Genomic DNA, 57,671 nt, shown 5'->3' with positions numbered 1-57,671 from the left:
CAGTCCCGGTAGTCGATCACCGCGCCGGTCTCGGTCGCCGCGTTGCGCAGGTATTCCGGCAGCACCGTCAGCGCCTCGATCAGCTCGCCCCGGTCGGCCACCCAGAAGGCGTCGCAGTCGAAGCCGGTGAGCAGCCACTTGTGCGGGTCGAAGCAGTACGAGTCGGCGTACTGCAGGCCGGCGTGCGACCAGCGCAGCTCCGGGCAGACTGCCGCCGCCCCGGCGTACGCGGCGTCGACGTGCAGCCAGACGCCGTGCTCCGCACAGATCGCGCCGATCTCGGGAAGCGGGTCGACGGCGGTGGTGGAGGTGGTGCCGATGGTGGCCACCACGATCGCGGGCACGTCGCCGGCGGCGAGGTCCGTCCGGATCGCCTCGCGCAGCGCGTCGGGTTGCATGGCCAGGGTCTCCGGGTCGACCTCGACCGGCCGTACCCCGTCGAGGCCGAGGCCGGCGATCCGGGCGGCCTTCTCGATCGACGAGTGGCCCTGGGTGGAGGTGTAGACGCGGTAGCGGCGGTCCACCCCGACGTCGCGCCAGCGGCCCCCGCTGGCGCGGTGCAGCGCGGCGAGGGTGGCCACCAGGGTCGCCGAGGAGGCCGAGTCCTGGATCACCCCGCCGCCGCTGCCGGTGGAACGGAACCGCTCCGGCAGGTCGAGCAGTCCGGCCAGCCAGTCCAGCACCACCGTCTCCAGCTCGGTGCAGGCCGGGCCGGTTGCCCACAGCATGCCCTGCACGCCGAGCCCGGAGCTGATCAGGTCGCCCAGCACGCTCGGGCCGGAGGTGTTCGCCGGGAAGTAGCCGAAGAAGCCGGGGTGCTGCCAGTGGGTCAGTCGCGGGGTGACCAGCGCTTCCAGGTCGGCGAGCAGGGCCTCGACCGGCTCGCCGTGCGCGGTCGGGCCGGTCGGCAGCGCGTCGGCCAGCGCCCCCGGCGGATCGTGCGAGGTGACCGGGCGCTGCCCGAGTGTCGCCCAGTAGTCCGCGATCCAGTCCACCGCCGCGTGCCCGGCCCGGCGGAACTCCTCGGGGTCCATGTGCTCAGCCATCCGCCGAGTCGATCAAAACCCATCGCCGCAGGCAAGACCCTTCACCGGGCCGCGCCCCGCGGCGGTTGCCTCTGGGAGAGCACCTGCGCCGAGCGCCATCGGCAGGGTGGCAGGCACCGGGCCGCAGCCGCGGAATCCGCACAGCTCCGGCCCGGTGCACCACACCGCAGCACCCCCGACCCGTCCCGACCGGGGAGTGCCGTACCACCACCGGAACCAAAGCTACGCGGCGTCCGCAACGCGGGGGTGACGCCGTTATGAAGATCGTGTTTCGGGCGTTTCCAACGGGTTCACCCGTCCCGGCGCAGCCCGCCCGCCACCCGGTCCGCGATCAGCTCGTACGAGCGCACCCGGTCGGCCACGTCGTACACCAACGTGGTCAGCATCAGCTCGTCCGCGCCGGTGCGGGCCAGCAGGTCGGTGAGCTGCCGGCGCACCGTCTCCGGCGACCCCAGCGCCTGCCCCTCCCGCCGGGCGAGCGCGAACTCCCGCTCCGCCTCCGTGTACGGGTACGCCGCCGCCTCGTCCGGCGTGGCGAGGGGCTCCGGCCGCCCCGAGCGCAACCTCAGGAACGACAGCGCGCTCGGCCCCGCCAGCCACTCCGCCCGCTCGTCGGTGTCCGCGCACACCGCGTTCACCGCCACCATCGCGTACGGCTTCTCCAGGAACCGCGACGGCCGGAAGTGCTGCCGGTACAGCGCCAGCGCCGGCAGCGTGTGCCGCGCGCTGAAGTGGTGCGCGAACGAGAACGGCAGCCCCAGCAGCCCGGCGAGCTGCGCGCTGAACCCGCTGGACCCCAGCAGCCAGACCGCCGGCTGCTCACCCCGCCCCGGCGTGGCCGTGATCGGCCCCGGGCGTTCCCCGCTGAAGTAGTTCATCAGGTCCGCCAGCTCCCGGGGGAACCCCTCGGCCGACAGCCCCTCCATCGTCCGGCGCAGCGCCAGCGCGGTCACCTGGTCGGTCCCCGGCGCCCGGCCGATGCCCAGGTCGATCCGGCCCGGGTGCAGCGCTTCGAGGGTGCCGAACTGCTCGGCCACCACCAGCGGGGCGTGGTTGGGCAGCATCACCCCGCCCGAGCCCAGCCGGATCGTCGAGGTGTTCGCCGCCAGGTGCGCGAGCAGCACCGCCGGCGCGGAGCTGGCGATCGCCGGCATGTTGTGGTGCTCGGCCACCCAGAACCGGCGGAAGCCCAGTTCCTCCGTGCGCCGGGCCAGCTCGGTGGTGTGCCGCAGGGCCGCGCCGGCGGTGGTGCCGGCCGCGACCGGGGCAAGATCAAGAACAGACATCGGTACGTCGATCACGCGAGCACGCAACCCGCCCCGCGCCGGAATTGTTCCCCTCGCCGGGTACGTGTGGCTCAACCCATCCCGCGCGCCTGCTCGAAGATCAGGCTGGTCTGGGTGTGCTGCACCGCCGGGTCCACCGCGAGATGGTCCAGCACGAAGTCCCGCAACGCGTCTCCCGACGCCGCCCGCACGTGCAGCACGTAGTCCTCCGCGCCCGCCACGTGGAACACCGACACCACCCCGGGCAGCCGCACCGACCGGGCCCGGAACGCGTCCACCGCCGCCCGCTCGTGCGCCGTCAACCGCACCGACACCAGCGCCTGCAACGGCAACCCCACCGCCGCCGGGTCCACCTCCGCGTGGAACCCCCGGATCGCCCCGCACTCCCGCAGCGCCCGGGTCCGGGTCAGGCACGTCGACGCCGCCACCCCCACCCGATCCGCCAGGGCGTTGTTCGGCAGCCGGCCGTCCGCGGCCAGCTCGGTCAGGATCGCGCGGTCGACGTCGTCCAGGGCGGCGAAGGGCCGCACATCATTCGGTGCGAGGGGCATTCGACCATCCTGCTCCGAATCATCGCGTTGTCAAAGACCATCGAACAGAATCTTCTGCGGCGCTCTTGCCGATGGTTGCCCTGATGTTCGACGCTTCCGGTCATGACGACCGTGGACACCAGAGCAGTGCACGCCGGCCGCGCCGACCTCGCCGCCCTCGGCGTCCACGTCCCACCCATCGACCTGTCCACCACCAACCCCCTGCCGTCGGTCACCGACGGCGGCGACGCGTACGAGCTGCTCGCCACCGGCGGCACCCTCCCGCCCGGCGGCAACGCCGTCTACCAGCGCCTCTGGAACCCCACCGTGGCCCGGTTCGAGACCGCCCTCGCCGAGCTGGAGGGCACCGCCGCCGCCGTCGCCTTCGCCAGCGGCATGGCCGCCCTCACCGCCACCCTCCTCGCCGCCACCCGGGACGGGAAGCGCCACGTCGTCGCCGTCCGCCCCCTCTACGGCGGCACCGACCACGTCCTCGCCACCGGCCTGCTCGGCACCGAGGTCACCTGGGCCCGCCCCGACGGCGTCGCCGCCGCCGTCCGCCCCGACACCGCCCTGGTCATCGTCGAGACCCCCGCCAACCCCACCCTCGACCTCGTCGACATCGCCGCCCTCGCCACCGCCGCCGGCGACGTGCCCCTGCTCGTCGACAACACCGTCGCCACCCCCGTGCTCCAGCAACCCGCCCGGCACGGCGCCGCGCTCGTCCTGCACAGCGCCACCAAGAGCATCGGCGGCCACGGCGACGTCCTCGCCGGCGTCGTCGCCTGCGACGACCAGTGGGCCGCCCGGCTGCGCCAGGTCCGCGCCCTCACCGGCGCGATCCTGCACCCCCTCGGCGCGTACCTGCTGCACCGTGGCCTGCAGACCCTGCCCGTGCGGGTCCGCGCCCAGTCCGCCGGCGCCGAGAAGCTCGCCGGCTGGCTCGCCCGCCACCCCGCCGTCGCCCGCGTGCACCACCCCGGCATCGACGACCCCGCCGGGCTCGTCGGCCGGCAGATGGCCGGCACCGGCAGCCTGCTCGCCTTCGAGGTACGCGGCGGCGCGCCCGCCGCCGCAGCCGTCGCCGGGGCGTGCCGGCTGATCACCCACGCCGTCTCCCTCGGCGGGGTGGACACGCTGATCCAGCATCCCGCCTCGCTCACCCACCGGCCGGTCGCCGCCGACGCCAAGCCGGTCGGCGGGCTGCTGCGTATCTCCGTCGGCCTGGAGGACCCGGAGGACCTGCGCGCGGACCTGGAGCAGGCGCTCGCCGCGATCGACTGACGGCGCGGGTCAGGACTTCGGGCCGACGTGCCGGTCCAGGGCGGCGACCGCCTCGCGGCGGGCCACCGACAGGCGGTGGTGGAGGCGACCCGAAGAACCGGTGCCTTCGCGGACGTGACCAGGTGCCCGTCGCCCAGGTACAGGCCGAGCAGCTAGGCGTAGGCCGTCGGGTCTGTCAGGTAACTGACCACTGGTGAGCAGCGGAAGCAGCGTTTCGCCGTGCCGACGACGGCCGGTTCAGGGCGATCGACGCACCAGTGCCACACGGTCTTGTAGGGCAGCGAGAGTGACCAAGCCACCGACCGGATGTTGTGGCCTTTCGGCGCGAAGCTCGCGGGCCCGAGCCCGCATCTCGGGAGGACGCACGCTCACATGGTTGAACAGGTGTATGACAAAAGTGCCGGGAGCGGGATTCGAACCCGCAAGCCCTTTCGGGCAGAAGTGTTTGAGACTTCCGTGTATGCCGTTCCACCATCCCGGCGGGTGTGCCCAACTGTACCGGACTAGGCTTCTGCGGGAACATGGGTGGTAGCCGGTTCGATGATCGATGGTGGGAGTGGCTCGTGGCCGAGACGCAGACGGATGCCGAGCGCAGGCGGGTGTTGATCGCCGAGGACGAGGCGCTCATCCGGCTGGACCTGGCGGAGATGCTGGTCGAGGAGGGCTACGAGGTGGTCGGCGAGGCCGGCGACGGCGAGACGGCCGTCCGGCTCGCCGAGGAGCTGAAGCCCGACCTGGTCATTCTCGACATCAAGATGCCGATCATGGACGGGCTGGCCGCCGCCGAGCGGATCGCCGGCGCCCGGATCGCCCCGGTGATCATCCTGACCGCGTTCAGCCAGCGGGACCTGGTGGAGCGGGCCCGGGCGGCCGGCGCGATGGCGTACCTGGTGAAGCCGTTCCAGAAGAGCGACCTGGTGCCGGCCGTGGAGATCGCGCTGTCCCGGTACTCGGAGGTCGCCGCGCTGGAGGCCGAGGTCGCCGGCCTGACCGACCGGCTGGAGATCCGCAAGACGGTGGAGCGGGCCAAGGGCGCGCTGATGACCACGTACGGGATGACGGAGCCGCAGGCGTTCAAGTGGATCCAGCGCACGGCGATGGACCACCGGATGACCATGAAGGAGGTCGCCGAGCGGATCCTCGCCGAGACCGCCGGCGGCGAGGTGGCCCAGCCGGCCTCCTGACGGCGGCGGCCGGGCCCGGCGCGTCGCGGGGCCCTGTCGCCCCCGATCGATCGATACGATCGGATGCATGCTTCCTCGGCGCCCGTGCGCGGTGCTCGGTGTGGTCGCCGGGCTCGCGGTGCTGCTGGCCGGCTGCCGGTCGCCTGAGCGCCCCGCGCCCGCCCCCGGGCCGGTGCGCCCCGACTGGCGGGAGGTGACCCTGCCGGTGCCGCCGGGCGCCGCCGGCCGGCTGGTGCTGCGGGACGCTGCGGCCTGCGGCGGGCGGTGGTTCGTGGTGGGCGCGGTGGCCGACGCGGCGGGTGGGACCCGGCCGGCGGCGTGGTCCAGCGTGGACGGGGTCTCCTGGTCGGCGCTGCCGGTGCGGGGCGAGTCGTTCTACGGCCGCCAGCACGTGCTGTACGCGGTCGCCTGCCGGGACGGCCGGATCGCGGCGCTGGGGGCGAAGAACGGCGGGGTGCACGGCAACCCGCGCACGGGCACCTGGGTGCAGCGGCCGGACGGGTCGGTGCGCGAGGTGCCGGCGGGGTTCGAGCTGTTCGGCGGGCAGCGGGCGGTGGCGGCGAGCCGGCTGGCGGCGGGGCCGGGCGGCTGGTTGATCGCCGGGGCGCGGGTGGACGGGGCGGCGGTGTGGACGTCGCCGGACGCGTCCGGGTTCGTGATCCTGGAGGGCGTGCCGGAGTTGGCGGGCGACGGCCGGGGCCGCACGGCGGCGTACGACGCGGTGGCGGGGCCGTCCGGGTGGCTGGTGGTGGGCTCGCTGCTGCCGGCCGGTGGCGCGGCGTTGGCCCCGCTGGCGTGGACGTCGGCGGACGGGCGGGCCTGGCGGCGGGCCGAGTTGCCCACCCCGGACGGGCGGGGCCGGGCGCAGCGGGTGGTCCTGCTCGACGGCGAGCCGGTGGCGGTGGGTCCGGTGCGGGACGGCTTCGCGGCCTGGCGGCCGGCGGCGGCCGGGCCGGTGGGGGAGTCGAGCCCGTCGGGGCCGCCCGCCGGATCGGGCCGGGCGGCGCAGTGGCGGCGGGTCGGCGGGTTCGGGGCGGCCGGTCCGGGAGTGCTGTCGGTGGTCGGCCTGGCGGCGGTGGGGCGGCGGCTGGTGGCGGTGACCGGCGACGGGGCCGGCCGGCGGTTGTGGGCCTCGGCGGACGGTGGCGCGTCGTGGCGGGCGGTGACGCTGCCGGGGCCGGCGGCGGTGCCGGACAGCGGGGACACGGCGCTAACGGTGGCCGGTGGGGAAGATCGACTGTTGTTGCTGGCGGACGACGGTGGGGCGTCCCATGCCTGGTGGGCGCCGCCGCCGCTGACCGATCGGTAGCGGGTGGTCCCGGACGGTGCCCGTTACCGATGAAGCACAGGTGAAGACATTTCAGAATACAACTTTCTTACAGTGATCGTCTCCGATCCGCCACGGCGTGTAACGGTTCGGTCAACCCCGCTGCCCAGGGCTTACGTCGCAGCTTCCCGGTGGGATAACGTCCCGCCCCAGACCGGCGACGACGGTCTGGTTCGTCCGCCCCCGCAAGAGCCAATAGGCAGCGGGTGGTTCGGGCCATGGGACGGAGGAGGGTTCGGGCCTTGAGGCAGAAGCTCGCACGCGTGATCGGTGGCGTCGCCATGCTGGCGCTCGTCGCCGGTGGCACCGCTTGCTCCAGCGGCAGCGACGAGGAGGAGGCCGGAGGCAGCGCCTGCGGCAGCAAGATCGCGTTCTTCGGCGCCCTGACTGGCAGCTCGGCCGCGCTGGGCATCAACGAGAAGAACGGCGTCAAGCTCGCGGTCGACAAGTACAACAAGGAGAACGCGGACTGCAAGGTCGAGCTCGCCGAGCTGGACTCGCAGGGCAGCCCGGACCAGGCCCCGGGGCTGGCCCAGAAGGCGATCGACGACACCAAGATCCTCGGCGTCGTCGGCCCGGCCTACTCGGGTGAGTCCGAGGCCGCCGGCCCGCTGTTCAACGAGGCCGGTCTGGTCACCATCACCGCCTCCGCGACCAACCCGAAGCTGGCCCAGCAGAAGTGGAAGACCTTCTTCCGGGCGGTCGGCAACGACCTGAGCCAGGGCCCGGCGGCCGGTAGCTACATCAAGAACGTCCTCAAGGCCGACAAGGCCTACGTCATCGACGACCAGTCGGCGTACGGCGCGGGCCTGGCCGACGAGGTCAAGAAGGTCCTCGGCTCGGCGGTCGCCGGCTCGGACAAGGTCCAGGGCGAGGGCAAGCAGACCGACTTCTCCGCCGTGGTCACCAAGGTCAAGGCCGCCAACGTGAAGGCCATCTTCTACGGCGGCTACTACCAGGAGGCCGGTCTGATCCGTAAGCAGCTCACCGCTGCCGGGGTCACCGCGCCGCTGATCGCCGGCGACGGCGTCAACGACGGTGCGTACATCACCTCCGCCGGCCAGGCCGCCGCCGAGGGCACCATCCTGACCTGCCCGTGCCAGCCGTCCACCGAGGCCCGGGGCAGCTTCGCCGCGGACTACAAGGCCCTCAACGGCACGGACCCGGGCACCTACAGCGACACCGCCTACGACGCGGCGAACATCCTGCTCGCCGGGATCAAGGCCGGCAAGACCACCCGCGAGGGGCTGCTGGAGTTCGTGAAGGGCTACAGCGGCGAGGGCGTCGCCGCCAGCTACAAGTTCGTCGAGGGCGGGGAGCTGGACCCGGCGCAGGTCAAGGTCTGGGCGTTCAAGGTGACGGGCGGCAAGGTCGTCCCGGACCAGGAGATCCCCAAGTCCTGAAGCCGGTCGCTGCGACAAGCGATTGAGTAGTGATCGCGGGTGCGGCCGGGAGCTCGCTCCCGGCCGCACCCTCTTTTTCTCCACACCTGACGGAGCGTCCCTCCCTTGGACTTCGACGGACTCTTTTCGAACATCGGCACCCTGACCACGACCGGACTGACGCAGGGCGCGATCTACGCCCTGGTAGCGCTCGGCTACACGCTGGTCTACGGCGTGCTCAGACTCATCAACTTCGCCCACTCCGAGGTCTTCATCGCCGGCGCGTTCGCCGCGATCTGGACCTGGAACGGGTTCGGCCTGGACCAGGACTCGTCGGTGACCGGGCTCGGGTCGATCCTGTTCTACCTGCTGGTGGCCATGATCGTCGCGGCGATCGCATCGGCGGGCACCGCGACGGTGATCGAGCGGGTGGCGTACCGGCCGCTGCGCAAGCGCAACGCGCCGCCGTTGGCCTTCCTGATCACCGCGATCGGCGCCTCCATCGCGATCTCCGAGGCGTTCGGCGTCTACACCCGCCGCCTGCCGCAGGGCGCCCCCCAACTGGTCAGCCCCAAGCCGCTGTTCCACCTGTTCGGGGTGCCGATCGACGGAGTGCAGCTACTCACCATCGGCGCCGCGCTGGCGATGATGATCGGCCTCGACCTGTTCATCAACCGCAGCCGGACCGGGCGGGGCATCCGGGCGGTGGCCCAGGACCCCAACACCGCCGCGCTGATGGGCGTGAACAAGGACCGGATCATCCTCATGGTCTTCATCGCCGGCGGCAGCATGGCCGGCGTGGCGGGCCTGCTCTACGACGTGCGGATCCAGACCCTGACCTACAGCGTGGGCTTCCTGCTGGGGCTCAAGGCGTTCACCGCCGCGGTGCTCGGCGGCATCGGCAACCTGCGTGGCGCGCTGGTGGGCGGCCTGCTGCTGGGCGTGGTGGAGAACTACGCCTCGGGCCTGTTCGGCAGCCAGTGGAAGGACTTCGCCGCCTTCGCCGTCCTGGTGGTGCTGCTGATGTTCCGGCCGACCGGTCTGCTGGGTGAATCGCTGGGGAGGGCACGGGCATGACGACCGTCCTGGAGAAGGTGCGTTCCGGCCGCGAGGCGGTCGGCGAGCGCTGGCACCACGCCCCGCGCTGGGTGCGCTGGGTGCTGCTGGCCGCGATGATCGTGTTCTTCTACGCGCTGCCGAACAGAGAGTTCTACCAGTACCTGGGGCCGATCCCGACCCCGGGCGCGAACTTCACCCAGGTGCTGTTCACCGTCTCGATCTACGTGCTGCTGGCGGTCGGGCTGAACATCGTGGTCGGCTTCGCCGGCCTGCTCGACCTGGGCTACTTCGGCTTCTTCGCCGTCGGCGCGTACACCGTGGCGGTGCTGACCTCGCCGAGCAGCAACATCAAGACGCTGTGGCCGTGGCTGCTGGTGGTGCCGCTCGCGATCGCCCTGACCATGGTCTCCGGTGTCATGCTCGGCACGCCGACCCTGCGGCTGCGCGGCGACTACCTGGCGCTGGTGACCCTCGGCTTCGCCGAGATGATCCGCATCTCGGCGACCAGCTCGGCGTTCCTCAAGGGGCAGCGGGGCTTCAACCAGATCCCGCACCCGCCCGGCAAGTACGCCGACGGCAAGCCGTTCTTCGGCGTGCTCGACGCCCGGCCGTACTACTGGCTGGTGCTCACGCTGATCATCCTGGTGGTGATCGGGGTGCGGAACCTGACCCACAGTCGGGTGGGCCGGGCCTGGATCTCGATCCGGGAGGACGAGGACGCGGCCCAGCTCATGGGCGTGCCGACGTTCAAGTTCAAGCTGTGGGCGTTCGCCTCGGGCGCGGCGATCGCCGGCCTGGCCGGCGCGCTCTTCGCGGGCAAGCAGAACTTCGTGAACTCGCAGAACTTCGAGCTGCTCAACTCGATCATCATTCTCGCCGCGGTGATCTTCGGCGGGTCGGGCAACATCGTCGGCGCGATCGTCGGCGGCGGCCTGGTGGCGTACATGATCGAGCGGTTCCGCGGCATCGAGCTGTTCGGCGTCGAGCTCTACGAGTACCGGTTCCTCTTCTTCGGCCTGGTCCTCGTGGTGATGATGATCTTCCGGCCGCAGGGCCTCATCCCGAACCGACGACGGGCGGCGGAGTTCAAGGACCGTCGCAAGGAGGTGATCGTCGGTGAGTGACACCGAGCAGACCCCGGCCGTTCCGGCCCAGGCGGGTGCGCCCGCCGTCGAGACGGTGTCGCGGCGCGAGCCGCTGCTGGAGGTCGACCACGTGACGCTGCGCTTCGGCGGCGTCGTGGCGCTGAACGACGTGGACTTCACCCTCTACAAGGGGGAGATCCTCGGCCTGATCGGGCCGAACGGCGCCGGCAAGACCACCTGCTTCAACGCGATGACCGGGATCTACCAGCCCACCGAGGGGCAGATCCGGTTCCGCGGCCAGAAGATCAGCGGCAAGAAGCGGCACCAGATCACCAAGATGGGCATGGCGCGGACGTTCCAGAACATCCGCCTCTTCCCGGAGATGACCGCGCTGGAGAACGTCCAGGTCGGCGCGGACGCGCACCACAAGACCAGCGTGATCGCCGCGCTGTTCCGGCTGCCGCGGTACTGGAGGGAGGAGCGCGAGGGCCGGGAGAAGGCCGAGCGCCTGCTGGAGTTCGTCGGCATCCGGCACCGGATGCACGAGTTCGCCCGCAACCTCTCGTACGGCGAGCAGCGCCGCCTGGAGATCGCCCGCGCGCTGGCCACCGATCCGGTGCTGCTGTGCCTGGACGAGCCCGCCGCCGGCTTCAACCCGGCGGAGAAGGAGGAACTGCTCCAGCTCATCCGGCAGATCCGCGACACCGGCATCACCGTGCTGCTGATCGAGCACGACATGCGGCTGGTGATGGGCGTGACCGACCGGATCGTGGTGCTGGAGTTCGGGAAGAAGATCGCCGAAGGGCTGCCCGCCGAGGTGCGGGACAACCCGAGGGTGATCGCGGCGTACCTGGGGGTGCCGGACGATGCTGCTTGAGATCGAGGACGTGAGCCTGCTCTACGGGCGAATCCAGGCGCTGCACGGCATCAGCCTGACCGTGGACGAGGGCGAGATCGTCGCCCTGATCGGCGCGAACGGCGCCGGCAAGTCGACCACCATGCGGGCGATCTCCGGCATCCGGCCGATCGCCTCCGGCGCCATCCGGTTCAACGGCGAGGACATCTCCAACCTCCGCGCGGACCTGCGGGTCCGGCGCGGGCTGTGCCAGGCGCCCGAGGGCCGGGGCATCTTCCCCGGCATGACGGTGCTGGACAACCTCGACATGGGGGCGTACACCCGGCGGGACCGGGCCGGCATCGCCCAGGACCTCGACCGGGTGCTGGAGCTGTTCCCCCGGTTGGCCGAGCGGCGCAAGCAGCCCGGCGGCACCCTCTCCGGCGGCGAGCAGCAGATGCTCGCGGTCGGCCGGGCGCTGATGAGCCGGCCGAAGCTGCTGCTGCTCGACGAGCCCTCGATGGGGCTGGCGCCGATGCTGATCCAGCAGATCTTCACCATCATCACCGAGATCAACCAGCAGGGCACCACGATCCTGCTGGTGGAGCAGAACGCCCAGCAGGCGCTGGCCCGCGCCCACCGGGCGTACGTGCTGGAGACCGGCCGGATCGTCAAGTCCGGCACGGGCGCCGAACTGCTGCACGACCCGTCGGTCAAAGAGGCGTACCTCGGCGTAGCCTGACCGACCGACCCCTCAGTAAGGAGTTTCCCCTCATGTTCCAGCTCAACGGTGGTCGGCGGGCGGCGCTCGGCGCCGCCGGCGCGGCCGTGCTCCTGATCTCCCTCGCCGCGTGCGGCGAGGAGGAGAGCACCGAACAGCCCGGTGCCGGCCCCTCGGTCAGCGCCTCCGCGGACTCGTCCCTGGCCGACAAGGTGCCGGCCGCGATCAAGTCCGACGGCAAGATCGTCGTGGGCACCGACTCGACGTACGCCCCGGCGGAGTTCCTCGACTCCGACGGCAAGACGGTGATCGGCTTCGACGTGGAGCTGTTCTCGGCGGTGGCCCAGAAGCTCGGCCTGAAGGCGGAGTTCGTCTCGGCGCCGTTCGGCGACATCATCTCCGGCGTCAACACCGGCAAGTACGAGGTCGGCGTCTCCTCGTTCACCATCAACCCCGAGCGCAAGCAGCAGGCCAACATGGTCAGCTACTTCCAGGTGGGCACCCAGTGGGTGACCAAGAAGGGCAACCCGGCCGGCGTCACCATCGAGAACGCCTGCGGCAAGAAGATCGCCGTGCAGAAGGACACCGTCCAGGTCGAGGACATCCAGAAGCGGTCCAAGGCGTGCACCGACGCCGGCAAGCCGGCGATCACCGTGGAGCAGTTCCCGGGCCAGGACGCCGCGACCGCCGCGGTGGCCTCCGGCAAGGACGACGCCATGCTCGCCGACTACCCGGTCGGGGTGTACGCGGTCACCCAGTCCAACGGGGCCCTCGACCTGCTCGACAAGCAGTACGAGGCCGCGCCGTACGGCTACGTGGTGAGCAAGGACCAGGCGGCGTTCGCCGAGGCCGTCCGGGACGCCACGAAGGCGCTGATCGCCGACGGCTCGTACAAGACGGTGCTGGACAAGTGGAAGGTGGCCGACGGCGCCCTCACGGACCCCGCGGTCAACCCGTAACACGACATGACGACCGACAAAGCGACAACCGTACGGGCACGGGCGGAGCCGATCCGCGCCGTGCCCGTACGGCACCCGGGGCGCTGGGTCGCGGTGGCCGTGCTGGCCGTGCTCACCGCGATGTTCGTCCACCTGCTGGCCACCAACGACGCCTTCAACTGGTCGTTCATGGTGGACAAGATGTTCCGCCCGCCGATCATCGAGGGCCTGCTGCGTGGCACCGTGCTGATGACGGTGTGCGCGATGCTGATCGGCGTCGTGCTCGGCGTGGTCATCGCCGTGATGCGGCTGTCCGACAACCCGATCCTGCGCGGGGTCGGATGGCTCTACACCTGGTTCTTCCGCGCGGTTCCCCGGCTGGTGCTGCTGGCGGTCTTCGGCAACATCGGCATCCTGTGGAGCCGGATCGAGTTCGGGGTGCCGTTCGACACCCAACTGGGCCAGCTCTTCGGCATCGACAACCTGCAGCTCCGGCTGTTCGGCTTCTCCTCCCGGGATATCCTCACCGGGTTCATGGCCGGCCTGCTGGGGCTCGCGCTGTCCGAGGCGGCGTACATGGCCGAGATCGTCCGGGCCGGCATCCAGTCGGTGGACCCCGGGCAGACCGAGGCGGCCCAGGCGTTGGGCATGGGCCGGGGCCAGTTGCTGCGCCGGGTGGTGCTGCCGCAGGCGATGCGGATGATCATCCCGCCGACCGGCAACGAGACGATCGCCATGCTCAAGGACACCTCGCTGCTGCTGTACGTGCCGGTGAGCGTCGAGCTGTTCTTCCAGCTCGACGCGGTCGGCAAGCGGACGTTCCAGATCTTCCCGATGTACGTCGCGGCGTGCCTGTGGTATCTGTTCCTGACCAGCATCCTGCTGGTCGGCCAGTACTTCCTGGAGCGGCACTTCGGCAGGGGGTACGGCAGCGCCGGGCGGGCCCGGCTGCGGCTGCGCGGGATGGCCGCGGAGACCGGCGGGAACCCGGGGAAGGTGGAGCCGTGACCGAGCTGGTCGTCCCCGCCCAGGCCGACGCGCCGGCCGCCGAGTCGGACGTGATGGTCCGGGCCGAGCAGGTGCACAAGTCGTTCGGGCCGCTGGAGGTGCTCCAGGGCATCGACCTGGAGGTCCGCGCCGGGGAGGTGTGCTGCCTGCTGGGCCCGTCCGGGTCCGGCAAGTCGACGTTCCTGCGCTGCATCAACCACCTGGAGAAGATCGACGCCGGTCGGATCTGGGTCGACGGCGATCTGATCGGCTACCGGGAGCGCGGCGGGAAGCTGCACGAGCTGCGGGAGCGGGAGGTGGCCGCGCAGCGCCGCGCCATCGGCATGGTGTTCCAGCGGTTCAACCTGTTCCCGCACATGACGGTCCTCCAGAACGTCGTCGAGGCGCCGGTGCTGCTGGGGCGGGAGAAGAAGGCCGCGGCCCGGGAGCGGGCGGCGGCGCTGCTGGACCGGGTCGGGCTGGGCGACAAGCTGGGCGCGTACCCCGCCCAGCTCTCCGGCGGCCAGCAGCAGCGGGTGGCGATCGCCCGGGCCCTGGCGATGCAGCCGAAGCTGATGCTCTTCGACGAGCCGACCAGCGCGCTGGACCCGGAGCTGGTGGGCGAGGTCCTGGACGTGATGAAGGACCTGGCCCGCGACGGCATGACGATGATCGTGGTGACCCACGAGATCGGCTTCGCCCGGGAGGTCGGCGACTCGCTGATCTTCATGGACGGCGGCGTGGTGGTGGAGTCCGGCAACCCCCGCGAGGTGATCGCGAACCCCCGCCACGAGCGGACCAAGTCCTTCCTGGCGAAGGTGCTCTGATCGGCGCCCCGGCGCGGGCGGACGCCCGCGCCGGGGACGTGCCGGTGTCCCGGGTTGTCACAGCCGCGGACTAGAGTCGCCTGCGTGACAGCTACGACGCCGCGCCTGCTCCTCGTCGACGGACACTCCCTGGCATACCGGGCGTTCTTCGCCCTGCCGGTCGAGAACTTCTCCACCACGACGGGCCAGCCGACAAACGCCGTCTACGGCTTCACCTCCATGCTGATCAACGTGCTGCGCGACGAGCGGCCGACCCACATCGTCGTCGCCTTCGACGTCTCCCGCCACTCGTTCCGCACCGACCGGTACGCCGAGTACAAGGCGGGCCGCAGCGAGACCCCGGCCGACTTCAAGGGCCAGGTCAGCCTGGTCAAGGAGGTGCTGGCCGCGCTGCAGATCCCGGTGGTGGAGAGGGAGGGCTACGAGGCCGACGACGTCATCGCCACCCTCGCCTGCCAGGCCCGCGACCAGGGCATGTCGGTGCTGATCACCTCCGGCGACCGGGACGCCTTCCAGCTCGTCGACGACAACATCACGGTGCTCTACCCGCGTAAGGGCGTCTCCGACCTGGCCCGGATGGACCCTGCGGCCGTCGAGGCGAAGTACGGCGTCGGCCCGCAGCGCTACCGCGACCTGGCCGCCCTGGTCGGCGAGACCAGCGACAACCTCCCCGGCGTGCCGGGCGTGGGGCCGAAGACGGCCGCGAAGTGGATCAACCTGTACGGCGGGGTCGAGGGGGTCGTGGCCCGGGCCGACGAGATCAAGGGCAAGGCCGGCGAGAGCCTGCGCGAGCGGCTGGCCGACGTGATCCGCAACTACGAGATCAACTGCCTGGTCTCCGACCTGGAGCTGCCGCTCCGCCCCGAGGCCGCGCGCTGGGAGGGCTGGGACCGGGAGGCCGTGCACCAGGTCTTCGACACCCTCGAGTTCCGTATCCTGCGCGACCGGCTCTACCAGTACCTGGAGGCCGTCGAGCCGGAGGCCGAGTCCGGGTTCGACCTGGCCGGCGAGGTGCTCACCGAGCCCGGGGCGCTGGCCGGCTGGCTCGCCGCGCACGCGGCCGGCGCCCCGGTCGGGCTGGCGGTCAAGCTCGACACCGGCGTCAACCGGCGGCACACCGCCGCGGTGCTCGGCCTGGCGCTGGCCACCGCCGGCGGCGCGGCGGCCTGGGTCGACCCGGCCCGCCTGGAGGCGGCCGACGAGGCGGCGCTGGCCGGCTGGCTCGCCGACCCGGCGCGGCCCAAGGTGCTGCACGACAGCAAGCCGGCGGTGCTCGCGTTCGCCGCGCACGGCTGGGCGCTGGAGGGGATCGCCCGCGACACCCAGATCGCGGCCTACCTGGCCCGCCCCGACCAGCGGTCCTACGACCTGACCGACCTGGCGCTGCGCTACCTGCACCGGGAGCTGCGGGTCGACGTCCCCGACACCGGCCAGCTCACCTTCGAGGGGCTGGGCGGCGACGGCGAGGCCGAGCAGAACCTGATGCTCCAGGCCCGGGCTACCCTCGACCTGGCCGACGCGATCGACGCGGAGCTGTCCCGCGACGGCGAGCAGTCGGCCCGGCTGATGGCCGGGGTGGAGCTGCCGCTGATGCGGGTCCTCGCCGGCATGGAGCGGGTCGGCATCGCCGCCGACACCGACTACCTGCACGAACTGGAGGCGCACTTCGCCGGCGAGGTGAAGGCCGCCGCGCAGGGCGCGTACGCCGAGATCGGGCGCGAGTTCAACCTCGGCTCGCCCAAGCAGCTCCAGGAGATCCTCTTCGGCGAGCTGAACCTGCCCAAGACCAAGAAGATCAAGACCGGCTACACGACGGACGCCGACGCCCTCCAGTGGCTCTACGCGCAGAACCCGCACCCGGTGCTGGCGCACCTGCTGCGCCACCGCGACGTGGCCAAGCTGAAGTCGACCGTCGACGGCCTGCTCAAGTCGGTCTCCGACGACGACCGCATCCACACCACGTTCAACCAGACCGTGGCGGCCACCGGCCGGCTCTCCTCCACCGAGCCCAACCTGCAGAACATCCCGATCCGCACGGCCGAGGGCCGGCGGATCCGCCGGGCCTTCGTGGTGGGGCAGGGGTACGACTGCCTGCTCACCGCCGACTACAGCCAGATCGAGATGCGGATCATGGCGCACCTGTCGTCGGACGACGCGCTGATCGAGGCGTTCAACTCCGGTCACGACTTCCACGCCGCCACCGCCTCCTCCGTGTTCGGGGTGCCGGTGGCGGAGGTCACCGCCGACCAGCGGCGCAAGATCAAGGCGATGAACTACGGCCTGGCGTACGGGCTGAGCGCGTTCGGCCTGTCCCAGCAGCTCGGGATCACCGCCGAGGAGGCGCGCGGGCTGATGGAGAACTACTTCGCCGGCTTCGGCGGGGTCCGCGACTACCTCAACGAGGTCGTCGCCCGGGCCCGGCACGACGGCTACACCTCCACCGTCCTGGGCCGCCGGCGGTACCTTCCCGACCTGGTCAGCGACAACCGGCAGCGCCGGGAGATGGCCGAGCGGATGGCGCTGAACGCCCCGATCCAGGGCTCGGCCGCCGACATCATCAAGGTCGCCATGCTGCACGTCGACGCGGCGCTGCGCGCCGCCGGCCTGCGCTCGCGGATGCTGCTCCAGGTGCACGACGAGCTGGTCTTCGAGGTGGCCCCGGGCGAGCGGGAGGTCCTGGAGGCGCTGGTGCGCAAGGAGATGGGCGGGGCGTACCCGCTGTCGGTGCCGCTGGAGGTCTCCGTCGGCGAGGGCCGCGACTGGAACAGCGCCGACCACTGACGCTGCGCCGGCCGGCGCAGCGACCGGCCGCCGCGCACCGGGGCCGCGGCCCGTTCACTTGAGCGGGTCGTGGCCCCAGTTCATCAGCGACCACCGCCACTTCGTGTCGCGCACGGCCCCGGACGGGCGTTGCGCCATGTGCCGGCGGACGTACCCGACGACCTTGCGCATGTGCTGGTAGTCGGCCTCGGAGAGCTCGGCCCGTCTGCGTCGCAGCAGGTTGATGATCTTCCGGCCGGACTCGTGCCCGACCGATTCGCCGCCGCCCGCCCGGCCGCCCCGGCGCCAGCCGACCTGCTTCGACTCGTCGGTCTCCAGCCACGTCGACAGCTCGCCCGGCCTCATGTTCACGGCCTCGGTGAACTCCCGGTAGGTGTCGCGTCCCCGCTCAGCCCTGCTCACGGCGCAGCACCTCCGGCCGGTGGGCGACGTCCCGCCCCGAGTCGTCGTTGCGGATGCGGTACTGCGGCTCGTCCTGCGACGCGTTCACGGTGTGCCCGCGCACGTGCGTCCGCTCGGTCAGTTCCTCCTGTACCACCCCGTGGGCCCGACCGCTGTGGCTGGCCCAGGAGACGTGGTCACCCCTGCGAAACTTCTTCTCGGCCATGCCGTGCGGGTACCCCCTCGGCGCGGCCGGAAACGACGCCGCCCCGTTCGGGTGGCGCCCGGCCCGGGGGTACGGCTGCGCCACCGCGCGCCCCGCTGCGCCACCGCGCGCCCCGCTGCGGCGCGGCCGGCGGCCGGCTCAGTCCGCCGGCTTCTCGGCCACGAAGATGGCGGTGCCGGGGAAGAGCCGGCCGCGCAGCGGGCTCCACTGTCCCCAGATCCCCTCGTGTCCCTCCGGCCACTCCGGCTCCACCAGGTCGACCAGCCGGAACCCGGCACCGACCAGCTCGCGGATCCGGTCGCCGAGGGTGCGGTGCTGCTCGACGTACGTCGCCGCCCCGGACGCGTCCTGCTCCACGTACGGGGAGCGGTCGAAGTACGAGTGCACGGCCGTCAGGCCGCCCTGGCCCGGGTCGTCGAGGAAGACCCAGCGCATCGGGTGGGTCACCGAGAACACCCAACGGCCGCCGGGCCGCAGTACCCGGTACACCTCGCGCATCACCGCCGCCGAGTCGGCCACGAACGGGATCGCCCCGAACGCCGTGCACGCGGTGTCGAACGCCGCGTCCGCGAAGGGCAGTGCGAGCGCGTCGGCCTGCACCAGCGGTACCCGGACACCCGAGCGGTCGGCGGCGGCCGTCGCGTGCCGCAGCATGCCGGCGGAGAGGTCCAGCGCGACCGGCCTCGCCCCCGCCGTGGCCAGCCAGCGGGCGGCAGCCGCCGCCCCGGCGCCCACCTCCAGCACCCGCCGTCCGGCGACGTCGCCGAGCAGCCGGACATCGGCCTCCCGCAGCCCCTCGGGGCACCAGACGAACTCCACGTCGCCGAGGAACGCGCCGTGCTCGGCCTGGTAGTCGTCGGCGTCCGCGTCCCACCAGCCGCGGTTGGCCCGGCGGCTCTCCGCGTCGGTGACCGGGCGCCGCAGCACGCCGGGCGGGTCGGCGTGGTCGGCGTAGGTGGCGCTACCCGCCCGGTCGTCGGTCATCGCGGCAGTCTAGTGGCCATCCCGGCCGCTCCCCGGTTCCGCGCCGTGGCCGGCCCGGCGCCCGGAGCGGCACCCGCCTCCCGGACGACCGGCCCGGCCCCAGGCGGTGCCAGGTCGCGGTCGGGTTCGCGTGCCAGGTCGCGGCCCGTCGCGGTGGTCCGCGGGTGGCGCGGAGCCGGCCGGCCGCGCAAAGCGCCGCTTGTCGGGACGTAAGTGACGGTGCACCGCGAAAGCGGGCTGGATCACTTACCCCGGGGCTTGCACGCTGTGGTAATGCACACGGTAGGCTAGACGATGCGCTCGCGGGTCGCGTGCCTCGGCAGGGAGAAGGCGTGCGGTCGACGGAGTCACAGACGGAGTCACATCAGGATCTCATTCAGCGATCATGCGGTGTGCCCGGCGACGGATCCGCTGGCGCGAACAGGTCACCGCGACACCAGCCTGCTGTGACAACCCATCCGACCGGAGCAACCGCCCACATGACGAGCAGCATCGAGGCCCCCTCGAGCGCCACCCGGGTCACCCACGACGATCTCGGTTCCGAGGAGGCTTTCCTCGCCGCGATCGACGAGACCATCAAGTACTTCAACGACGGCGACATTGTCGAAGGCACCGTCGTCAAGGTCGATCGGGACGAGGTCCTGCTCGACATCGGCTACAAGACCGAGGGTGTCATCCCCTCTCGTGAGTTGTCGATCAAGCACGACGTGGACCCGGCCGAGGTCGTTTCGGTCGGTGACCACATCGAGGCCCTGGTCCTCCAGAAGGAGGACAAGGAGGGTCGTCTGATCCTCTCCAAGAAGCGGGCGCAGTACGAGCGGGCCTGGGGCACGATCGAGAAGATCAAGGACGAGGACGGCGTCGTCCGCGGCTCGGTCATCGAGGTCGTCAAGGGTGGTCTCATCCTCGACATCGGGCTCCGCGGCTTCCTGCCCGCGTCCCTGGTCGAGATGCGGCGGGTGCGCGACCTGCAGCCGTACGTCGGCCGCGAGCTCGAAGCCAAGATCATCGAGCTGGACAAGAACCGCAACAACGTGGTCCTGTCCCGCCGGGCCTGGCTGGAGCAGACGCAGTCCGAGGTGCGCACCGAGTTCCTCAACAAGCTGCAGAAGGGCCAGGTCCGCAAGGGCGTCGTGTCCTCGATCGTCAACTTCGGCGCGTTCGTCGACCTGGGTGGCGTGGACGGCCTGGTGCACGTCTCGGAGCTGTCCTGGAAGCACATCGACCACCCGTCCGAGGTCGTCGAGGTCGGCCAGGAGGTCGAGGTCGAGGTCCTGGACGTCGACCTGGACCGCGAGCGGGTCTCGCTGTCGCTGAAGGCGACCCAGGAGGACCCGTGGCGGCAGTTCGCCCGCACCCACGCGATCCAGCAGATCGTGCCGGGTAAGGTCACCAAGCTGGTGCCGTTCGGCGCCTTCGTCCGGGTGGACGACGGCATCGAGGGCCTGGTCCACATCTCCGAGCTGGCCGAGCGCCACGTGGAGATCCCGGAGCAGGTCGTCCAGGTCGGCTCCGAGGTCATGGTCAAGGTCATCGACATCGACCTGGAGCGCCGCCGGATCTCGCTGTCGCTCAAGCAGGCCAACGAGGGCTTCGTCGAGGGCGAGGAGCACTTCGACCCGACCCTCTACGGCATGGCCGCGACCTACGACACCGAGGGCAACTACATCTACCCGGAGGGCTTCGACCCGGAGACGGGCGAGTGGCTCGAGGGGTACGACAAGCAGCGCGAGACCTGGGAGAACCAGTACGCCGAGGCCCGTCAGCGCTGGGAGGCCCACACCAAGCAGGTGCAGACCTCCCGCGCCGCCGACGCCGAGGCTGCTGCCAACCCGGCTCCGGCCGTGTCCGGCGGCGGCACCACCACCTCGACCAGCTCGGCCCCGAGCCGGCAGGCCGAGGAGCCGGCCGGCACCCTGGCCACCGACGAGGCGCTCGCCGCTCTGCGGGAGAAGCTCGCCGGCGGCAAGTGACCCGCTGACGACGACGGGCCCCGTCCCCGCCGATCCGGTTCCACCGGGTCGATCGGGGGCGGGGCCCTCGCCGTGCACCGGCGGTGAACCGTGCACCGGCCCGTGCGGCGTGCCCGGTCCATGTCCCTTGTCCGTGCCTGCCCGTGCCCGTGCCTGCCCGTGTCCGTGCCTGCCCGTGTCCGTGCCTGCCCGCGTCGCTCGGTCCGGCCGACCGGGGCCGGCCCGGTCCAGGATCCGGTGGCATCCGGTCCGCGGCGAGGCCACCGGATCCCTGGGTCGAGCAGAATCACGGGCCATCGCCGGTGTCGGTACCCGGCGTCGGCACCGGTCGCCGAGCCGGGTTTGGCTCGGCGCGCGGGATCCGGTTGACTGGTCCGGTGTTGATGGTGGGACTGACCGGCGGAATCGCGTCCGGCAAGAGCGCTGTCTCGGCGCGGCTGGCCGCGCTCGGCGCAGTGGTGATCGACTCGGACCGGCTCTCCCGGGAGGTGGTCGCCCCGGGCAGCGGGGGACTGGCGGAGATCGTCGCCGCCTTCTCCGACCAGGTGCTCGGCCCCGACGGCGCACTGGACCGGGCCGCCCTCGGTGCGGTGGTGTTCGCCGACGAGGCGGCCCGCCGCCGGCTGGAGGCGATCACCCATCCCCGGATCCGGGCGCGGAGCGCCGCGCTCGTCGCGGCGGCGGCCCCGGACGCGGTCGTCGTCAACGACGTGCCGCTGCTGGTCGAGGTCGGGCTGGCGCCGACGTACCACCTCGTGGTCGTGGTGCAGACGGAGGTCTCGATCCGGCTGGCCCGGCTGGCGCGCGGCCGGGGCATGGACCGGGCGGAGGCCGAGCGGCGGATCGCCACGCAGGCCGACGACGCCCGCCGCCGGGCGGCGGCCGACGTGGTGCTGTCCAACGACGGCACCCTCGACGAGCTGCACGCCGCGGTGGACCGGTTGTGGCGGGACCGGCTGCTGCCGTACGAGGCGAACGTGCGCGACGGGCGCGCGGTCCGGCCCGAGCGGGTGCGGCTGACCGACCCCGACCCCACCTGGCCCCAGCAGTACGCCCGGCTGGCCGCCCGGATCCGGCACGCGATCGCCCCCGCCGACCTGCGGATCGACCACATCGGGTCGACCGCCGTGTCCGGCCTGGCGGCCAAGGACGTCATCGACATCCAGCTCACGGTGTCGAACCTGGCCGAGGCGGACGGTTCGCTGGCGGACCGCCTCGCAACCGCGGGGTTTCCCCGGGTGCCCGGCCAGTGGTGGGACACTCCCCGGCCGGCGGGCAGCGACCGGTGGGAGAAGCGTCTGCACGGCAGCGCCGACCCGGGCCGGCCGGTGAACCTGCACCTGCGGCCGGAGGGTTCGCCCGGCTGGCGCTACGCCCTGCTGATGCGGGACCACCTGCGCGCGGACCCGGACCAGCGGGCGGCGTACCTGGCGGTCAAGCGGGAGTTGGCGGCCAGCGCGCCGGACACCGTCACGTACACCACCGCCAAGGACCCGTGGTTCGACGAGGAGCACCACCGCGCCGAGGAGTGGGCCGCGCAGACCGGCTGGCGGCCCTGACCCGTCGTTCCGGGCCGCCCGACGGGGTCCGCCTGGGCGATGGGGGAGCAGTGCGGCGACGGACCGTCAGCGCCGCGGCTCGCGGGCGGACGGGACGGGCGACGGCAGCGCCGGCACCCGCCCCGGCACGAGGTCGAGCTGGGCGTACGTGCCGAGCCGGGTGCGCAGCTCCAGCCGGCGGAGCAGGCCGGCCCGGTCGGTCCAGTAGCGCAGCCGGCCGGGCCGGGCGTCCACCTCGATGACGTCGACGGTCCGGTCGGCGAGGCGGTCCCCACGGATCCGGGTGGCTGGCCGGGGCGTACCGGCCGTCGAGCCGGCCCGCAGCGCGACGGCCAGCAGCGCGTCGACGTCGTCGCCCCCGGTCCCGTCGCGTTGCCAGGTGTACCCGGTGCGTGGGGGCGGTAGCGGCGGTGCGACGAGGCTGTCCTCGGCGTACGGCGCCGACCAGACCCCGGTGGCGTCGTAGCGGCGCAGGGTCTGCCCGACGGGCGCGTCGCGTGCGCCGACCGACAGGTACGCCGCCCGCTCGGTCCAGCTGATCCAGCCGGTGCCGCGCAGGGTGACGCCTGGGGCGACGGGCGCGGTGAGGGTCGCGGTGGCGCCACCCTCGGCGCGTGTCCGGGCCGCCGTTCGCGCGAACCGGTCCTCCTCGGGGCCGGTGAGCGCTCGGGGCAGCCCCGCCCGGCCGCCCAGCGCCGCCACCGGCCACAGCATCGGCCGGTTGGCCCGTTGCAGCTCCAGCGTCACCGGCACGCCGCCGGGCAGTCGTCCCTCCAACCGGTGCAGCCGGGCGTCCCGGTCGATCCACCAGCGCGCGGCCCCGTCGAGGAGCGCGGTGCCGGCGGGCCGCGCGGCTGCGGCCGGCAGGCTCACCGCCGGGCCGGGCCAGCCCGCCGTGCCGGGCGGGTGGGAGACGGTGCGGGCCGACGTGGCGGTCGCCCCCCGGGGGGAGCGGCGTTCCGTCGCACCGGTCGCACCGGTTGCCCGGGTCGCTCGGGGCGCAGCGGTTGCCTGGGGCGCTCGGGGCGCGCCGGTTGTCCGGGCGGTGCCGGTTGTCCGGGTCGTTCGGGGCGCGCCGGTTGTCCGGGACGCGCCGGGGGAGGCGGTGCGGGCGGCTGGGCCGCTGGGCGTGCCCGACGTGGCAGGTCGACCGCCTCCCGGGGCGTCCTGGCGTCCTCGCCGGCCGGCGTCGTCGGGCAGCGGGGCCTGGAGCACGTCCACCGGCTGCCCGCCCGCCTCGGCCCGGGCCAGCCACCGGGCGGTACCGGCAGGGAACGCCCCGGCGGGCTCGGTTCGCGACGCGGCGAGCGCGAAGATCAGGTCGAGGGCGGGGCGCAGGGGCTGGTCGACGGGCCGGTCGGCGATCCGCCATCCGTCGACCGGGGGCACCAGCGGCGGGGGTGCCGGGGCCGGCACCGCCGTGGGGTCGGGCCGGGTCATCAGCAGCCCGGGGGTGGCCTGGAGCAGGCCCCGGCCCGGCCCGGCACCCGGGCCGCCGACGTCCAGGTAGGCCAGCGGCCGGGACCAGTCCACCCAGCCCACCACGTCGGTGCGGGCGGCGGCGGTGCCGATCGTGATCCGCAGGCCGGAGCGGACGTCCCGGTGGTTGGTGACCCGCACGGCGGCGAGCCGCTCCGCCTCGGCGGGGGTCAGTGGCCGGGCCGGTTCCGCGGCCGTCGGCGCCCAGGTCAGCAGACCGGCGGCCAGGCCCACGGCGGAGGCGACGGCAATCACACCGAGGACGACCACGGTGGTACGCCGACGCCCGTCGTCGCGCCGGCCGGGCCCGGCGCCGGCGCCCGGTCCGGTCGGGTTCCGGTCGGGTCCGGCGCCGGTTGCCGGAGGACGACGGTCCAGGCCGGGTACGGCGGTGGCGCCCGGCCTGCGCGGCATCCGGTCGGGTCCGGCGCCGGCACCCGGTGGGCGACGGTCCCGGTCGGGTCGGGGCGTCGGCGCGGGGGAGTTGTCCACGGCAGGATGAACGTCCGGCGCGCGTGACAGGTGACGCCCGAATCGCCCCCTGTCGGGGGCGCTCGCGGCGGCCGGTCTGCGCATCGCGCGACCACCTCGGGTGCGCACGCCGGTGATGTCCGGGTGCTGCGACCCCCTGTGCCGGGGGCGTGTCGGCCGTTGTGGCCAGGCCGCCGGCCCGGACGGCCGCCGCGAGCGGCCTACGGCCCATACCCTAGCGTGGTGAGATGTGCCACACAATGCGAATATTGAAGCCGATCACTGACTCACGGTAGTCGCCGCAGCGTGTCGGACCCCCGGCGTACCGTTGGGGTCATGGCGCTCGACATTCCCCGACTCGACGGCCGCTTCCAGGTGGTCAGCGAGTTCCAGCCGGCCGGCGACCAGCCGGCAGCCATCGACGACCTGGAGCGCCGGGTGCGGCGTGGCGACCGCAACACCGTCCTGCTCGGCGCGACCGGCACGGGAAAGAGCGCCACCACGGCCTGGCTCATCGAGCGGTTGCAGCGCCCGACCCTGGTGCTCGCCCCCAACAAGACGCTCTGCGCCCAGTTGGCGAAGGAGTTCGGCGAGCTGCTGCCGCACAACGCGGTGGAGTACTTCGTCTCCTACTACGACTACTACCAGCCTGAGGCGTACATTCCGCAGACCGACACCTACATCGAGAAGGACTCCTCGATCAACGAGGAGGTCGAGCGGCTGCGGCACTCGGCGACCATGTCGCTGCTCACCCGCCGCGACGTGGTCGTGGTGGCCACGGTCTCGGCGATCTACGGCCTGGGCACCCCGGAGGAGTATCTCGACCGGGCCGTCCGGGTCGCCGTCGGGCAGGAGCTCGACCGCGACCAACTGCTGCGTCGCCTCGTCGACATCCAGTACACCCGCAACGACATGTCCTTCCAGCGGGGCACGTTCCGGGTGCGCGGCGACACGCTGGAGATCATCCCGGCGTACGAGGAGTTGGCCGTCCGGGTCGAGCTGTTCGGCGACGAGGTGGAGAAGCTCTACTACCTCAACCCGCTCACCGGTGACGTGGTGCGTGAGGTCGACAGCTTGATGATCTTCCCGGCCACGCACTACGCCGCCGGCCCGGAGCGGATGGAGCGGGCCACCCGCGACATCGAGACCGAGCTGGCCGAGCGGCTCGCCGAGCTGGAGCGGCAGGGCAGGCTGCTGGAGGCGCAGCGGCTGCGGATGCGCACCACCTACGATCTGGAGATGATGCGTCAGGTCGGCTTCTGCTCCGGCATCGAGAACTACTCCATGCACATCGACGGGCGGCTGCCCGGCAGCCCGCCGCACTGCCTGCTCGACTACTTCCCGGACGACTTCCTCACGGTCATCGACGAGTCGCACGTGACGATCCCCCAGATCGGCGGCATGTACGAGGGCGACGCCTCCCGCAAGCGGATGCTCATCGACCACGGCTTCCGGCTGCCCAGCGCCGCCGACAACCGGCCGCTACGCTTCGACGAGTTCCTGGAGCGGGTCGGCCAGCTGGTCTTCCTCTCCGCCACCCCCGGGCCGTGGGAGCTGGAGCGCGCCCAGGGCGAGTTCGTCGAGCAGGTGATCCGCCCGACCGGCCTGATCGACCCCGAGGTGGTGGTGAAGCCCACCAGGGGCCAGATCGACGACCTCATGCACGAGATCAAGCTGCGCACCGAGCGCGACGAGCGGGTGCTGGTCACCACGCTGACCAAGAAGATGGCCGAGGACCTTTCCGACTACCTGTTGGAGAACGGCATCCGGGTGCGCTACCTGCACTCCGAGGTGGACACCCTGCGCCGGGTGGAGCTGCTGCGCGAGCTGCGCAAGGGCGACTACGACGTGCTGGTCGGCATCAACCTGCTCCGAGAGGGCCTCGACCTGCCCGAGGTGTCCCTCGTGGCGATCCTCGACGCCGACAAGGAGGGCTTCCTGCGCAGCGGCCGGTCGTTGATCCAGACCATCGGCCGGGCCGCCCGGAACGTCTCCGGCCAGGTGCACATGTACGCAGACAAGATCACTCCGTCGATGGCGGAGGCGATCGAGGAGACCAACCGGCGCCGGGACAAGCAGATCGCCCACAACGAGGCACACGGCATCAGCCCCGAGCCGCTGCGCAAGAAGATCCACGACATCCTCGACGACATCTACCGGGAGGCGGAGGACACCGAGACCTCCCGGGTCGGCGGGGCGGCGCGGCAGCTCTCCCGGGGCAAGGCGCCGGTCAAGGAGACCCGCAGCCGCAGCCGGATCGGCGCGGCGGGCCCGTCCCGCGAGGGGATGGCCCGGGCCGACCTGGCCCAGCTCATCCAGGAACTCAACGACCAGATGCTGGCCGCCGCCCGGGAGTTGCAGTTCGAGCTGGCCGCCCGCATCCGCGACGAGGTCGCCGACCTCAAGAAGGAGCTACGGGGGATGGACGCGGCTGGCGTGAAGTGACCGAGCCCCCTGCGCCCGCGCGCCGTTCGACACCGACCACGCCCGGGACTGCGCCGCCCGGCCCCGGCGGGCAACGTCTCGTCGTTCGGCACCTACCGCCCCTGACATCGGCGGATGCGGGCGGCGGCCACGGGCGAGACACCCGTGCCCGTTGCGGACGGCGAGCAAGGTATTGCAGAGTGTGATCGATCTGCGTACTCTCCGTCCTGGGAGGCGGGGATGCCGTTGCCAACGAGTCCGGTGATTCGACGTGCGCGACTCGGTGCCGAGTTGCGCCAGCTACGCAGGCGGGAGGAACTCACCCTTGAGCAGGTGTGCGAGCGGCTGGGCTGGGCGTCGACCTCCAAGCTGTCCCGCATCGAGCTGGGCCAGAGCCGACCGGATCTCGCCGACGTGCTCGACCTGCTGGACGTCTACCGGGTCGCCGCCGAGGAACGCGACGCACTGATCGTCATCGCCCGGGACGCGGCCACCGGTCGCGGCTGGTGGAAGACGCTCGGCGGGATGGGCGAGCGCCAGCGCGCGTACGCCGAGCTGGAGGCCGGGGCGGCGACCGTGGTGGAGTACCAGCCGGCCGTCGTGCCGGGCCTGTTGCAGACCCCGGCGTACGCCCAACTGTGTCTCGGGGGCGCCCGGCGGCTGCACCCCGACGTCGACGTGGAGGCCGACGTGCGGGCCCGACTGGTCCGGCAGGAGGTTCTGCACCGCGCCGAGCCGCCGCGCTACACGGCCCTGTTGGAACTCACCGCCTGCGACCCGGTCGGGGTGCCGGCCGGAGTCTGGCGCGAGCAGCTCCGCCACCTGGTCGTCCTGTCCCGCAAGCCGAACGTGACGATCAGGGTGATGCCGCCCGGCGTCACGACCGGCGGCGCCCACCCGCTGACCCCGTTCTCCCGGTACTCCTTCCCCGACCCGGCAGACCCCCGCACGGTGATGATCGAGGCGTTGACCACCGACGTCCGGCTGGTCACCGCCGCCGACCTCGCCTGGTACGACGCGGTGGTCGACCGGCTGCTCGACGCCGCCCTCTCGGCGGCCGAGACGACGGCGCTGCTGACCCGGCTGGCCGACGACCCGGCGCTGCCGTCGTCGACCGGTCCGGGCGGCCACCCGCTGGCCTCCGGGGTGCGGCCGGAGGCGGTGCCGGTGCTGCCCCGGCCCCGGCCGCCGCAGGACTGAACCCGCCCCGACCCCGGCCGCCACAGGGCTGGGCCCGGCGCGGGCGCCCACCGGTGGTGGGCGCGCGGCTCACTGGTGCCGGTTGAAACCGCTCGCGGAGTCGATCACCTGGTCGACCAGCGACTATCGCCGCGCGCCCACCGGGCCCGGCGGCCCCGAGCCCGCCGGGACCGGTGGCCGACGCGTCAGGCGCACAATAGGCGAGGGGTACGACATCGACGATCGACCGGTGTGGGCGGGGCGCTGCGACCGACCGCTGCGGGCGGGCGTACCCGGTGCTGCCGGTGCCGCTCAGGCCGGGACGTCGACGAAGTGCTCGACCAGCGGCGGACCGGCGAAGTGCGGGCCGATCAGCTCCCGCCACCGGGTGAACCGCTCGGTGCCCCGGAAGTTCGCCTCGTGCGCCTCGACGGAGTCCCACTCGACCAGCAGCACGAACCGCGACGGCGACTCGACGCCGCGGGTCATCCGCACCGAGCGGCAGCCCGGCGTCGTGGCGAGGATCTCGTGACCCCGCGCGTACGCGGCGGTGAACGCGTCCTCATGTCCGGGCGTCACGTCGATGAGCGCGACCTCAAGCACCATGCCCCCGAGCCTGCCACGTCCCCGGCCGGCCCGGACGACGCGGGCTGACCGTCCCGCCAACCGGACGCACCCCCGCCCGCCCCGCCCGCCAAGACGTGCAAATTCACGGAATGAGTGGCCTCGGACCGCCGCATGGCCACTCGTTCCGTGAATTTGCAGGAGGATCTTGGTCGCCGGAGGCGGGGCGGCAGCGGGTCGGGCGTGGGTGGGGTGGTCTCCTAGGAAGGTCTGTCGGTAGAGACTTCCGTCACGACGGGCGTGGTGGGATCGTCGATGTGCGGACCCGAAGATGCGGTCGGAGGCCTCGATGGTGAAGAATGGCGACGAAGGAGGGGAGTATTCCCCCGCGACGGAGTCGTCAGCACGGTCGACCACCGGCCCCCGGTGGCGCGACCCGGCTCCGTCGGTCACCGGTCCACTCGTGGGCCGGTGGCGGAAGAGACCTCCGACAGTCACCAGTGTCCGCGTTGCCGCACCCCGCCCGCCCGCACGGGGCGTACGGTGTGCCCGACGCCGCGTGTCTGCCGGAGGATTGGATTGAACGTGTCCGGATTGGTGTGGGCGGGGACCCTCGTCGCACTGACAGCGGTCCTGGTCGTCGACCTGTTGATCATCGGTCGTCGGCCACACGAGCCGAGCATCCGCGAGTCGAGCCTCTGGGTCGGCTTCTACGTCGGGCTGGCCCTGATCTTCGGCGTGGGGCTCTGGCTCACCGCCGGCCCCGGCGTGGCCGGTGAGTTCTACACCGGTTGGCTCACCGAGTACAGCCTCTCGGTGGACAACCTCTTCGTCTTCGTGATCATCATGGCCCGCTTCGGGGTGCCCCGGCAGTACCAGCAGAAGGTGCTGCTCGTCGGCATCGTGCTGGCACTGGTCATGCGCGGCGGGTTCATCGCCGCCGGCGCGGCGCTGATCTCGCAGTTCTCCTGGGTCTTCTACCTGTTCGGCGCGTTCCTCATCTACACGGCGATCAACTTCTTCCGCCAGGGTGAGCCGAGCGAGGACGACTTCTCCGAGAACCTGCTGATCCGGTGGAGCCGGCGGGCGCTGCCGATCTCCCGGGACTACGACGGCGCGAAGATGACCACGCACGAGGGCGCTCGCCGACTGTTCACCCCGATGCTGGTCGTCATGATCGCGATCGGCACCACCGACCTGATCTTCGCGCTGGACTCGATCCCGGCGATCTTCGGTATCACCCAGGAGCCGTACCTGGTCTTCACCGCGAACGTGTTCGCGTTGATGGGGCTGCGCCAGCTCTACTTCCTGCTGGGCGGGCTGCTGGACCGGCTGGTCTACCTGACTGTCGGGTTGTCCGTGGTGCTCGGATTCATCGGCGTGAAGCTGGTGCTGGAGGCCCTGGCGGACAACAACCTGCCGTTCGTCAACGGTGGGGAGCCGGTGGGCTGGGCCCCGCACATCCCGATCTGGCTCTCCCTGGTGGTCATCCTCGGCACCCTGCTGGTGGCGACCGTGGCCAGCCTGATCAAGTCGGCCCGGGACCGGCGGCGCGAGCTGGCCGGCGCCCGAGGCTGACGGCCCAACCCCGACGAGGCTCAACCGCTCGAACGGCAACCGAAGCGCGCTCCCGGTACCGGGAGCGCGCTTCGCGGCTGAACCGGGCCGGTCGGGTGAGGCTCCGGTGGAGTCGTGGCGCCGGGCCGGGCGATTGCGGGTCAGGCCAGGTGCACGCCGACGGGTCAGACCCGGTGCACGCCGACCAGGGTGGCGGTCCGGTCGGCCGGCATCACCTCCTCCAGCACCCGTCGGTGCTGGTAGCAGGCGTGCAGCAGGCGCCGGTCCGCGTCGGCGTCCGGCTCGGCGCTGACGAAGCCGATGTGGTGGATCCGCCGGCCGGGCCGGGCGAAGAAGTACAGGTCGCCGGGCCGCTCGGCACCCAGCGGCAGCGGGGTGGTCGCCAGGGCCTGGTCGGCGGCGTCGCGGGGCAGCAGCACGCCGAACCGCCGCCAGGCCAGGTGCACCAGGCCGGAGCAGTCGATCCCGTACGCCGACACCCCGCCCCAGACGTAGATCACGTCGCGCAGCCGGGTGGCGACGGCCAGCACGTCCCGGGCGGGCGGGGGCTCGGTGGGCAGGGGCACGAGGTGGTTGTCGGGCAGCCAGAGCGGCCGGTCGTGCCCGGGGGCGTGCACGGGGCGCCAGCCGTCGGCCGGCGGGCCCGCCGGGGCCAGCCGGGTGCCGAGGACGACGCCGGCGACGACCGGCTCGCCGGCCGGGGCGGCCCGCAGGGCGGTGACGGTCGCGTCGACGACCCAGGGGGCGGCCTCCCCCCGCGGGTCGTCGGCCGCCAGGGGAGCGAGCTGGGCGGTCGGCAGCCAGCCCGGGTAGCCGCGCGGGTCCAAGGTCGCGGCGGGCTGCTCGACGGCCACCACGTGCGCCCAGCCGTCCGGGCGCAGCGTGGTGACCAGCACCCGTTCCCCGAACAGCAGTTGGCTCAGGACGCAGTCACCCACCTGCTGGTCGGGGTCCATGCCGGAGATCCAGGCGGCGACGTCGGCGTGCGGGTCGAGGGCGGGGCGGTCGACGGGGCGTACCGCCTCGGGGCAGGACCACAGGGTCGCGACCGCGACCCGGACGACGGCCTCGCGGCCCGGTTGCAGTTCCACGTCCACCCCCAGCTCGCGGCGACCCCTGCCGTGACCCTATGAAAAAAAGCGCCAAGCATCAACCATGTGGCTGCATGTTTGCTACAGACACGGAGGTGATGCCGAGACCGGGTGCGTCCGGCAGCAGCACCGTCGCCCCGTCGTACCGGATGCCGCCGCGCACCGGCGACCGGGCCAGCCACCAGGCGGCGTCGAGGTCGGAGACGGCGGTGGTCCGGTACGCGGCCACCAGGCTGGCCGCGGCCCCCAGCCCGACCTGGCTCTCCATCATCGAGCCGACCACGGTGCCGACGCCGTGCGCGGTGGCCAGGTCGAGCAGCGTGCGCGCCGCGTGCAGGCCCCCGCACTTGGCCAGCTTGACGTTGACCATGTCGGCGGCCCGGCGCCGGATCACCTCGACCAGGTCGCGAACCCCGAACACCGACTCGTCGGCCAGGATCGGCACGCCGACCCGGTCGCTGACCCAGGCCAGCCCGTCGAGGTCCCAGCGGGCCACCGGCTGCTCCACCAGCTCCACGTCCAGCCCCGCGTCCTCGATGCCGCGGATCACCCGGACGGCCTCGCGGGGCGTCCAGCCCTGGTTGGCGTCGAGCCGGATCTGCACCTGCGGGCCGACGGCGGCGCGGACCGCGCGGACCCGTTCCAGGTCGCCCGCCGCGTCGGTGCCCACCTTCAGCTTCAGCACGGTGAACCCCTCGGCCCGCCGCTGCCGCGCGGCCGTGGCCAGGTCGGTGGCGTCGCCCGCGGCCAGGGTGACGTCCGTCGGCACCCGCAGGGCCGTGCCGCCGAGCAACCGCACCAGGGGTACGCCGAGCCGGCGCGCGGCCAGGTCGTGCAGCGCGGTGTCCACCGCCGCCTTGGCGGCCTCGTTGCCGACCACCAGGCGCTGCACCTCGGTGCAGCGGGCCACCAGGTCGTCGGCGTCCCGCCCGAGCAGGCCGGGCGCGAGCATCTCCCGGACGCACGCCTCGGCGCCGGCCAGCGACGCCCCGGTCACCTGCCACACCTGCGGCGCCTCGCCGAACCCGGACCGCCCGTCGTCGTCGACCAGCTCCACGATCAGGGTGTCCACGGTGGTGGTACGGCGCAGCGCCGTCACGAACGGGGTGTGCAGGGGTGCGGAAAGCCGGTGGGTGTGTACCGCGGCGATCGTCATGTGCGGCACCCTATACGGCATTGCACGACGACTGGGGAGGCCGGATGACGGGGCAGGACTGGGAGCTGGTGGGCGCGCCGAACGCGCGGGACCTCGGCGGCATGCTGGGCGCGGGCGGGCGGCGGGTGCGAACGGGCCGGTTGATCCGCACCCCGGCGCTGGGCCGGTTGACCGACGAGGACCTGTCGACGCTGGCGCGGATCGCCCCGGCCTGCGTGGTGGACCTGCGCGGCGACTCGGAGATCGTGGCGGCCCCGCCGAACCGGTTGGCCGGTGAGCCCCGGGTGGTGCGCCTGCCGGTGTACGACGCGGCCCACCCGGTGTTCACGGCGGTGTCGGAGGTGCTGCTCGGGCACGACCTGGGCGCGGAGGCGAAGCTGGCCATGCAGGGCAGCCCGGCGGCGATGGCGGGGATCTACCGGTGGTTCGTCACCGGGGAGGCGGCCCGGGCGGGCTTCGGCGCGGCGGCCCGGCTGGCCGCCGACGTGGGGAGCCTGCCGCTGCTGTTCCACTGTTCGGCCGGCAAGGACCGCACGGGCTGGCTGTCGGTGGTCCTGCTCACGGCGGTCGGGGTGGACGAGGCGGCGATTCGGGCCGACTACCTGCGGACCAACTCGCAGACGGAGAGCCTCCGGGAGGTTGTCCTCCAGGCCATGCGGGCCCGGCAGCCGGAGCTGGCGGAGGCGGCGATCCGGCCGCTGATGGAGGTGCGCGGTGCGTACCTGGACGCCGCGTACGACGAGGTCCGGCGGGTGCACGGCTCGTTCGACCGGTACCTGCGCGACGGGCTGGGGCTGACCGACGCGCACCTGGCGGCGCTACGGGACAACCTGCTGGACTGAGGCCGGCACCGGCGGGGCGCGCGCCGGGTCGACCCCGGGTGGGCCCGCCAGCGGGCCCACCCGGGGGGCGGCGGGCTAGCCGGCGGGGCGCAGGTCGTGGCGGGCGGCCCAGGCCCGGGCGGAGATGTCGGCGAGCAGCCGGCAGGCGTCGTCGGTGGGCTCGTCGCCGGTGGCGCCGCCGTCGGCGAGGTCGGTGGTGGTGCAGACCACCAGCACGTACGGCGGGGCGTCGGGCGGGTAGACCACCCCGGCGCCGTGCCGGACGCCGCGTACCCAGCCGTTCTTGTGGGCGATGCGGACCCCTTCGGGTAGCCCGGCGGCGAGGTCCTCGCGGAGCTCCTGGGCGAACAGGACGTCGAGCATGGCGGCGCAGCCGGCGGGGGAGGCGAGCGGGCCGGGCCGGGTCGCCCCGGCGGCCAGCCCGCCGAGCAGGGCCGCCAGGTCGGCGGCGGTGACCAGGTTGGTGATCCCGGCCTCCCGGGCGGCGAAGTCCTCGATGCCGCGCCCGGTGACGCTGTGCCGGGCGCCGGCGAGGGCCCAGGCGTCGGCCACGGCGGGCAGCCCGACGTGGGCGAGGCAGAGGTTGGTGGCCAGGTTGCTGGAGCGCACGATCATCCGCTCGGCGAGCCAGCGCAGGGGCGCGCCGTGGCCTTCCCGCTGCCAGACGGCCTCGTCGTTGTCGTAGTGCCGGGCGCAGGAGAACCGGGGTGTGCCGGGCTGGGCGGAGTCGAACTCGTTGCATACGTCGACGTGGGTGGCCAGGTCGAGGGCGCCGGCCTCGGCCGCCCGGTGCAGGGCCAGCAGCACGGCGACCTTCATGGTGCTGGCCGCGTAGTGGGTGGCGTCGGGGTGGCGGGTCCAGGTGGGGGCGGCGTCGAGCCGGCCCAGGTACGCCGAGATGGTGCCCGGCAGCGGGTCCAGTTGGGCGTCGAGGTCGTCCCAGATCATGCCGGTGACCGTAGCGGATCCGGACGTCCCCGGCGGGCCGGGTGCGGCGCGGGCCGGGAGGTGGTCCCTCCCGGCCCGCGCGGCGCGTGGTGCTCGGCCGTCAGCCGGCGTGCTTGCGGCGGGCCACCGTGCGGGCGCGCTGCGTCTGGTCGAGGACGACCTTGCGGATGCGCACGGCCGCCGGGGTCACCTCGACGCACTCGTCCTCGCGGCAGAACTCCAGGGCCTGCTCCAGGGACAGCCTGCGCGGCGGGATCAGCTTCTCGGTCTCGTCGGAGGTCGAGGCCCGCATGTTGGTGAGCTTCTTCTCCTTGGTGATGTTGACGTCCATGTCGTCGGAGCGGGAGTTCTCGCCGACGATCATGCCCTCGTACACCTCGGTGGTCGGCTCGACGAAGAGCTGGCCGCGCTCCTGAAGGTTGATCATGGCGAACGAGGTGACCGCGCCGGCCCGGTCGGCGACCAGCGAGCCGTTGTTGCGGGTGCGCAGCTCGCCGAACCACGGCTCGTACGACTCGAAGACGTGGTGCAGGATGCCGGTGCCCCGGGTGTCGGTGAGGAACTCGGTGCGGAAGCCGATCAGCCCGCGCGCGGGCACCAGCCACTCCATCCGGATCCAGCCGGTGCCGTGGTTGACCAGCTGCTCCATCCGACCCTTGCGGGTGGCCAGAAGCTGGGTGATGGCGCCCAGGTACTCGTCGGGGGCGTCGATGGTCAGCCGCTCCACCGGCTCGCAGGTCTTCCCGTCGATCTCCCTGGTGACCACCTGCGGCTTGCCGACGGTCAGCTCGTAGGACTCGCGGCGCATCTGCTCGACCAGGATGGCCAGGGCCAGCTCGCCGCGGCCCTGCACCTCCCAGGCGTCGGGCCGTTCGGTGGGCAGCACCCGCAGGGAGACGTTGCCGACCAGCTCCTTGTCGAGGCGGTCCTTGACCATCCGGGCGGTGACCTTGGCGCCCTTGACCCGGCCGACCAGCGGCGAGGTGTTGGTGCCGATGGTCATCGAGATGGCCGGCTCGTCGACGGTGATCAGCGGCAGCGCGACCGGGTTCTCGGCGTCGGCCAGGGTCTCGCCGATCATGATCTCCGGGATGCCGGCGACCGCGATGATGTCGCCCGGTCCGGCCGACTCGGCCGGCTTGCGCTCCAGGCCCTCGGTCATCAGCATCTCGGAGATGCGGACCCGCTGGTTGGTGCCGTCGGTGCGACACCAGGCGACGGTCTGGCCCTTGGCGATGGTGCCCTGTCGGACCCGGCACAGCGCCAGCCGGCCGAGGAACGGCGAGGCGTCGAGGTTGGTCACGTGCGCCTGGAGCGGCGCGTCCTCGTCGTATGCGGGCGGCGGGATGGTGTCGAGCAGGGTGCGGAACAGCGGCTCCAGGCTCTGGCTGTCCTGGGGGACCGAGCCGTCGGCGGGCTGGGTGAGCGAGGCGATGCCGTCGCGGGCGCAGGCGTAGACGATCGGGAAGTCGATCTGCTCCTCGTCGGCGTCCAGGTCGAGGAAGAGCTCGTAGGTGTCGTCCACGACCTCCTTGATCCGGGCGTCGGGGCGGTCCACCTTGTTGATCACCAGGATGATCGGCATCCGGGCGCGCAGCGCCTTGCGCAGCACGAAGCGGGTCTGCGGCAGCGGGCCCTCGCTGGCGTCGACGAGCAGCACCACGCCGTCGACCATGGTGAGGCCCCGCTCCACCTCGCCGCCGAAGTCGGCGTGCCCGGGAGTGTCGATGATGTTGATGGTGACCGGGTCGGAGCCGTCCGCCGGCAGGTACCGCACGCCGGTGTTCTTGGCCAGGATGGTGATGCCCTTTTCCCGTTCCAGGTCCCCCGAGTCCATCACCCGCTCGGTCGTCTCACCGCGGGCGCCGTAGGCTCCGGCCTGCCGCAACATGGCGTCGACCAGGGTGGTCTTGCCGTGGTCGACGTGAGCGATGATGGCGACGTTGCGGAGGTCGGTGCGAAGCTGCATGGGTTCCATCCTCCTGCCTGTGCGGATCAGGGGCGGCGTCGGGGTCACCCCGGCGCTACCCGGATCTGTGCCGGAACCGCTGTCGCCCTGCTTGCCCCGGCTGGCATGCTGGCCGCCGTGATCCGGGGGCTGTCGTGCACGATCTGCTGAACTCGGTGCGGGACCTGCCGCCCCTGCTGGTCTACCTGGTCGCCGCGGCCATCGTAGCCGGCGAGACCGCGGTGATCGTCGGGCTGCTGGTGCCCGGGGAGGCGACCCTGCTGCTGGTCGGCTTCCTTACGTACACCGGTGCCCTTCGGTTGGGGCCGGCGCTGTTGGTGATGATTGTCGCAGCGGTGGCCGGCGACGCGGTGGCGTTCCGCGCGGGTCGCCGGTACGGGCCCCGGCTGCGGGCCTCGGGCCTGGGCGCCCGGGTGGGGCCGGGCCGCTGGCGGCGGGCGGACGAGCTGCTGGAGCGGCTCGGCGGGCGGGGGGTCCTGGCCGCCCGCTGGGTCGCCTTCGCCCGGACCCTGGCGCCCCGGCTGGCCGGGGCCGCCGGCATGTCCTACCGCCGGTTCGCGCCGTGGAACCTCGCCGGGGTGGTGACCTGGGTGGGCGGGTCGGTGCTGCTGGGCAACGTGGCCGGGGAGTCGTACGAGACGGTGTCCCGGCTGCTCGGGCGGGCCACCGGGGCGGTGCTGGTGCTGCTCGGCGGGGTGCTGGCCGTGGTGCTGGTCGGCCGCTGGCTGGGCCGGCACCCCGACCCGGCGCGGGCGCTGCTGGCCCGGGTGGCCGCGCTGCCGCCGGTGCGCTGGCTCGCCGCCCGGTACGGCGTGCTGTTCTTCCTGCTGGCCATGCGGGTCGGCCCGGCCTGGACGTTGTTGATCAACCTCGCGGCGGGGCTCGCGCTGCTCTTCGCCGCCGGGCTCGCCGTCGCCTGGTTGCTCGGGGCGGCGATGCGGTGGAGCGGGCTGGCCGCGGTCGACGACGCGATCGCCGGCTGGTTCACCGAGCGGCGCACCCCCGGCACGGTCGACGTCGCGTTCACCCTCGTCTCGGTGCTGCGTGGCTCGACGCTGATCGCGCTGGTCGCCGTGCTGGCCGCCGTGCTGGCCTGGCGGCAGCGGCCGTGGCGGGCCGACCTGCTCAGCGTGGTGGGCTCGGTCGGGGCGTTCCTGCCGCTGGTGGTCCTCGCCGTGGTCACCGACCTGGCCGCGCCGGGACGGGCGGCGTCGGGGGAGCAGGAGAGCGCGCTGTTTCCGACGCAGAACGCCGTCGTTGCGGCGAGCCTGTGCACGCTGGCCTGGCTGCTGTCCCGGGGCGCGCGTTGGCCGGTGGCGGTGGCCGCCTGGACGGTGGCCGCGGCCGGGGTGTCGGCGATCGGCGGTGCCCGGCTCTACCTCGGGTTGAGCAGCGCCAGCGGCACCGTCACCTCGGTGCTGCTCGGTTCGGCCTGGACGGCGCTGTTCATGGTCGCCTGGGCGACCCGGGACCGGGCGGCGGGCGGCGGCGGACCGGGCGCGGCGACGCCCGAGGCGGGGCCGCCACCGGCGGCCGACGACGGGCTTACCCCGCCGACGGCCGACGACGGGGCTCGGCCGGGCCGCCGCGTCGGCCCGGGGTAGGGACGCGGGCAGGGGCCGGGGGACGGGGGCGGGGGCACGGCGGCCCGCCGCGATCCCCCCGCGTCGGCGCGGGTGGGGCGGTCAGCCGCGGGTGACGGCCGGCTCGGCCGGCCCGCGGTCCCGGTCCGCCGGGGCGTCCTCGGGCGTCCGGTCGATCCGACCCGGCCACCAGAAGCGGTCGCCGAGCACGAGCGCGAGCGCCGGCACGAGCACCGTGCGTACCAGCAGGGTGTCGAGCAGCACCCCGATGCACACGATGACCCCGATCTGGGTCAGCGTGATCAGCGGCAGGACGCCGAGGACGGCGAAGACCGCGGCGAGCAGGACGCCGGCGCTGGTGATCACGCCGCCGGTGACGCGCAGCGCCGACAGCATGCCGTCCCGGGTGCCGGTGCGCCGGGCGTCCTCGCGGGCCCGGGTGACCAGGAAGATGTTGTAGTCCACGCCGAGGGCCACCAGGAACACGAAGGCGAGCAGCAGGACGCCGCTGTCCAGCGCCGGGAGGCCGAGAACGTGGTCGAACAGCAGCCACGCCGCGCCGAGGCTGGCGAAGAACGACGCGATCACGGTGAGCACCAGCAGCAGCGGCGCGACCAGACCGCGCAGCAGCAGCACGAGCACCGCGCCGACGAGCAGCAGGATGATCGGCAGGATCAGCCACAGGTCCTTGGCGTCGGCCTGGTCGGAGTCGTAGGTGGCGGCGACCGTGCCGCCGACCACGGCACCGGTGAACGGGTCGGCGCCCTCGACGGGCGGCGGCGCGGAGCCGGGGACCGCCGCGACGGCGTCCCGCAGCGCCTCGACCGCCCGGTCCGCGGCGGCGGTGCCCGGCTCGGCTGCCAGCACCACGTCGACCTGGGCGACGGTCGCGCCCGCGTTTCCCGGCCGGGCCGAGGCCACGCCGGGGACGCCCGCGGCGGCGTCGGTGACGGCCGCCACGGCGGCGGGGGTGGTGAGTACGGCGACCGGTTGGGTCGTGCCGGCGGGGAATGCCTTCGCGAGGGTCTCCGCGCCGGCCACCGCCTCGGGTTTGACCCGGAACTGCTCGGTCTCCGACAGCCCGGTGCGGATGCCGAGCCCACCGAGGGCGAGCCCGGCGAGCAGCAGCGTCGCGAGGGCCGCGACCAGCACGGGCCGGCGGACGACGGCGGCGCCGAGCCGGCCCCAGAGCCGGCCCTCGCGGACGGGGCCGCCGACCCGGGGCACGAACGGCCAGAACAGCCCCCGGCCGAAGATCACCAGCACGGCGGGGAGGACGAACAGCGCCGACAGCATGGCGAACACCACGCCGGTGGCGCAGGCCACCGCCAGGGCCCGGTTGGTCTCCTGCTCCGACAGCAGCAGGGTGAGCACGCCGAGGACCACGGTGCCGCCGCTGGCCAGGATGGGTTCGGCGGTGCGGCGCAGGGCGGCGCGCATGGCGGCGAAACGGTCCTCCTCGCGGCGCAGCTCCTCCCGGTAGCGGGCGATGAGCAGCAGGGCGTAGTCCGTGGCGGCGCCGAAGACCAGGACGCTGGCGATGCCGGTGACCTGGCCCTCCTGGAGGTGGATGCCGACGGCCGGGACGATGGTGTCCACGGCGCGCAGGGTGAGCTGCTCGGTGGCCGCGACGACGACGAGCGGCACGATCCACAGGAACGGGCTGCGGTAGGTGATCAGCAGCAGCAGGGCGACGACGCCGGCGGTGACGGCGAGCAACGTGATGTCCGCGCCGTCGAAGACCTTCGTCAGGTCCGCGGTGAACGCCGGCGCGCCGGTCACCTCGGCGGTGAGCCCGTCGGGCAGGCCGTCGAGGGCCGCGCGGAGGTCGGCCACCGTCGTCGCGACGGTGGCGTGGCCGCCGGCGGTGGACAGCGGGACGGCGACGAGCGCCACGGTGCCGTCCGGAGAGGTCTGCGGCGGGCTGACCCGCCCGCCGGCGGCGAACCGGCCCAGCTCGCCCGAGGCGCCGGTGACCGCGGCGCGGTCCGGCTCGGTGAGCGGCCCACCGTCGGCGCGGCTGACGACGACGACCGCCGGCTGGACCCCGCTGGCGGGCAGCTCGTCCTGGAGCCGTTCGACCTGGGTCGACTGCCACTGCACGGACAGGCCGGTGGCCGAGACGGGGGCGGGGTTGTCCGGCTTCGGGAACCCGAAGACGGCCGCGCCGAGGACGATCGCCACGGCCACGGTGAGCCAGGCGGCGAGCCGGCCCCGGGCGACGCGGGTGAACACAGACATCGGGCTTCCTCAGGGTTGCCGGGACGAGGTCCCGGTACGGCAGTGCGCCTCGACGGGCCGACGCGCCGGTCACGAATAGCGTGCCTGTCGAGTATCTTGACAGGCGAGATTATCCGTCGCTCATCTATGCTGCAAGCGGAACCGGGACGGCGGGGGGAAACGACGGCGTGACAGCGCACGGCATGTATCGGCGACGCGAGAGCCGCCGCGACCAGCTCGTCGCCGAGATCGCCAACGACCTGCGCCGGTACTCCGTCGACGCCCAGCACATCGGGCACGCCTTCGCCGGGCTGCACGGGCTCAACCCCACCGACCTGCACGCCCTGATCGCCGTCATGGACGCCGAGCTGCTCGGCACGCCGATCACCCCGGGGCGGCTGGGTGAGCAGCTACAACTCTCCTCCGGCTCGGTCACCGCGCTGGTCGACCGCCTGGAGCGGGCCGGCCACATCCGGCGGGACCGGGACACCGCCGACCGGCGCAAGGTGTTCCTGCGCTACGCCGACCGGGGCGCCGCGCTGGCCATGTCGTTCTTCCAGCCGCTGGGCCGGCGGACCGACCAGGCGATGGCCGACTTCAGCGACGACGAGTTGGAGACCGTGCACCGCTTCATGGCGACGATGGTCACCGCGATGCGGGAGCACCGCGACGCCGTGCGCGCCGCCCGCCCCGACACCGCCCGGCGCCCGGCCGGCTGACCGTCCCGACTCCCACCGGCGCCCGGCCGGTACCGGGGTGACGGGACGTCTCCGCCCGGCCGGGCGGATCGTCCCCCATTCGGGAAAACAGGCCCCCGACCTGGTAAAACACCCGGATGTCCGGCTACCTTCGAGCCACCTGCCCGACGCCGTGCACCACCCGGCCGGGCTCACCCGGACCCAGGACCACGGGTCACCGCGGCTCGGCCACCCCGCTACCGGAAGGGGGCGCCATGACCCGGGCCCCGACGAACCTGCTGGCCGTCCGAAGTCTCCTGCTGGCCCACCTCGATCTCGATCCCGACGCCGCACGACCACAGGACCTCGAACCGGCCGAGGTCGGCATCGTCGGCGACGCCGACCACGCCGGCGGCTACCACTGCGGCTCCGACCGCGTCGTCGCCGGCGACTACTCGGTGGTCGAGTCGCCCCGGGACGCCACGGGGCTCACCCTCGACGCGTCCGCGCTGGACGTCGGCGGTTTCTCCGTCACCTCGGGCGGAGCCGTCCACGACCTGCGTTCCTTCTCCGTCTGGTGCGTCGCGCGGTGCGTCGCCGGAACGGACGACACCCGGGACATCCGCGAGATCATCTACTCCCCGGACGGGACCACGGTCCGACGGTGGGACCGGCTCGGGCGGCGCAGCACCGGCGACGCGAGCCACCTGTGGCACACCCACTTCAGCTTCTTCCGCGACTCGACCAAGGCGGGGCGGGACCAGACCCCGCTGTTCCGCCGTTACCTGACCACCATCGGTCTCCTGAAGGAGGACGACATGAGCGCCCAGGCCGAAAGCCAGATCAACAGCCTCTTCAACGCCGTGTTCAACGGCGGGTCCAGCATGGGCCGCCGGGTAGACCCGGACGGACCCGGCCCCGACCCGGAGTCCAACAGCGTCGTGGCCAAACTGGACTACACCATGTACCGCCTCGACACGGTGCTCTCGCAGCTCGTCGCCCTGTCCAACCGGGACTTCACCGACGAGCCGGCGATCGTGGCCGGCGTGCTCGCGTCACTGACCCCGGAGAAGATCGCCGCCGCCCTGCCGCCCAGCCTGGCGCGACAGGTGGCCGACGAGATCGCCCGGCGGTTGGCGGCCTGAGGCCACCGGCGGTGGACGGGCCCGGAGACACCGGCGGCACCGGGGCGGGCGATCCCGGGCCGGCGCGCGCTGTGGCGGCGGCCGGGTCCACCCGGCCGCCGCCACCGGCACGGAGCTAGATCGGACGGACGTTGTCCGCCTGCGGGCCCTTCTGCCCCTGGGTCACCTCGAACTCGACCTTCTGGCCCTCGTTGAGTTCCCGGTAGCCGCTCGTCGCGATGGCCGAGTAGTGGACGAACACGTCCGGACCTCCGCCGTCCTGCTCGATGAAGCCGAAGCCCTTTTCCGAGTTGAACCACTTGACCGTGCCGGTAGCCATGCATCTCTCCCTGTTCAAAGCGGGAGACCACCGACCGCCGGCCGATGATCGCCCTGTACCTCCCCGACAGTAACCGGCGAAACCCCGATCTGCTGGTCGAAGTGCCGCAGGGCGTGCCGGCAAAAAACTTCCACCGGCCACGCCGGGGGGAAACCCGCCCGGAGCGCGGGGCGCTCCGGCATGCTTGCCCGGTGAGGGGACCCGCAGCCGCCGCGCTGTCCGAGCTGGAACGCGAGGTCGGTGCGCCCGGGGACGGACTGGACCGGCTCCGGCTGGTCGCGGCCCCTTTCGTCCCCGAGATTCGGCTGCACCTCGCCGAGGACGCCATCGTCTGGTGGGCCCGGATGGAGGCCGCTTCCGGGCACGCCCTGCCGCCGCCGTACTGGGCGTCGGTCTGGGCCGGCGGGCAGGCCCTCGCCCGGCACCTGCTCGACCACCCGGAACTCGCGGCCGGCCGCCGCGTGCTGGACCTGGCCGCCGGCTCGGGCGTGGTGGCGATCGCCGCCGCGCTGGCCGGCGCATCCCGGGTCGTGGCCAACGACATCGACCCGTACGCCGTCGCCGCCGTCACGCTCAACGCCCGGGCCAACCGGGTCAGCGTCGCCGCCACCGGCGAGGACCTGCTCGACTCCGATGCCGGCGACGCGGACCTGCTGCTCGCCGGGGACGTCTTCTACGACGGGGAACTGGCCGGGCGGGTGCTGCCGTTCCTGCGCCGCGCCGCCGCCCGGGGCAGCCAGGTGCTGGTCGGCGACCCCGGCCGCGGCCACCTGCCCCGCGACCGGCTGGACCTGGTGGCCAGCTACCGGGTGCCCACCACCGAACCCGCCGTCGACACCCCGGTGCGCCGCGTCGAGGTGCTCCGCCCCCGCTGACGCCGCCTTCTCGGGGCCTACCCCGAGAAGGGGATCAGGGGTCGGTGGGGGATCGGACCCGATGCCCCACCGGACCGGGGGTCGTAGCGTACGGGCATGGTGGACTGGACGGCACAGGTCGGGGAGCTTCCCACCATCGGTCTGCTGGGGGCGCTCGGGGCGGTGATGCTCCTCGACGCCGTACCGCTGCTGGGGGTGCTGGTCCCCGGCGACGTCGCGGTCCTCGCCGCGGTCGGCGTCGGGCGGCCGGCGACCGGGGCGGCCACCGTCGCCGCCGTGGTGGCCGGCTGCCTGGCCGGCTGGTCGCTGAGCTTCCTCGCCGGCCGGCGGTACGGCGACCGGCTGCGGCACAGCCGCGTCGGCGGCTGGATCGGCGAGGACCGGTGGGCGGTGGCCGAGGCGGTCCTGCGCCGCGGCGGCGGCCGGATGGTGCTGGTCGCACCCTTCCTGCCGGTGCTCAACGCGCTGCTGCCGCTGGCCGCGGGCGGGCTGCGGATGTCGTACCGGCGGTTCCTGGCCTGCGCGGCGGCCGGCGCCGCGCTCTGGGCCGGCCTGTACGTGGCCGTCGGCACGGTCTCCCGGTCGCTGGCCGGGCTGCTGCCCGGCAGCGCCTCGCCGATGCTGGTCACCATGGCGGTCGGGCTGCTCCTGGCGGGCGTGGTGCTGCTCGTGACCCGGCGCGGGCTGCGCGCCGCCACCGCAGCGGCCCCGGCGGCCTGAGCCGCCGCCCGGGCCGGGCCGGCCGGGGGTGGGGTTCCGGCGTGCCGGCACGGGGCGGCGCGCCGGAACCGGAAGTCACCAGCCGCGGGCCCGCCGAAGCCGAGGCACGTCGCCGGCATCGGGAGATGCGACCCGCGCTGGAAGTGACAGTCGACATGAAGCGGACGCCGGACCCGGGGCTGTTGGTGGTGAAGCTGACCGGGCCGCGGGAGGTCGAACGTACGACTGGATTCGCGGCACCATCCGCGACGACAAGGAACGACCCCCGGCCCGGGCTGGCAGCGGCGTCACGCAGGAGCACCAGGTGTGGGGGGCCGTTCTGGTTCCGTCACATCATCGACGGGGGCAGCGAGGACAAGCGCACCGCTGAGCAGGGCGGGAAGGCGGTCACCGACAACTTCGCGAGGTGGAAGCACCAGACGGTTGCCAGGCAGGCCGGCCGAAGGTGAACACCTCCGGCCGGCCGGGCGGGCTTATGAACCCGCGATGCCGTGGACCAGGGCGCCACACTTCTCGTCGATGCCGTCCGCCCCCTTTCGTTCGCACACCTCCATCGAGACCCACTTGCCCGCTGGAACGTAGACATTGACCGGTGTGGAGCAGGTGCCGCTGCCGCCAGCGGCATGCCGTTCGATGGTCCCTCCGTCCTGCCACCAGATGTAGCCGACGGCGCGGCGGGCGTCACCAGCCCCGGCATCGCAGACCTGGAACGACGAGTACTGCCCGGTGTTGCTCCACGTCGCAAACCCGTAGCCGTTGCTGTAATCGTCGAGCGACTCGGCATACCAGCCTGACGCCGCCTGGGCGGCGGCCGGGGACGCCACCAGGCCGGTGACCGTGAGCACCATCGCCATCAGCACACCCCCGAACCAGCGTGACTTCTTCCGAATCATCCGCACACCTCCATCGATGACGACCGGAATGGTCGTCATCGACAATTGTCGTCGTCGAACATCGACGATGGAAGCTGTTCGAACGAACCCGAACAACTTCGAACGGTGCTGGTCTCCTCCGTGGTCAGGGGGCAGCCGCGGGAGACGGCGGGGCCGAGCAGCACAGCACGGGCGCGTTCGTACTTGCGGCGTAGCCGCTTCGCGTCATCGTCCGACAGCAACGCCAGCCGTGTGCCAACCGGCTCGATCAAAGCGGGGCCGGAAAGGGCGACGCCCGGGACTGGCGAAAGCCAACCCCGGGCGTCGTGAAACGCGTTCGCTACCAGCCGCGCGCCCGCCACTGGCCCAGCGACGGGCGTTCCGTGCCGATGGTCGAGTCCTTCCCGTGTCCCGGATAGAACCACGTCTCGTCCGGTAGCACGTCGAACAGCCGTGCCTCCAAATCGCCCATGAGCTGCGAAAACTCCTCCGGGCTTGTTGTCCTCCCAGGACCCCCAGGGAAAAGCGAGTCCCCGGTGAACAGGTGCGGGGTGCCGGCCGGGTCGCGGTAGAGCAGGGCGATCGAGCCCGGGGTGTGCCCCCGCAGGTGGATCACCTCCAGCTCGCGTTCGCCCACGGTCACGGTGTCGCCGTCGGCGAGGGTGTCCGCCTCGATCGGCAGGCCGGCGGCGTCGGCGGCGTGCACCAGCGGCCGGGCGCCGGTCTTGGCGACCACCTCCTCCAGGGCCACCCAGTGGTCCATGTGCTGGTGGGTGGTGACCACGGTGGCCAGGCCGGCGTCGCCGACCAGCTCCAGCAGCCGGGGGGCCTCGTTGGCGGCGTCGATCAGCAACTGCTCGCCGGTGCCGGTGCACCGCAGCAGGTAGGCGTTGTTGTCCATCGGCCCCACCGACACCTTCGTGATGGTGAGCCCGTCGAGTTCGCGGACGGCCGGAGGGCCGCCGGGGCTGACGTCTCCGCTGTAGGTCATGGTTCTACATCCATTCCGGTGGGTTCGGCAGGGGACCGTCGGGGGTGACGGCGAGCGTCCCGCCGACGCCGCGGCCGGTCAGCCAGGCGGCGAGCTCGGCGGCGGGGCCGGTGATCGTGGGCGCCGCCCCCGAGCCGCCGACGACCAGCTCGTGCTGGCTGCCGTCGAAGCGCAACACCATCGCCGGCGCGTCGGGCCGGCCGGACAGGCCGGTCGTGACCTCGTGCAGCAGCCGCTGGGCGAACGCCTCCGGCCAGTCGGTCGGCCGGTAACCGGCGGCGAGGTCCACGTGGTGCACCTCGATCTCGCGCAGCCGCCCCCAGACCAGCATGGCGGCCGGCCACGGGCCGCGCCGGGCCTGCACCGTGGCCGCCCACGCCTGCACCGGCATGGCGGCGACCGCCTCGGCGAACCGCTCCGCCGAGCGGCGCAGGTCGTCCAGGTGGGCGGCGGGCGGGCGGAACGCGCCGGCGGAGATGTCGGCGGCGCGGGCCGCGCTGCTGGCGTACATCGGGATGTGCTCGCCGGTGCGGGCGGCGGTGAGCAGGTTGACGAAGCCGTCGGCGTTGCGGGCCAGGTGGGTCAGCACGTGCCCCCGGGTCCAGCCGGGCAGCAGGGACGGCGCGGCGACGTCCGCACTGCCGAGGTCGGCCGCGGTGCGCAGCAGGCGGGCCGTGGCGTCGTCGAGGTCACCGGTCAGCAGCAGCGGATCCGCGGTCACGCTCCGACCCTAGCGGTCGGTGGCCCCCGGCGTCGCCGTGGAATTCGCTTTCGGCGCGTCGGCCCGCCCCTTACCGTCGGCGTCGTACGCGGCACCCGGGACGTCGGAGGAGGTGGTGCCCATGCCGGTCCTAGCACGCCAGTCGCGCCATGGTTCACCCCGACACCGGAGAGGTTCCGATGACCATCGATCTGACCGCCCTCGGCTGGGACGCCGAGCGGGCGGCCCACGTACGTAACCGCACCCACCAGCGGCCGGGCCGGGTGGCCCGGGTCGACCGCGGCGTGTGCACCGTGCTCGGCGCGGACGGCCCGGTCCGCGCCACCCTGGGCGCGGCGGTGCTGGCCGCCGCCGCCCGCGACCTGACCCGGCTGCCCTGCGCGGGGGACTGGGTGCTCCTGCACACCTGGCCGGACGGGCCGGTCACCGTCGAGGCCGTGCTGCCCCGGCGCACCGCGCTGGTGCGCCGGACCGCCGGCAAGGACGCCAGCGGGCAGGTGCTCGCCGCCAACCTGGACGCCGCCGCCGTCGTCGAGCCGGTGCACCCGGAGCCGGATGTCGCCCGCATCGAGCGGCTGCTCGCCCTGGCCCACGAGTCGGGCGCCACCCCGCTGGTGGTGCTCACCAAGGCCGACCTCGCCGCCGACCCGGCGGCGATCGCCCGGCAGCTCGCCGGGGTCGCGCCCGGGGTGCCGGTGCTGGCGGTCAGCGCCGAGCGGGGCACCGGCCTCGACCCGCTGCGCGCCCACGTCGTCCCGGGCCGCACCCTGGCCCTGCTCGGGCCGTCCGGGGCCGGCAAGTCGAGCATCGTCAACGCCCTGGCCGGGGCGGTGGTGATGCCCACCCAGGCGATCCGCCGGGTCGACGGCAAGGGCCGGCACACCACCACCTGGCGGGCGCTGGTCCCGGTCCCCGGCGGCGGAGCGGTGCTGGACACCCCGGGGGTGCGGGCGGTCGGCCTGCTCGACGGCGCGGTCGGGCTGGACCGGGCCTTCGCCGACATCGCCGAGCTGGCCACCGGCTGCCGGTACGCCGACTGCGCGCACGACGCCGAGCCGGGCTGCGCGGTCCGCGACGCACTCGCCGCCGGGGAGCTGACCGGCCGCCGGTACGACAGCTGGCGCAAGCTGCAGCGGGAGATCGCCGTCGAGAGCCGGCGCCGGGAGACCCGGCTGGCCGCCGAGCGCCGGGGCGGCTGGCGTGGCGGGCGCCGCCGGACGGGCCGTCCCTGAACTAGCGCCGGGGCGGCTGGCGCGGCGGGCGCCGGCGGACGGCCGTCCCTGCCCCGCAACGCCCTGGCGCGTCGAGGGCTACGCCCTGGCCGCGTCGAGGATCGGTCGTTGCCCGCTCGCATGATCGACTTCGGATCCGTGACATCGGGGCCTCCCGTGGCCTGAACACCGCCATGTCACCGACAAAAAGTCGATCATGCGAGCGGTGGCGGGTTGCCGTGACGCACAGTTGTCGTGGTGTCGCCCACCGGCGCGGGTGGGCGGGGCGCGCCACCGGTCGCCTCAGCGGGGGCCCACCGGCGGGCACCCGGTCGCTGGCGGCCCACCGGCGGCCCGAGAGGCGTCCAGCGCGACCGGTGTGAGCTGGGGGAATGTGTGGGCGCGGAAAGTTGTCGTACCCCGGGGCTAGAGTTGCCGAGGCGCTTCTTCTGCGCTCGCACAACCGCTCAGGGCCGTCCCGGAACCGCCCGGACCGCCCCGGAGCGGACAGATCCTCCTCGCCTTCTTCTCCCGGGAGTACACGGACCGTGGCCGACCGACTGATCATCCGTGGCGCGCGCGAGCACAACCTGCGTGACGTCAGTCTCGACCTGCCCCGGGACGCCCTGATCGTCTTCACCGGGCTCTCCGGCTCCGGCAAGTCGAGCCTGGCCTTCGACACGATCTTCGCCGAGGGGCAGCGCCGGTACGTGGAGTCGCTCTCCTCGTACGCCCGGCAGTTCCTCGGCCAGATGGACAAGCCGGACGTCGACTTCATCGAGGGCCTCAGCCCCGCCGTGTCCATCGACCAGAAGTCCACCTCGCGCAACCCGCGCTCGACCGTCGGCACCATCACCGAGGTCTACGACTACCTGCGGCTGCTCTACGCCCGGGTCGGCGAGCCGCACTGCCCGGTCTGCGGGGAGCGGATCTCCAGGCAGAGCCCGCAGCAGATCGTCGACCGGGTCCTGGCGATGGCCGAGGGCACCAAGTTCATGGTGCTCGCCCCGGTCGTGCGGGGCCGCAAGGGCGAGTACGTCGACCTGTTCGCCGAGCTCCAGGGCAAGGGGTACGCCCGGGCCCGGATCGACGGCGTGGTGCACCCGCTGACCGAGCCGCCGAAGCTCAAGAAGCAGGAGAAGCACACCATCGAGGTGGTGATCGACCGGCTCACTGTCAAGCCCAGCGCCAAGCGGCGGTTGACCGACTCGGTCGAGGCCGCGCTCGGGCTCTCCGGCGGCCTGGTGCTGCTCGACTTCGTCGACCTCGCCGAGGACGACCCCGACCGCGAGCGCCGCTACTCCGAGCACCTGGCCTGCCCCAACGACCACCCCCTGGCGATCGAGGACCTGGAGCCCCGGGTCTTCTCCTTCAACGCCCCGTACGGCGCCTGCCCGGAGTGCACCGGCCTGGGCACCAAGAAGGAGGTCGACCCGGAACTGGTCGTCCCCGACCCGGAGCGCAGCCTGCGCGAGGGCGCGATCCAGCCCTGGTCCACCGGGCACAACCTGGAGTACTTCCTGCGCCTGCTGGAGGCCCTCGGCGAGGCCGAGCACTTCGACGTGGACACCCCGTGGCGGGCGCTGCCGGCGCGGGCGCAGAAGACCATCCTGCACGGCTCCGGCGACCAGGTGCACGTGCGCTACCGCAACAAGTTCGGCCGCGAGCGCTCCTACTACACCGGCTTCGAGGGCGTGGTGCAGTGGATCGAGCGCCGGCACACCGACACCGAGTCGGAGTGGTCGCGGGAGAAGTACGAGGGCTACATGCGCGACGTGCCCTGCGCGGCCTGCGGCGGCGCCCGGCTCAAGCCGGAGGTGCTCGCGGTCACCCTGGCCGGCAAGAGCATCGCCGAGGTCTGCAACCTGTCCGTGGGCGAGTGCGCGGACCTGCTGGCCGGCATCGAGCTGACCGACCGGCAGAAGATGATCGCCGAGCGGGTGCTCAAGGAGATCAACGCCCGGCTGACGTTCCTGCTCGACGTCGGGCTGGACTACCTCTCCCTGGACCGTCCGGCCGGCACCCTCTCCGGCGGCGAGGCGCAACGCATCCGGCTGGCCACCCAGATCGGCTCCGGCCTGGTCGGCGTGCTCTACGTGCTCGACGAGCCGTCCATCGGCCTGCACCAGCGGGACAACCACCGGCTGATCGAGACCCTGGTGCGGCTGCGCGGCCTGGGCAACACGCTGATCGTGGTCGAGCACGACGAGGACACCATCCGCACCGCCGACTGGATCGTCGACATCGGCCCGGGCGCGGGCGAGCACGGCGGCCGGATCGTGCACTCCGGCTCGGTGCCCGCCCTGCTGGAGAACCCGGAGTCGGTCACCGGGGCGTACCTGTCGGGGCGCAGGCAGATCCCGACGCCGAGCCGGCGCCGGCCGCAGACGCCGGAGCGGGAGCTGGTGGTGCACGGGGCCCGGGAGCACAACCTGCGCAACCTGACCGTGTCGTTCCCGCTCGGCCAGCTCATCGCGGTCACTGGGGTCAGCGGCTCGGGCAAGTCGACGCTGGTCAACGACATCCTGCACGCGGTGCTGGCCAACCAGATCAACGGCGCCCGGCACGTGCCGGGCCGGCACACCCGGATCACCGGCCTGGAGCACGTGGACAAGGTCGTCGGCGTCGACCAGTCGCCGATCGGCCGCACCCCACGCTCCAACCCGGCCACCTACACCGGGGTCTGGGACCACGTGCGCAAGCTGTTCGCCGAGACCACCGAGGCCAAGGTCCGGGGGTACGGGCCGGGCCGGTTCTCGTTCAACGTCAAGGGCGGCCGGTGCGAGGCGTGCTCTGGCGACGGCACCATCAAGATCGAGATGAACTTCCTGCCCGACGTGTACGTCCCGTGCGAGGTCTGCAAGGGCGCCCGGTACAACCGGGAGACCCTGGAGGTGCACTACAAGGGCAGGACCGTCTCCGACGTGCTGGAGATGCCGATCGAGGAGGCCGCGGAGTTCTTCTCCGCCATCCCGGCCATCCACCGGCACCTCAGGACGCTGGTCGACGTGGGCCTGGGCTACGTCCGGCTGGGCCAGCCCGCGCCGACGCTGTCCGGCGGCGAGGCGCAGCGGGTCAAGCTCGCCTCCGAGCTGCAGAAGCGCTCCACCGGCCGGACGGTCTACGTGCTGGACGAGCCGACCACCGGCCTGCACTTCGAGGACATCCGCAAGCTGCTGATGGTCCTGGAGGGCCTGGTCGACAAGGGCAACACCGTCATCACCATCGAGCACAACCTCGATGTGATCAAGACGGCCGACTGGCTGATCGACATGGGCCCCGAGGGCGGCCACCGGGGCGGCACCGTGCTGGCCACCGGCACCCCGGAGGAGGTCGCCGAGGTGCCCGAGAGCCACACCGGCCAGTTCCTGCGCCAGGTGCTCAGGCTCGACGGCGAGGCCAAGGGCGCGAAGGCGGCCACCGGCCGGGCCGCGAAGGCCAACGGCACCACCCGCCCCCGGTCGGGCCGGAAGGCCACAGCCGGGACCCGCTGACCCCCCGGCCCGGCCCGGCGGCGCGGCGGACTCCCGGCGACGGGCGACCGCCGCAGGTGAGTCGGGCGGGGCCGGCGACGGCGATCTCGTCGGGTCCGCCGGCGGCGGCCGGCCCGGAGCGATCACGGTGGTCGATTCGTTGAACCGGCAGGCACCGTGGTCCGTGGACAGCTGGTGTGGCCGCGGCTGGTGGGCGGCGGCAGTCGAGAGAGAGGCCAGACATGAGTGACGAGCAGGCGCAGACTCCTCCGGGCACGCGGACGCGCCGCACCCTCCTCGCCGGTGCCGGCGCGGTGGGCGCGGCGGTCGTCCTGTCGGCCTGCGGGAGCGCCGACGACACCGACGGCGGCTCGGCCCCGACCAGCGGCGGACCGGGCGCGACCGGCACGGGCGACGCCGAGGGCGGCAACCGGGACTCGTCGGCCCCGCTGGCCCGCACCGCCGACATCCCGGTCGGCGGCGGCGCGGTGTACGCCAGCAAGGGTGTGGTGATCACCCAGCCCGAGGCCGGCACGTTCAAGGGCTTCGACCCGATCTGCACCCACCAGGGCTGCCCGGTGTCGAACGTCGACGGCGGCACCATCAACTGCACCTGCCACAACAGCAGGTTCTCCATCACCGACGGCTCGGTGAGGCAGGGTCCGGCGACGAAGCCGCTGGCGGCCAAGGAGATCAAGGTCGACGGCGACCAGATCAGCCTCGCCTGACGGCGACGGCCGGCACGGATCGCCCGTGCCGGCCGCCGTCGCAGGGGGTCAGTGGGCGTACACCGACATCTCCCACAGCGAGAAGCCGTAGGTGGTGGCCCGGGTCAGGCCGCGCATCCGTACGTACCGGGCGGTCTCGGTCGGGAACGCCGCCACGTCGGTGCCGCCGTCGCCGGCCGTGGTCGACCAGGCCGTGCGCCAGGTGGTCCCGTCGGCGGACACCTCGATCCGGTACGACCGGGCGTATGCCGACTCCCAGGCCAGCACCACCCGGCCCACCGCTCGGGCGGAGCCCAGGTCGACGGTGAGCGTCTGGTCGTCGTTCCAGGAGCTGGCCCACCGGGTGCCGAGGTCCCCGTCGACGGCCTTCGCGGCGGCGTAGCCGAACTGGCTGCTCGACGCGGCCACCGACCGGCCGGCGGCGAGGTTGGTCACGTCGTCGCCGCGCTTCGCGGGGAACGAGACCACCTGCTGGAAGGTGGGCCGGTTCTGCCAGGCGATCGTGGCGTGCTTGATCCCGCCCAGCGGCGACTGGACGATCGCGTCGGCGCACCACTGGTCGCCGGCCGAGCAGGTGGCGTCGCCGGGGTAGACCTGTGCGGCCGGGGTGGCCGCCGCGCCGCGCAGCGTGTCGAGCAGTAGCTGCCGGCACCCGGCGAGGGTGCCGCCGCCGCAGTACGTGCGGCCGAGGCCGCCGGCGACCGGGTCGCCGAGCACCGCGCGCAGGTCCTTGTCCACGTAGCCCCACCAGCCGTACTGGAACGACGAGCCCTTGTGTGACTGGGCCTCGCTGGCCGACGTGGCCAGGCTCGACACGTCGCCCTGCTGGTGCCCGGACGGGGACTCGTTGATCTGGAGGGTGTTGACCAGTGCCTGGTAGAGGTCCGGGCCGAGCGGCGCGGAGAACATCCCCCGGACCAGCAGCGGCCACCAGGCGTCGAACGTGCGGATCGCGTCGGCGTGCCGGTACACCTTCGAGCCCTTGGCCGTCTCGACCCGCAGCGCGCCGTCCTGCCGCCACGCCTTCAGCCGGCCGATCTCGGCGGCCAGCGCGGCGTCGCCGACGGGCTGGCTCTCCAGCACCCGGATCAGCTCGTCGAGCACCTCGACCCCGCGCAGGTCGGTCAGCCCGGCCTGCTCCACGAGGCTGGTCAGCGACGCCCGGTCGAACTTCTTCCCCGTCGCGATGGCCGCCTTGAGCGGCCGGTCGAGCAGGTTGCCCCGGTGCACCGCGCCGAAGCTGAAGTTGCCGTCGGCCGCCCCGAAGTCCTTGGCCTGCTTGTTGTTCCAGCTCACGTAGTAGTCCTGGTTCACCGACCGGGGATGGGCGGCCAGCGGGGCGTACGTCGCGGTGTTCGTCGCCGGCTGGTAGCCCTGCCACTCGTACGCGGCCTCGGCCTTCATCGGCAGGTTCGGGTTCGACCCGGCGGCCCGCACGGGGTTGAGCCCGGAGTTGAAGTACGCCGACTGGGTGGAGTTCACGTAGAACCAGTTGAACGCGTACTCGACGTTGTTCGCCGAGGCGGTGAAGGCGTCGGCGGAGCCCATCTGGGTGGGGTCGTTGAACATCTGGAAGCCGATCGCGGAGTCGGCCTCGTGCCGGTAGGTGGAGCGGAGCTGGGTGAACGCGTGCGGCCGGCCGCCGACGGTGCCGCGCCAGGCGACCAGGCCGAGCTTCGTGCGCCAGGCGGTGAGCTTGTACGACCCGACGGGCGTGCTGTCGGCCGCCGTCGGGCTCCACTTGTTGGTGTGCGCGAGCTGCTCCATCGCCAGGCACTGGCCCCGGTACAGGTAGTGGTCGCCGGTGAGGGTGGGCGCGCTGCCGTCGGTGGTGCACAGCGGCACCGCGTACGTGTCGGTGATGTCGTGGGTCGACGAGGTGGCGCTCCAGGCGTAGTCCTGGCCCCGGCCGAGCAGCACGTAGAGGTTCAGGCCGGCGAACGCGGCCCCCCGGGCGCTGATCCCGGGCCCCTGCAACTCCTGGATCATCAGGAGCTGGGGGGAGAAGTAGCCGGTCTGCGGGCCGAACACGGCGACCGGGTGGCCGGTCGCGGAATGGGCGCCGGAGACCAGGGCCGCGTTGGACATGCCCCGGTGCGCGGGGTCGATGGTCAGCCCGGACAGCGCGGCGGCCAGCTCGGAGCCGCGGCCGGCGGTGGCCGTGCTGGTGGCGGAGCCGGTGGGGTCGGTGAAGATCGGCTCGACCCTGGCGGACCCGGCGTCGGGCAGCGCCACGCTGGCCGCGTCCGGGGAGGCCGACCCGTACGGGAAGCTCTGCCCGTCGTGCAGGGTGAGCACCGCCTCCGGGTCGTTCTGGTTGCGGAAGGCCGACCACACCTTGTCGCCCTCGGCGGGGCCGTAGCGGGCCCGGGCGGCGATCCGCACCAGCGCGGACTGCATCTCGGTGCCGCCCCCGCCGCCGAACAGGCCGCCGACCACGCCGGCGATGGCGATCAGGTCGGTCATCCGGAACGGCTCGGGTCCGCCCTCGTTGGTGATCGCGTCGAGGTGCCCGGTCAGCACGTACTCGCCGGGGCAGTTGCGGTTGGCCATGCAGACGCCGATGTAGGCGTTGATGCCGGCGATGTACTCCTGCACGTCGGCGTAGAGCTGCTCGCCGCGCGGGCCCTTCGCGCGCAGCGCGTCGACCTGGGTCTGCAGGTCCGCGTCGGTGTACGGCGAGTTGCGCCAGACGCTCTGCTCCAGGGCCCGGTTGCCCGGCGCCCCGCCGGCGAACGGGGTGAGGGTGCCCCGGCCGACGTGGCGCAGCAGGTCCATGGTGAACAGCCGGTCCTCGGCGCCGGCGTACCCGGCGCCGTACATGGTGCCGCCGCGCGTGGTGCCGGTGACGTGCGGCACGCCGGTGGCCCTGTCCCGGACGATGCGCACGTCGGAGCGGGGCGAGTAGTCGCGTTCGACCTGTCCGGCCGGGACGCCGAACGAGGCGTCGTTGAAGAAGTTGCCGATCTGGTCCTCGCGCAGCCCGGCGTAGCCGTAGACCAGGTCGGCGTAACGGCCGAGCTGGTCGGCGGAGTGCCGGGGCAGGGTGCCCAGCGTCTGGTTGGCGAGGATCTCGACCAGGGTGGCGTCGCCGTTCTGGCCGGGCGGCACGATGTCGCCGCACTCGCCCAGGCAGTAGTCGTTGGCGGCGAACGCGGTGGCGGCGGCGGTGGCCGGCGCGCCCACGGCGGGGGGCGGGGCGGGGGAGGCGACCAGCAGGGCCGCGACTCCGACGGCGGCGGTCGCGCCGGCCAGCAGGCGGCGCGTGGTGGTGGGACGGGGCATGGTGATCCTCCGGGGGGTGGGGATCATGGTGCGGGACGGGTGCCGATCATTACGTGAAGAACATTCAGTTACCGGATGGTAACCTCCGCGCCTCGGTATTGGAAGACGTCAATCGACATGTCACCCGCCGGCCGTCCGCCGGCTTCTTCGGCCGCGCCGGGAGCGAGGTCGACCAGCTCGGCGTGATCTGGGCTGTCGGGCCCAGCGACTAGTCTTCAGGCGTGGCTGATCCCTCCACCTACCGCCCCGCGCCCGGCACGATCCCCGAGTCCCCTGGGGTCTACCGGTTCCGCGACGGCACCGGCCGAGTGATCTACGTCGGCAAGGCGAAGAACCTGCGCAGCCGGCTCAGCTCCTACTTCGCCGACCTGTGGGGGCTGCACCAGCGCACCCAGCAGATGGTCACCACCGCCGAGGCGGTCGACTGGGTCACCGTCGGCACCGAGGTCGAGGCCCTCCAGCTCGAATACACCTGGATCAAGCAGTACGACCCCCGGTTCAACGTCCGCTACCGCGACGACAAGTCGTACCCGTACCTCGCCGTCACCGTCGACGAGGAGTTCCCCCGGCTCCAGGTGATGCGCGGCGCCAAGCGCAAGGGGGTGCGCTACTTCGGGCCGTACTCGCACGCCTGGGCCATCCGCGAGACCCTCGACCTGCTGCTGCGGGTCTTCCCGGCACGCACCTGCTCGGCCGGGGTGTTCAAGCGCGCCGGCCAGGTCGGCCGCCCCTGCCTGCTGGGCTACATCGGCAAGTGCTCCGCCCCCTGCGTGGGCAGCGTCTCCGCCGAGGAGCACCGGCACATCGTCGACGGCTTCTGCGACTTCATGGGCGGGCGCACCGACACCATGGTCCGCCGCCTCGAACGCGAGATGACCGAGGCGAGCGAGGCGCTGGAGTTCGAGAAGGCCGCCCGGCTGCGCGACGACGTCGCGGCGCTGCGCCGGGCCATGGAGAAGCAGACCGTGGTCCTCGGCGACGGCACCGACGCCGACGTGGTCGCGTTCGCCGACGACCCCCTGGAGGCCGCCGTCCAGGTCTTCCACGTCCGCGACGGCCGGGTCCGGGGCCAGCGCGGCTGGGTGGTGGAGAAGACCGAGGACCTGACCACCGGCGACCTGGTGCACCACTTCTGCACCCAGGTGTACGGCGGAGAGCAGGGCGAGGCCGACGTGCCCCGCGAGCTGCTGGTGCCCGCCCTGCCCGCCGACGCCGACGCGCTGGCCGACTGGCTGTCGGGCCGCCGGGGCAGCCGGGTGTCCCTGCGGGTGCCGCAGCGCGGCGACAAGCGGTCCCTGCTGGAGACGGTGGAGCGCAACGCCAAGGACGCGCTGGCCCGGCACAAGCTCAAACGGGCGGGCGACCTGACCACCCGCAGCCAGGCGCTCGACGAGATCAGCGACGCGCTCGGCATGCGCACCGCGCCGCTGCGCATCGAGTGCTTCGACGTCTCCCAGATCCAGGGCACCGACGTGGTGGCCAGCATGGTCGTCTTCGAGGACGGCCTGCCCCGCAAGGGCGAGTACCGCCGGTTCATCGTCCGGGGCGCCACCGACGACCTGTCCGCCATGTCGGAGGTGCTGCGCCGCCGCTTCGCCCGCTACCTGGAGGCCCGCGCCGAGACCGGCGAGCTGGGGGAGGAGACCGCGTCCGACCCGGACCGGCCGGGCATCGACCCGACGACCGGGCGGCCACGAAAGTTCGCGTACCCGCCGCAGTTGGTGGTGGTCGACGGCGGCGCGCCGCAGGTCGCGGCGGCGGCCCAGGCCCTCGCGGAGCTGGGCATCGACGACGTGGCGCTGTGCGGCCTGGCCAAGCGGCTGGAGGAGGTGTGGCTGCCCGACGACGAGTTCCCGGTCATCCTGCCGCGCACCTCCGAGGGGCTCTACCTGCTGCAACGGGTGCGTGACGAGGCGCACCGGTTCGCCATCACGTTCCACCGGGAGCGCCGGTCCAAGCGGATGACGGAGTCGGCGCTGGACGGCGTGCCCGGCCTCGGCGAGGTGCGGCGCAAGGCGCTGCTGCGCCACTTCGGCTCGCTCAAGCGGCTCGCGGCGGCGTCGGTGGAGGAGATCACCGAGGTTCCCGGCGTCGGCCGGCGCACCGCCGAGGCGATCACCGCCGCGCTCAACCCGCCCCCGGCCACACTGGCCTCCGCGACACCCGAGGCAGACACGCTCAGTGACGCCTAGTGATCTGTCTCGAAGATGTCGGGTGTGGACATTCCCGGTTTGCACACCGGCGCCGGCGCGATCGGTGTCCTGGCTACTGTCGCCCATTCCGTGATCGCCCTCGCCGATCCGCCCGCCAAACGGGCACCCTCGGCGACGCGGCCCGCCAGGCCACCCACAGGAGGCGGGTGGCCGTCGTGCTCAGCCTGGTGTGCAAGCTACTGCCCCGTCATGCAGCCTTGAACGGGTAATCCGGGTGCCGGATCTTGGATTCGGTGGCGAATCCGGTGGTCAGTTCGGCCTGGTCGGCGGTGCGCCAGGCTGGTTGGCGGTGCGCCAGGCGGCTGGCCTTCCACGTCTTGGTGGCCTGCCACGACATCCCACGTTCGTGCGGGACACGTCGGATCGTCTCGATGCTGATCGCCGTGACGTAGCCGACCTCGACGAGGTAGTCGCACAGCCTGGCAGGCGGCCAGCAGGAGGACGGCCGGCCGGGTCCTCGGTCTCCTTCGACAGCGCCACGGTCGCCCGCCGCAGCGCTTTAGCCGGACCCTTCTACCCACCGGCCACCACCCCCACAGCTT

Annotated in this window: 46 protein-coding genes, 1 tRNA gene and 1 pseudogene (1 of these 48 running past the window's edge); 28 read left to right on the top strand and 20 right to left on the bottom strand. The window is 73.0% G+C overall.

The window, feature by feature from the left end; all coding sequences use genetic code 11:
- From C5N14_RS20760 to C5N14_RS20750, 3 genes are all read right to left on the bottom strand, one after another.
- Positions 1 to 1,046, bottom strand: partial view of a pyridoxal-dependent decarboxylase gene (locus C5N14_RS20760; RefSeq protein ID WP_243639855.1) — the 5' portion only. 394 nt of this gene lie to the left of the window's left edge; 1,046 of the gene's 1,440 nt are visible here — the first part of the coding sequence; it begins with the start codon at positions 1,044 to 1,046; its stop codon lies beyond the left edge, outside the window.
- A 290-nt stretch (positions 1,047 to 1,336) separates the two neighbouring features.
- Entirely contained in the window at positions 1,337 to 2,347 is a 1,011-nt protein-coding gene (locus C5N14_RS20755) for an LLM class flavin-dependent oxidoreductase (protein WP_305792073.1), read from the bottom strand.
- A gap of 56 nt (positions 2,348 to 2,403) precedes the next feature.
- Positions 2,404 to 2,883: an Lrp/AsnC family transcriptional regulator gene (locus C5N14_RS20750; RefSeq protein ID WP_117669791.1), complete on the bottom strand. Its 480-nt coding sequence runs from the start codon at positions 2,881 to 2,883 to the stop codon at positions 2,404 to 2,406.
- 102 nt (positions 2,884 to 2,985) lie between these two features.
- On the opposite strand from C5N14_RS20750, the gene C5N14_RS20745 reads away from it, so the two are divergent.
- Positions 2,986 to 4,146 carry a PLP-dependent aspartate aminotransferase family protein gene (locus tag C5N14_RS20745; protein ID WP_117669790.1) on the top strand — a complete coding sequence of 387 codons (1,161 nt, stop codon included), beginning with the start codon at positions 2,986 to 2,988 and terminating at the stop codon, positions 4,144 to 4,146.
- Between the two features lie 398 nt (positions 4,147 to 4,544).
- Here C5N14_RS20745 and C5N14_RS20735 read toward each other — a convergent pair.
- Positions 4,545 to 4,627, bottom strand: a tRNA-Leu gene (locus C5N14_RS20735).
- 82 nt (positions 4,628 to 4,709) lie between these two features.
- Between C5N14_RS20735 and C5N14_RS20730 the strand changes: the two genes are divergently transcribed.
- The 11 genes from C5N14_RS20730 (at position 4,710) to polA (ending at position 17,272) form a co-directional block, all read left to right on the top strand.
- The gene (locus tag C5N14_RS20730; RefSeq protein ID WP_117669789.1) at positions 4,710 to 5,330 is read left to right on the top strand and encodes an ANTAR domain-containing response regulator; all 621 of its coding nucleotides are present in this window, start codon (positions 4,710 to 4,712) and stop codon (positions 5,328 to 5,330) included.
- A 67-nt stretch (positions 5,331 to 5,397) separates the two neighbouring features.
- Positions 5,398 to 6,639, top strand: coding sequence for a hypothetical protein (locus C5N14_RS20725; protein WP_117669788.1), 1,242 nt, complete (start codon positions 5,398 to 5,400; stop codon positions 6,637 to 6,639).
- Between the two features lie 260 nt (positions 6,640 to 6,899).
- Positions 6,900 to 8,060, top strand: a complete 1,161-nt coding sequence (locus C5N14_RS20720) for a branched-chain amino acid ABC transporter substrate-binding protein (RefSeq protein WP_117669787.1) — start codon at positions 6,900 to 6,902, stop codon at positions 8,058 to 8,060.
- A gap of 105 nt (positions 8,061 to 8,165) precedes the next feature.
- On the top strand, positions 8,166 to 9,116 hold the full coding sequence (locus C5N14_RS20715) for a branched-chain amino acid ABC transporter permease (RefSeq protein WP_117669786.1): 951 nt from the start codon (positions 8,166 to 8,168) through the stop codon (positions 9,114 to 9,116).
- On the top strand, positions 9,113 to 10,222 hold the full coding sequence (locus C5N14_RS20710; RefSeq protein WP_117669785.1) for a branched-chain amino acid ABC transporter permease: 1,110 nt from the start codon (positions 9,113 to 9,115) through the stop codon (positions 10,220 to 10,222). The genes C5N14_RS20715 and C5N14_RS20710 overlap by 4 nt, the downstream gene beginning before the upstream one ends.
- A complete protein-coding gene (locus tag C5N14_RS20705) occupies positions 10,215 to 11,060 on the top strand; it encodes an ABC transporter ATP-binding protein (protein WP_117669784.1) in 846 nt (281 codons plus the stop codon). Before C5N14_RS20710 ends, C5N14_RS20705 begins: the two co-directional genes overlap by 8 nt.
- Positions 11,050 to 11,760 (top strand): ABC transporter ATP-binding protein, encoded by a 711-nt coding sequence (locus C5N14_RS20700; protein WP_117669783.1) that lies wholly within the window; start codon positions 11,050 to 11,052, stop codon positions 11,758 to 11,760. The genes C5N14_RS20705 and C5N14_RS20700 overlap by 11 nt, the downstream gene beginning before the upstream one ends.
- Before the next feature lie 32 nt (positions 11,761 to 11,792).
- Complete coding sequence (locus C5N14_RS20695; protein WP_117669782.1) at positions 11,793 to 12,698, top strand: ABC transporter substrate-binding protein; 906 nt, start codon at positions 11,793 to 11,795, stop codon at positions 12,696 to 12,698.
- A 6-nt stretch (positions 12,699 to 12,704) separates the two neighbouring features.
- Complete coding sequence (locus C5N14_RS20690; RefSeq protein ID WP_117669781.1) at positions 12,705 to 13,685, top strand: amino acid ABC transporter permease; 981 nt, start codon at positions 12,705 to 12,707, stop codon at positions 13,683 to 13,685.
- Between the two features lie 53 nt (positions 13,686 to 13,738).
- Positions 13,739 to 14,491 (top strand): amino acid ABC transporter ATP-binding protein, encoded by a 753-nt coding sequence (locus C5N14_RS20685; RefSeq protein WP_165878172.1) that lies wholly within the window; start codon positions 13,739 to 13,741, stop codon positions 14,489 to 14,491.
- Positions 14,492 to 14,575: 84 nt separating this feature from the next.
- The gene (polA, locus tag C5N14_RS20680) at positions 14,576 to 17,272 is read left to right on the top strand and encodes a DNA polymerase I (protein WP_117669779.1); all 2,697 of its coding nucleotides are present in this window, start codon (positions 14,576 to 14,578) and stop codon (positions 17,270 to 17,272) included.
- 57 nt (positions 17,273 to 17,329) lie between these two features.
- On the opposite strand, the pseudogene C5N14_RS20675 reads toward polA, so the two are convergent.
- From C5N14_RS20675 to C5N14_RS20665, 3 genes and pseudogenes are all read right to left on the bottom strand, one after another.
- Positions 17,330 to 17,674: pseudogene (locus tag C5N14_RS20675) on the bottom strand (DUF3140 domain-containing protein); the annotation flags it as partial.
- Positions 17,661 to 17,879 (bottom strand): DUF2945 domain-containing protein, encoded by a 219-nt coding sequence (locus C5N14_RS20670; RefSeq protein ID WP_117669804.1) that lies wholly within the window; start codon positions 17,877 to 17,879, stop codon positions 17,661 to 17,663. The pseudogene C5N14_RS20675 and the gene C5N14_RS20670, both read right to left, overlap by 14 nt.
- A gap of 138 nt (positions 17,880 to 18,017) precedes the next feature.
- On the bottom strand, positions 18,018 to 18,863 hold the full coding sequence (locus tag C5N14_RS20665; protein ID WP_117669777.1) for a class I SAM-dependent methyltransferase: 846 nt from the start codon (positions 18,861 to 18,863) through the stop codon (positions 18,018 to 18,020).
- 479 nt (positions 18,864 to 19,342) lie between these two features.
- Here C5N14_RS20665 and rpsA point away from each other — a divergent pair, with 479 nt between their 5' ends.
- Together rpsA and coaE are read left to right on the top strand one after the other, a co-directional pair.
- On the top strand, positions 19,343 to 20,836 hold the full coding sequence (gene rpsA, locus C5N14_RS20660; protein ID WP_117669776.1) for a 30S ribosomal protein S1: 1,494 nt from the start codon (positions 19,343 to 19,345) through the stop codon (positions 20,834 to 20,836).
- 377 nt (positions 20,837 to 21,213) lie between these two features.
- On the top strand, positions 21,214 to 22,395 hold the full coding sequence (coaE, locus tag C5N14_RS20655; RefSeq protein WP_117669775.1) for a dephospho-CoA kinase: 1,182 nt from the start codon (positions 21,214 to 21,216) through the stop codon (positions 22,393 to 22,395).
- Between the two features lie 66 nt (positions 22,396 to 22,461).
- On the opposite strand, the gene C5N14_RS34225 is transcribed toward coaE, so the two are convergent.
- Complete coding sequence (locus C5N14_RS34225) at positions 22,462 to 24,144, bottom strand: hypothetical protein (protein WP_128763615.1); 1,683 nt, start codon at positions 24,142 to 24,144, stop codon at positions 22,462 to 22,464.
- A 537-nt stretch (positions 24,145 to 24,681) separates the two neighbouring features.
- On the opposite strand from C5N14_RS34225, the gene uvrB reads away from it, so the two are divergent.
- Both uvrB and C5N14_RS20640 read left to right on the top strand, forming a co-directional pair.
- Positions 24,682 to 26,790 carry an excinuclease ABC subunit UvrB gene (gene uvrB, locus C5N14_RS20645; RefSeq protein ID WP_117669773.1) on the top strand — a complete coding sequence of 703 codons (2,109 nt, stop codon included), beginning with the start codon at positions 24,682 to 24,684 and terminating at the stop codon, positions 26,788 to 26,790.
- A gap of 219 nt (positions 26,791 to 27,009) precedes the next feature.
- Positions 27,010 to 27,969 carry a helix-turn-helix transcriptional regulator gene (locus C5N14_RS20640; protein WP_117669772.1) on the top strand — a complete coding sequence of 320 codons (960 nt, stop codon included), beginning with the start codon at positions 27,010 to 27,012 and terminating at the stop codon, positions 27,967 to 27,969.
- A gap of 291 nt (positions 27,970 to 28,260) precedes the next feature.
- Here the strand turns inward: C5N14_RS20640 and C5N14_RS20635 are convergent, their stop codons facing one another.
- Entirely contained in the window at positions 28,261 to 28,554 is a 294-nt protein-coding gene (locus tag C5N14_RS20635) for an antibiotic biosynthesis monooxygenase (RefSeq protein ID WP_117669771.1), read from the bottom strand.
- Positions 28,555 to 29,091: 537 nt separating this feature from the next.
- Between C5N14_RS20635 and C5N14_RS20630 the strand changes: the two genes are divergently transcribed.
- Positions 29,092 to 30,090, top strand: a complete 999-nt coding sequence (locus C5N14_RS20630; RefSeq protein ID WP_117669770.1) for a TerC family protein — start codon at positions 29,092 to 29,094, stop codon at positions 30,088 to 30,090.
- Positions 30,091 to 30,254: 164 nt separating this feature from the next.
- On the opposite strand, the gene C5N14_RS20625 is transcribed toward C5N14_RS20630, so the two are convergent.
- The gene (locus tag C5N14_RS20625) at positions 30,255 to 31,181 is read right to left on the bottom strand and encodes an NlpC/P60 family protein (RefSeq protein ID WP_117669769.1); all 927 of its coding nucleotides are present in this window, start codon (positions 31,179 to 31,181) and stop codon (positions 30,255 to 30,257) included.
- A 58-nt stretch (positions 31,182 to 31,239) separates the two neighbouring features.
- On the bottom strand, positions 31,240 to 32,337 hold the full coding sequence (locus tag C5N14_RS20620) for a mandelate racemase/muconate lactonizing enzyme family protein (protein WP_117669768.1): 1,098 nt from the start codon (positions 32,335 to 32,337) through the stop codon (positions 31,240 to 31,242).
- Positions 32,338 to 32,381: 44 nt separating this feature from the next.
- On the opposite strand from C5N14_RS20620, the gene C5N14_RS20615 reads away from it, so the two are divergent.
- Entirely contained in the window at positions 32,382 to 33,179 is a 798-nt protein-coding gene (locus tag C5N14_RS20615) for a tyrosine-protein phosphatase (protein ID WP_117669767.1), read from the top strand.
- A 75-nt stretch (positions 33,180 to 33,254) separates the two neighbouring features.
- Here C5N14_RS20615 and C5N14_RS20610 read toward each other — a convergent pair whose 3' ends face one another.
- Positions 33,255 to 34,127, bottom strand: a complete 873-nt coding sequence (locus C5N14_RS20610; RefSeq protein WP_117669766.1) for a serine hydrolase — start codon at positions 34,125 to 34,127, stop codon at positions 33,255 to 33,257.
- A gap of 100 nt (positions 34,128 to 34,227) precedes the next feature.
- Positions 34,228 to 36,096, bottom strand: a complete 1,869-nt coding sequence (gene typA, locus C5N14_RS20605) for a translational GTPase TypA (RefSeq protein WP_117669765.1) — start codon at positions 36,094 to 36,096, stop codon at positions 34,228 to 34,230.
- A 134-nt stretch (positions 36,097 to 36,230) separates the two neighbouring features.
- On the opposite strand from typA, the gene C5N14_RS20600 reads away from it, so the two are divergent.
- Positions 36,231 to 37,700, top strand: coding sequence for a DedA family protein (locus C5N14_RS20600; protein ID WP_117669764.1), 1,470 nt, complete (start codon positions 36,231 to 36,233; stop codon positions 37,698 to 37,700).
- An 81-nt stretch (positions 37,701 to 37,781) separates the two neighbouring features.
- Here C5N14_RS20600 and C5N14_RS20595 read toward each other — a convergent pair whose 3' ends face one another.
- Complete coding sequence (locus C5N14_RS20595; protein ID WP_117669763.1) at positions 37,782 to 39,920, bottom strand: efflux RND transporter permease subunit; 2,139 nt, start codon at positions 39,918 to 39,920, stop codon at positions 37,782 to 37,784.
- 182 nt (positions 39,921 to 40,102) lie between these two features.
- On the opposite strand from C5N14_RS20595, the gene C5N14_RS20590 reads away from it, so the two are divergent.
- Both C5N14_RS20590 and C5N14_RS20585 read left to right on the top strand, forming a co-directional pair.
- On the top strand, positions 40,103 to 40,618 hold the full coding sequence (locus tag C5N14_RS20590; protein ID WP_117669762.1) for a MarR family winged helix-turn-helix transcriptional regulator: 516 nt from the start codon (positions 40,103 to 40,105) through the stop codon (positions 40,616 to 40,618).
- 233 nt (positions 40,619 to 40,851) lie between these two features.
- Complete coding sequence (locus C5N14_RS20585) at positions 40,852 to 41,721, top strand: hypothetical protein (RefSeq protein WP_117669761.1); 870 nt, start codon at positions 40,852 to 40,854, stop codon at positions 41,719 to 41,721.
- Positions 41,722 to 41,836: 115 nt separating this feature from the next.
- Here the strand turns inward: C5N14_RS20585 and C5N14_RS20580 are convergent, their stop codons facing one another.
- Positions 41,837 to 42,040 carry a cold-shock protein gene (locus C5N14_RS20580; protein ID WP_117669760.1) on the bottom strand — a complete coding sequence of 68 codons (204 nt, stop codon included), beginning with the start codon at positions 42,038 to 42,040 and terminating at the stop codon, positions 41,837 to 41,839.
- 191 nt (positions 42,041 to 42,231) lie between these two features.
- Between C5N14_RS20580 and C5N14_RS20575 the strand changes: the two genes are divergently transcribed.
- Both C5N14_RS20575 and C5N14_RS20570 read left to right on the top strand, forming a co-directional pair.
- Positions 42,232 to 42,915: a methyltransferase gene (locus tag C5N14_RS20575; RefSeq protein ID WP_243639853.1), complete on the top strand. Its 684-nt coding sequence runs from the start codon at positions 42,232 to 42,234 to the stop codon at positions 42,913 to 42,915.
- A 96-nt stretch (positions 42,916 to 43,011) separates the two neighbouring features.
- Positions 43,012 to 43,635 carry a DedA family protein gene (locus tag C5N14_RS20570; RefSeq protein WP_117669758.1) on the top strand — a complete coding sequence of 208 codons (624 nt, stop codon included), beginning with the start codon at positions 43,012 to 43,014 and terminating at the stop codon, positions 43,633 to 43,635.
- 473 nt (positions 43,636 to 44,108) lie between these two features.
- On the opposite strand, the gene C5N14_RS20560 is transcribed toward C5N14_RS20570, so the two are convergent.
- From C5N14_RS20560 to C5N14_RS20550, 3 genes are all read right to left on the bottom strand, one after another.
- Positions 44,109 to 44,624: a hypothetical protein gene (locus tag C5N14_RS20560; protein ID WP_128763614.1), complete on the bottom strand. Its 516-nt coding sequence runs from the start codon at positions 44,622 to 44,624 to the stop codon at positions 44,109 to 44,111.
- Between the two features lie 223 nt (positions 44,625 to 44,847).
- Positions 44,848 to 45,498: an MBL fold metallo-hydrolase gene (locus C5N14_RS20555; protein ID WP_117669755.1), complete on the bottom strand. Its 651-nt coding sequence runs from the start codon at positions 45,496 to 45,498 to the stop codon at positions 44,848 to 44,850.
- Between the two features lie 4 nt (positions 45,499 to 45,502).
- Positions 45,503 to 46,219, bottom strand: a complete 717-nt coding sequence (locus C5N14_RS20550; RefSeq protein WP_117669754.1) for a maleylpyruvate isomerase family mycothiol-dependent enzyme — start codon at positions 46,217 to 46,219, stop codon at positions 45,503 to 45,505.
- 179 nt (positions 46,220 to 46,398) lie between these two features.
- On the opposite strand from C5N14_RS20550, the gene rsgA reads away from it, so the two are divergent.
- The 3 genes from rsgA (at position 46,399) to C5N14_RS20535 (ending at position 51,631) form a co-directional block, all read left to right on the top strand.
- Positions 46,399 to 47,451 carry a ribosome small subunit-dependent GTPase A gene (rsgA, locus tag C5N14_RS20545; protein WP_117669753.1) on the top strand — a complete coding sequence of 351 codons (1,053 nt, stop codon included), beginning with the start codon at positions 46,399 to 46,401 and terminating at the stop codon, positions 47,449 to 47,451.
- Positions 47,452 to 47,978: 527 nt separating this feature from the next.
- Complete coding sequence (gene uvrA / locus C5N14_RS20540) at positions 47,979 to 50,924, top strand: excinuclease ABC subunit UvrA (protein WP_117669752.1); 2,946 nt, start codon at positions 47,979 to 47,981, stop codon at positions 50,922 to 50,924.
- Positions 50,925 to 51,145: 221 nt separating this feature from the next.
- Positions 51,146 to 51,631: a Rieske (2Fe-2S) protein gene (locus C5N14_RS20535; protein ID WP_117669751.1), complete on the top strand. Its 486-nt coding sequence runs from the start codon at positions 51,146 to 51,148 to the stop codon at positions 51,629 to 51,631.
- A 48-nt stretch (positions 51,632 to 51,679) separates the two neighbouring features.
- Here C5N14_RS20535 and C5N14_RS20530 read toward each other — a convergent pair whose 3' ends face one another.
- On the bottom strand, positions 51,680 to 54,916 hold the full coding sequence (locus tag C5N14_RS20530; RefSeq protein WP_117669750.1) for a penicillin acylase family protein: 3,237 nt from the start codon (positions 54,914 to 54,916) through the stop codon (positions 51,680 to 51,682).
- A 53-nt stretch (positions 54,917 to 54,969) separates the two neighbouring features.
- Between C5N14_RS20530 and C5N14_RS32295 the strand changes: the two genes are divergently transcribed.
- Positions 54,970 to 55,128 carry a hypothetical protein gene (locus C5N14_RS32295; protein WP_165878170.1) on the top strand — a complete coding sequence of 53 codons (159 nt, stop codon included), beginning with the start codon at positions 54,970 to 54,972 and terminating at the stop codon, positions 55,126 to 55,128.
- Positions 55,129 to 55,137: 9 nt separating this feature from the next.
- On the top strand, positions 55,138 to 57,108 hold the full coding sequence (uvrC, locus tag C5N14_RS20525) for an excinuclease ABC subunit UvrC (RefSeq protein WP_117669749.1): 1,971 nt from the start codon (positions 55,138 to 55,140) through the stop codon (positions 57,106 to 57,108).
- A 208-nt stretch (positions 57,109 to 57,316) separates the two neighbouring features.
- Here uvrC and C5N14_RS32290 read toward each other — a convergent pair whose 3' ends face one another.
- A complete protein-coding gene (locus C5N14_RS32290) occupies positions 57,317 to 57,466 on the bottom strand; it encodes a hypothetical protein (RefSeq protein WP_165878169.1) in 150 nt (49 codons plus the stop codon).
- Between the last annotated feature and the right edge of the window lie 205 nt (positions 57,467 to 57,671).

The sequence above is a fragment of the Micromonospora sp. MW-13 genome (assembly GCF_003434305.1).
In the GTDB taxonomy this organism is placed as follows: domain Bacteria; phylum Actinomycetota; class Actinomycetes; order Mycobacteriales; family Micromonosporaceae; genus Micromonospora.
The sequence above is the reverse complement of the archived record's forward strand: the minus strand, read 5'-3'. Positions and strand labels throughout refer to the sequence as shown.

Coding starts and splice junctions, on each gene's coding strand:
- C5N14_RS20570 (WP_117669758.1), top strand. CDS start 43,012: ATGGTGGACTGGACGGCACAGGTCGGGGAGCTTCCCACCATCGGTCTG.
- C5N14_RS32290 (WP_165878169.1), bottom strand. CDS start 57,466: ATGTCGTGGCAGGCCACCAAGACGTGGAAGGCCAGCCGCCTGGCGCAC.
- typA (WP_117669765.1), bottom strand. CDS start 36,096: ATGCAGCTTCGCACCGACCTCCGCAACGTCGCCATCATCGCTCACGTC.
- C5N14_RS20635 (WP_117669771.1), bottom strand. CDS start 28,554: ATGGTGCTTGAGGTCGCGCTCATCGACGTGACGCCCGGACATGAGGAC.
- C5N14_RS20530 (WP_117669750.1), bottom strand. CDS start 54,916: ATGCCCCGTCCCACCACCACGCGCCGCCTGCTGGCCGGCGCGACCGCC.
- C5N14_RS20725 (WP_117669788.1), top strand. CDS start 5,398: ATGCTTCCTCGGCGCCCGTGCGCGGTGCTCGGTGTGGTCGCCGGGCTC.
- C5N14_RS20685 (WP_165878172.1), top strand. CDS start 13,739: ATGGTCCGGGCCGAGCAGGTGCACAAGTCGTTCGGGCCGCTGGAGGTG.
- C5N14_RS20695 (WP_117669782.1), top strand. CDS start 11,793: ATGTTCCAGCTCAACGGTGGTCGGCGGGCGGCGCTCGGCGCCGCCGGC.
- C5N14_RS20585 (WP_117669761.1), top strand. CDS start 40,852: ATGACCCGGGCCCCGACGAACCTGCTGGCCGTCCGAAGTCTCCTGCTG.
- C5N14_RS20665 (WP_117669777.1), bottom strand. CDS start 18,863: ATGACCGACGACCGGGCGGGTAGCGCCACCTACGCCGACCACGCCGAC.
- uvrB (WP_117669773.1), top strand. CDS start 24,682: ATGGCGCTCGACATTCCCCGACTCGACGGCCGCTTCCAGGTGGTCAGC.
- C5N14_RS20710 (WP_117669785.1), top strand. CDS start 9,113: ATGACGACCGTCCTGGAGAAGGTGCGTTCCGGCCGCGAGGCGGTCGGC.
- C5N14_RS20670 (WP_117669804.1), bottom strand. CDS start 17,879: ATGGCCGAGAAGAAGTTTCGCAGGGGTGACCACGTCTCCTGGGCCAGC.
- C5N14_RS20700 (WP_117669783.1), top strand. CDS start 11,050: ATGCTGCTTGAGATCGAGGACGTGAGCCTGCTCTACGGGCGAATCCAG.
- C5N14_RS20690 (WP_117669781.1), top strand. CDS start 12,705: ATGACGACCGACAAAGCGACAACCGTACGGGCACGGGCGGAGCCGATC.
- C5N14_RS20750 (WP_117669791.1), bottom strand. CDS start 2,883: ATGCCCCTCGCACCGAATGATGTGCGGCCCTTCGCCGCCCTGGACGAC.
- C5N14_RS20535 (WP_117669751.1), top strand. CDS start 51,146: ATGAGTGACGAGCAGGCGCAGACTCCTCCGGGCACGCGGACGCGCCGC.
- C5N14_RS20620 (WP_117669768.1), bottom strand. CDS start 32,337: ATGACGATCGCCGCGGTACACACCCACCGGCTTTCCGCACCCCTGCAC.
- C5N14_RS20580 (WP_117669760.1), bottom strand. CDS start 42,040: ATGGCTACCGGCACGGTCAAGTGGTTCAACTCGGAAAAGGGCTTCGGC.
- C5N14_RS20555 (WP_117669755.1), bottom strand. CDS start 45,498: ATGACCTACAGCGGAGACGTCAGCCCCGGCGGCCCTCCGGCCGTCCGC.
- C5N14_RS20745 (WP_117669790.1), top strand. CDS start 2,986: ATGACGACCGTGGACACCAGAGCAGTGCACGCCGGCCGCGCCGACCTC.
- C5N14_RS20640 (WP_117669772.1), top strand. CDS start 27,010: ATGCCGTTGCCAACGAGTCCGGTGATTCGACGTGCGCGACTCGGTGCC.
- C5N14_RS20615 (WP_117669767.1), top strand. CDS start 32,382: ATGACGGGGCAGGACTGGGAGCTGGTGGGCGCGCCGAACGCGCGGGAC.
- rpsA (WP_117669776.1), top strand. CDS start 19,343: ATGACGAGCAGCATCGAGGCCCCCTCGAGCGCCACCCGGGTCACCCAC.
- rsgA (WP_117669753.1), top strand. CDS start 46,399: ATGACCATCGATCTGACCGCCCTCGGCTGGGACGCCGAGCGGGCGGCC.
- C5N14_RS20590 (WP_117669762.1), top strand. CDS start 40,103: ATGTATCGGCGACGCGAGAGCCGCCGCGACCAGCTCGTCGCCGAGATC.
- C5N14_RS20610 (WP_117669766.1), bottom strand. CDS start 34,127: ATGATCTGGGACGACCTCGACGCCCAACTGGACCCGCTGCCGGGCACC.
- C5N14_RS20595 (WP_117669763.1), bottom strand. CDS start 39,920: ATGTCTGTGTTCACCCGCGTCGCCCGGGGCCGGCTCGCCGCCTGGCTC.